The organism is Pseudomonas sp. MWU12-3088 (assembly GCF_023242405.1).
GTDB classification, from domain to species: domain Bacteria; phylum Pseudomonadota; class Gammaproteobacteria; order Pseudomonadales; family Pseudomonadaceae; genus Aquipseudomonas; species Aquipseudomonas kribbensis.
Genome location: NZ_JALJEA010000003.1, coordinates 511749 through 567169, shown reverse-complemented (window position 1 = coordinate 567169; position 55421 = coordinate 511749). Strand labels below are relative to the sequence as shown.

Genomic DNA, 55421 nt, shown 5'->3' with positions numbered 1-55421 from the left:
TTCTCGTATTGCGCGTCTGGCGTCGGGCGGACGCTTCGGTCTGGCGCAATCGACCTTCCAGGTCGGCGGTAACGCCGGTTCGGCATTCGGGCCGTTGCTTGCGGCTGCGATCATCATTCCGTTTGGGCAGGGCAACGTGGCGTGGTTCGGACTATTCGCCGTGTTTGCGCTGTTCGTGCTGTACCGCATCAGTCGCTGGTACGCCCATCACCTGAACCTGTTCAAGCTCAAGGCCGGCCAGGCTGCCACTCATGGACTGTCGAAGGGCAGGGTGGTCAGTGCGTTGGTGGTGCTCGGGCTGCTGGTGTTCTCCAAGTATTTCTACATGGCCAGCCTGACCAGTTACTTCACGTTCTACCTGATCGAGAAGTTCGACCTGTCGGTGGCCAGCTCGCAGTTGCATCTGTTCCTGTTCCTTGGCGCGGTGGCGGCGGGCACGTTCTTCGGTGGGCCGATTGGGGACAAGATCGGCCGTAAGGCGGTGATCTGGTTCTCGATCCTTGGCGTTGCGCCATTCACGCTGCTCATGCCCCATGTTGATCTGTTCTGGACCACTGTCCTGAGCGTGGTGATTGGTTTCATCCTGGCGTCGGCCTTCTCGGCCATCGTGGTGTACGCGCAGGAACTGGTGCCGGGCAATGTCGGGATGATTGCCGGGGTGTTCTTCGGGCTGATGTTCGGCTTTGGCGGAATCGGCGCGGCGTTGCTCGGGCATCTCGCGGACATTCACGGCATCGAATACGTGTACTTCCTGTGCTCGTTCCTGCCGTTGTTCGGGGTGTTGGCGATCTTTCTGCCAAGAACCAAAAAGGCCTGACGGGCTGAATTTCAGGCACAAAAAAGCCGCGTATCAAACGCGGCTTTTTTTTGGGTGCAGCTTTTACACGTTGAAGCGGAAGTGCATCACGTCGCCATCTTTAACGATGTAATCCTTGCCTTCCAGACGCCATTTACCGGCTTCCTTGGTGCCTGCTTCGCCCTTGTACTGGATGAAGTCGTTGTAGGCGATCACTTCGGCGCGGATGAAGCCTTTTTCGAAGTCGGTGTGGATCACGCCAGCGGCTTGCGGTGCGGTGGCACCGACGCGGACGGTCCAGGCGCGGACTTCTTCGACACCGGCGGTGAAGTAGGTCTGCAGATGCAGCATTTCGTAGCCGGCGCGGATCACGCGGTTCAGGCCAGGCTCTTCCAGGCCCAGGGCCTCGAGGAACATGTCTTTCTCTTCACCGTCGTCCAGCTCGGCGATTTCCGCTTCGATCTTGTTGCAGACCGGAACGACCATGGCGCCTTCTTCTTCGGCGATGGCCTTGACCACGTCCAGGTGCGGGTTGTTCTCGAAACCGTCTTCAGCGACGTTGGCGATGTACATGACCGGTTTGGTGGTCAGCAGGTGGAAGCCCTTGATGATCGCCTTCTCGTCGGCGCTCATGTTCTTCATCAGACTGCGCGCAGGCTTGCCTTCGGTGAAGTGCGGGATCAATTGCTCCAGCAGGGCCTTCTGGGCCACTGCGTCCTTGTCACCGCCCTTGGCGTTGCGCGCGACTTTCTGCAGTTGCTTCTCGCAGCTGTCGAGGTCGGCGAAGATCAGTTCCAGGTCGATGATTTCGATGTCGCGCTTCGGGTCGACGCTGTTGGAAACGTGGATCACGTTCTCGTCTTCGAAGCAGCGGACCACGTGAGCGATGGCGTCGGTTTCGCGGATGTTAGCCAGGAACTTGTTGCCCAGGCCTTCACCTTTCGACGCGCCGGCCACCAGGCCTGCGATGTCGACGAATTCCATGGTGGTCGGCAGGATGCGCTTCGGATTGACGATTTCCGCCAGAGCGTTCAGGCGTGGATCCGGCATCGGCACGATGCCGCTGTTCGGCTCGATGGTGCAGAAGGGGAAGTTCTCGGCCGCGATCCCGGATTTGGTCAGGGCGTTGAACAGGGTGGACTTGCCGACGTTAGGCAGGCCGACGATGCCGCAATTGAATCCCATGGTGTTTCCCCTCGGATTAGAGTCAGGCCTTCTGGCTGTGCAGGTTTTTCATCGCGCGGTTCCATTCACCGGCGAGGATATCCGGCAGCACGCCGAGGGCAAAGTCGATGCTGGCATCGAGTTTTTCCTGTTCGGCGCGTGGCGCACGACCCAGGACGAAATTTGAAACCATACTGGCGACGCCCGGGTGGCCGATGCCAAGCCGCAGGCGGTGGAACGTATTCTGATTGCCCAATTGCGCGATGATGTCGCGCAACCCGTTGTGACCGCCATGGCCGCCGCCAACCTTGAGCTTGGCGACGCCCGGAGGCAGATCGAGTTCGTCGTGTGCCACCAGGATTTCTTCGGGCTTGATGCGGAAGAAACCGGCGAGTGCCGCCACGGCCTGGCCGCTGCGGTTCATGTAGGTGGTGGGAATCAGCAGACGAACATCCTGACCCTGATGCGAAAACCGCCCGGTCAGGCCGAAATACTTGCGATCGGCCACGAGATTCACATTCTGTGCGTGGGCAATGCGCTCAACAAAAAGGGCCCCTGCGTTATGCCGGGTCTGTTCGTATTCGGCACCTGGATTTCCCAGGCCAACGATCAGTTTGATGGCAGTCACGATAGGGGCCCTTCCTTGGAGTGGTGGATAACATCGCCGCGATCGGGGAAGGCGGCGAAAGTGGACGAAAAATGCTCATTTACCATGGATGTAAACTCCGCGTTCCCGCCCGCTTTCTCGCTACGTTCCAGTCCGCGATGTTACCTGTTCACTCCGGCTTTACAGAGTGATTACTCTGCAGCGCCTTCGGCAGCTTCTGGAGCAACACGTGGAGCGTGGACGTTGGCAACAGCCTTGTCATCGCCGTGTGCCAGAGCAACGAACTCAACACCTTTAGGAGCTTTCAGGTCCGACAGGTGAATGATGGTGCCGATTTCGGCTTTGGCCAGGTCGACTTCGATGAACTCAGGCAGGTCTTTGGCTTCGCAGGAAACTTCGATTTCTGCAACAACGTGCGAGATCTCGCCGCCTTTCTTGACCGGAGCTTCTTCGTTGATGAAGTGCACTGGAACAACGGCAGTCAGTTTCTTGCCGGCAACAACGCGTACGAAGTCGGCGTGCATGATGAACTGCTTGGCCGGGTGACGCTGCATGGCTTTAACAACCACGTCTTGCTTGACGCCGCCGATGTTCAGTTGGATGACGTGGCTGAAAGCAGCCTCGTCTTCGAACAGCTTGGCTACTTCTTTAGCCAGCATCATGATGGACTCAGGAGCCTTGTCACCACCGTATACAACGGCAGGAACCTGGCTGGCGAGACGACGCAGGCGGCGGCTCGCACCTTTCCCCAGGTCGGTACGCGCTTCGGCGTTCAGGATGAAATCAGTCATTTTGTATCTCCAAAATAGCCATGTCCGGGCGACGTCTGCGACCGACGTCAAAGCGGCATGGGCAAAAAAGCCCCGCCCCAACATGAGTGTTGGGGCGGGGCGCTTTTCGTCAACGAGACATTTCGAGAAGGGCAGGGCCCTTAGCGGAACATCGCGCTGATCGATTCTTCATTGCTGATGCGGCGAACCGCTTCGGCAACAACCGGTGCGATATCCAGTTGACGGATACGTGCACAGGCTTGTGCTGCAGCGGACAGCGGGATGGTGTTAGTGACCACCAGCTCGTCCAGCACGGAATTTTCGATATTCTCGATGGCCCGACCCGACAGCACAGGGTGTGTGCAGTAGGCAAAGACCTTGGCTGCGCCATGCTCTTTCAGGGCCTTGGCCGCGTGGCACAGAGTGCCGGCGGTATCGACCATGTCATCGACCAGGATGCAGGTACGCCCTTCGACATCACCGATGATATGCATCACTTCAGAGTGATTGGCTTTCTCACGGCGTTTGTCGATGATCCCGAGATCCACGCCCAGCGACTTGGCAACGGCACGTGCACGCACGACGCCGCCAATGTCCGGGGACACGATCATCAGGTTCTCGAAGCGCTGATCTTCGATGTCATCCACCAGAACCGGGGAGCCGTAGATGTTATCTACCGGAATATCGAAGAAACCCTGAATCTGGTCAGCATGCAGATCAACCGTGAGAACACGGTCGATGCCGACTACGGTAAGCATGTCAGCGACGACTTTCGCGCTGATAGCCACACGTGCGGAACGCGGACGGCGATCCTGACGGGCATAACCAAAATAAGGAATAACAGCAGTGATACGAGTAGCCGAGGAGCGGCGGAAGGCATCAGCCATCACTACCAGTTCCATCAGGTTATCGTTGGTCGGAGCGCAAGTCGGCTGAATAATGAAAACGTCTTTACCGCGAACGTTTTCATTGATCTCGGCTGTAATTTCGCCGTCGGAGAATTTACCGACAGAGATGTCACCGAGAGGGATATGCAGCTGACGTACAACACGCCGAGCCAGATCGGGGTTAGCGTTCCCCGTAAAGACCATCATCTTGGACACGCGCAGTACCTAGAGGCTGAGGGTAACCTGGATGAGTATAGAAAATGGCAGGGGCGGCTGGATTCGAACCAACGCATGGCAGGATCAAAACCTGCTGCCTTACCGCTTGGCGACGCCCCTGTATCTGTTGCTTGCAAGTGCCGGGCACTTGGTTCCTTTAGAGCAGACTTTGCAGCTTGCGATGCAACATCGAAACGTTGCTTCCTTTTGCTACAAACCCTGTAAGGGTCTCTGTCAGAAGGGCCGAGACTTTATCAGCTTCAGCTTTGCTTGGGAAGCCCCCAAACACACAACTTCCAGTTCCGGTGAGTTTTGCTTCGGTAAAATTACCTAACAAATTCAATGCGTTATGTACTTCTGGATAACGCCTTGCTACCACCGGCAAGCAGTCATTTCGACTGTTTCCCTCGGGAACGGGGCGCACTTTAATGGGCGGCGTGTTACGTGTCAACAATGGATCTGAAAAAATTTCTGCCGTACTAACAGAGACTTGCGGGACGAGCACGACATACCACGGTTCGGCGGGCTCAACCGGGGTCAGTTTCTCGCCGACACCTTCGGCGAAAGCCGCGTGGCCACGGACGAACACCGGCACGTCGGCTCCAAGTGTCAGGCCCAGTGTTGCCAGCCGATCTTCATCCCAGCCCAGCTGCCAAAGATGATTGAGGCCGAGCAGGGTGGTCGCCGCATTCGAGCTGCCACCACCGATGCCACCGCCCATCGGCAGGATCTTGTCGATCCAGATATCGATGCCGAGGGCGCAGCGGGATTGCTCTTGCAGTTTTTTCGCCGCCCGCACGATCAGGTTGCTGTCGTGGGGCACGCCGTCGAATTCGGTGTGCAGGCGAATCACGCCATCGTCACGGACGGCGAAGGTGATTTCGTCGCCGTAGTCGAGGAACTGAAAAATCGTCTGCAACTCGTGATAGCCGTCTTCACGACGACCGAGAATGTGCAGCATCAGATTGAGTTTGGCCGGAGAAGGCAGCGTCAGGCGTGGAGCGGTCATGCTTATTGCCCCAATTTACGCGGTTGCCAGGTCTTGATGACCAGCGTCACGTCCAGATCGGTGCCGTGCAGTTTGATCCGCTCGGGCAGCCAGTAACCATTCTGTTCGGCATAACCGAGGTACTCGACCTGCCAGCCGTCCTGTTCCAGATTGGCCAGGCGGCTGTCGGCATCGAGGGTCAGGCGGCTCTTGCTGGCCGGAGCTGGCAGACCGCGAACCCACCAGGACAGATTCGATACCGGCAGTTTCCAGCCCAGTTGCTCTTCCAGCAGGACTTCCGGGGATTGCGCGTCATAGCGGCCCTGGTTGGCGACTTCCAGCGAAACCTTGCCCGGGCGACCGGTCAATCGCGCCGCGCCGCGACCCAGCGGGCCGGACAGGCGGATGTCGTAATAATCCTGGCGCTGCAGCCAGAACAGCGTGCCACTGCCCGAGTCTTTCGGGGCGCGGATACCGATCTTGCCGTCGATCTGCCAGCCATCGAGGCCGGTCAGTTGCTGTTTGTTCGCGGCCCATTGTACCGGGCTGCCATGGCCTTCGACGGATTCGCGGGCGCCAAAACCCGCGCAACCGGCAAGCAGGGCGATGAAACTGAAAACGATGACGTGGCGCAAAAACATGAGTTAAAGAGTCTCGGATCCGGTCAAGCGCTTGATGGTGCTGCGCAGTATGGTGCTGTCGGGCTGATCCTTGAGGAACTTGCCCCAGATTTGTTTGGCTTCGCGCTGGTTACCCTTGGTCCACAGGACTTCGCCCAGGTGAGCGGCGACTTCGTGATCGGGGAAGCGCTCCAGCGCCTGACGCAGATACTTCTCGGCGTCATCCAGGTTGCCCATGCGGAAGTTCACCCAGCCGAGGCTGTCGAGTACCGCCGGGTCTTCCGGATTGATCTGGTGCGCCTGCTCGATCAGCGCCTTGGCTTCGGCGTAGCGCGTCGTGCGGTCGGACAGGGTGTAGCCGAGAGCGTTGAGCGCCATGGCATTGTCCGGGTCGCGCTTGATGATCAGGCGCAGGTCTTTTTCCATCTGCGCCAGGTCATTGCGTTTTTCCGCCTGCATCGCCCGGGTATAGAGCAGATTCAGATCGTCCGGGTATTGCAGCAACGCTTGTTGCAGGACTTTCCAGGCCTTGTCGCCCTGATTGTTGGCGGACAGGGTCTCGGCCTCGATCAGGTACAGCTGGATCGCGTAATCCGGCTGCGCATCACGTTCGGCCGCCAGTTTGCTCTGGGCTTCGGCGGTCTTGCCGTTGTTCATCAGGATGTCGGCCTGACGCAGTTGTGCCGGCAGATAGTCGTTGCCCGGCCCGACCTGGGCGTACTCGATCAGTGCGCCTTGCGGGTCGTTGCGTTCTTCGGCGATGCGCCCCAGGTTCAGATGGGCGGAATCGACATGGCTTTCCCGGGCGATCAGGTCTTCCAGGTAACCCTTGGCCTCGTCCCAGGCCTTGGCTTCCAGGCAGACCAATGCCAGCGAGTAACGCAGTTCGTCGTCTTCCGGGTATTGCTGGACCAGTGTCGAGAACTCGACCTTGGCATCGTCCATCCGGTCCTGTTCCACCAGCATCCGCGCGTAAGTCAGGCGCAGACGCTTGTCGTCCGGGTACTTCTTGATGTTCTTCTGCAGCAGCGGCAGGGCCTCGTCGCCACGGTTCAGCCCTTGCAACAGGCGGGAACGCAGCAGGATCGGGGCGATTTCGCCGTCGTCTGGCGGATTGTCTTCGAGCAGGGTCAGCGCACCTTTGGTGTCGCCGTCCTGCTGCATCAGCAGGGCCTTGCCGAAAATCAGCTGATTGTTGTGCGGGTGACGCTGAAGCAGACGGTCGAAGCTTTTCATCAAACCGTTGCGGGTTTCCTGATCGGTGTCGGCGGCCGACAGCGCGAGGAAGTCGAAATGGGTGTCGCCCTTGCCCTGCAGGACTTTCTCCATATAGACCATCGAGTCGTCATAGCGCCCGGCGCGTGCCAGTTGCACGGCGGCGGCGCGTTGCGCTTCGAGGTCGTCAGGTGCGTTTTTCGCCCAGATCAGTGCGGTATCCAGCGCCGGTTGATCCGCGCCCAGGTACTCGGCGATACGGAACGCCCGCTCGGAAACACCCGGGTCCTGGGTGTTGATGGCCTGGGTCACGTAGTTGTCCAGGGCAATGTCGAAACGATTGCGCTGGCCGGCGAGTTCGGCGCTCAGCAGGCTGAACACCGTTTCCTGGCTGAACGAGCTGTAAACCTTGGGCTTTTCAGGGGCTGGCGTGGTGTCTTCGACCGATGAGGTGCCATCGTGCGAAACGGGGGCCAAGGCCTGGCAGCCGCTGAGGAAGACAAAAGCTAGGAGCAACGCGGAAGATCTATTCATATAGGAAGAGGACGACTAACCTGCGGTCGGATCATCATGACACAAGCCTTCGGCCAAACATAACCGAGTCTCGATTGTGGCCATTATAGGGGCCGACAATTGGGACAATAGTCAGCGGTAGTTGTTCTGAATCTGACGAAGTAGGACAATTGCCGGCTTCACGTCACCATCAGCGACCTTGAATGGCCTTCCTTGCACTCGGTATCAACCACAAGACTGCTTCAGTAGACGTCCGCGAGCGCGTGGCCTTTACCCCTGAGCAGCTGGTGGAGGCCTTGCAGCAGCTCTGCCGACTCACCGACAGCCGCGAAGCTGCGATCCTTTCCACCTGCAATCGCAGTGAACTGTATATAGAACAGGATCAGCTTTCGGCCGATATCGTGCTGCGCTGGCTGGCTGACTATCACCATTTAAGCCTCGATGAGCTGCGCGCGAGTGCTTATGTGCATGAAGATGATGCGGCAGTTCGTCACATGATGCGCGTCGCCTCCGGGCTCGACTCGCTGGTGCTGGGCGAACCGCAGATCCTCGGCCAGATGAAATCGGCCTACGCCGTGGCCCGCGAGGCCGGCACCATCGGGCCGCTGCTCGGGCGCTTGTTCCAGGCAACGTTCAACGCTGCCAAGCAAGTGCGCACCGACACCGCCATTGGCGAGAACCCGGTGTCCGTGGCGTTTGCCGCGGTCAGCCTGGCCAAACAGATTTTCAGCGACCTGCAACGCAGCCAGGCGCTGCTGATCGGCGCCGGCGAGACCATTACCCTGGTCGCCCGCCATCTGCATGATCTGGGGGTCAAGCGTATCGTGGTGGCCAACCGCACGCTGGAACGCGCCAGCCTGCTGGCCGAACAGTTCGGTGCCCACGCGGTATTGCTGTCGGACATTCCGGCCGAACTGGTGCGCAGCGACATCGTGATCAGTTCGACCGCCAGTCAGTTGCCGATCCTCGGCAAGGGCGCGGTAGAAAGCGCCTTGAAGCTGCGCAAGCACAAGCCGATCTTCATGGTCGACATCGCCGTTCCCCGGGATATCGAACCGGAAGTCGGCGAACTCGACGACGTTTACCTCTATAGCGTCGACGATCTGCACGAAGTGGTCGCCGAAAACCTCAAGAGCCGTCAGGGTGCAGCGCAAGCCGCCGAAGAGATGGTTTCGGTCGGCGCCGACGATTTCATGGTGCGCCTGCGTGAGCTGGCGGCGGTCGACGTGCTCAAGGCCTATCGTCAACAGAGCGAGCGCCTGCGCGACGAAGAGCTGCAAAAGGCCCTGCGTCTGCTGGCCAACGGCGGCAACGCCGAAGACGTGCTGGGCCAGTTGGCCCGTGGCCTGACCAATAAACTCCTGCACGCCCCGAGCGTGCAATTGAAAAAGCTTTCTGCCGAAGGCCGCCTCGATGCGCTGGCCATGGCCCAGGAACTCTTTGCCCTCGAGGGCTCACCGGATAGCTTTTCGGATAAAAAACCGCAATGAAAGCGTCACTGCTCAATAAGCTGGATATCCTCCAGGACCGTTTCGAGGAACTGACGGCGCTGCTCGGCGACGCCGAAGTCATTTCCGACCAGACCAAATTCCGCGCCTATTCCAAGGAATACGCCGAAGTCGAGCCGGTCGTCGAAGCCTATAAACAGCTGCTCAAGGCCCAGGCCGATCTGGAAGGCGCCCAGGCGCTGCTCAAGGACGGCGACCCGGACATGCGGGAAATGGCCGTGGAAGAAGTCCGCGAAACCAAAGAGCAACTCGTCGAGCTGGAAGCCACCTTGCAGCGCATGCTGCTGCCCAAGGATCCCAACGACGGGCGCAACGTGTTCCTCGAAATCCGCGCCGGTACCGGTGGCGACGAGGCGGCGATCTTTTCCGGCGACCTGTTCCGCATGTACTCGCGCTATGCCGAGAAACGCGGCTGGCGCGTGGAAATCCTCTCGGAGAACGAAGGCGAGCACGGCGGCTATAAAGAAGTCATCGCCCGGGTCGAAGGCGACAATGTTTACGGCAAGCTGAAATTCGAGTCCGGCGCCCACCGCGTACAGCGCGTGCCGGCCACCGAATCCCAGGGCCGGATCCACACTTCCGCTTGCACCGTGGCTGTGTTGCCGGAGCCCGACGAGCAGGAAGCGATCGAGATCAACCCGGCGGACTTGCGCGTCGACACTTACCGTTCCTCCGGGGCCGGTGGTCAGCACGTCAACAAGACCGACTCGGCGATCCGTATCACCCACTTGCCGACCGGCATCGTGGTCGAGTGCCAGGAAGAACGTTCCCAGCACAAGAACCGTGCACGGGCGATGGCCTGGCTGTCGGCCAAGCTCAACGACCAGCAGACCACGGCGGCGGCCAACGCCATCGCCAGCGAACGTAAATTGCTGGTGGGTTCCGGCGACCGCTCCGAGCGGATCCGCACCTACAACTTTGCCCAGGGCCGGGTCACCGACCACCGCGTCAACCTGACCCTGTATTCCCTCGACGAGATCCTCGCCGGTGGCGTCGAAGCGGTGATCGAGCCGTTGCTGGCCGAATACCAGGCCGACCAACTGGCAGCGATAGGTGAATAAATGACCATCATCGCCAGCCTGTTGCGCGCCGCCGAACTGCCGGACTCGCCCACCGCACGCCTGGATGCAGAACTGCTCCTCGCTGCGGCGCTGGGCAAGTCCCGCAGTTTTCTTCACACCTGGCCCGAACGCATCGTGCCGAGCGAAGCCGTGCTGGTCTTCACCGAATACCTGCAACGCCGCCGCAGCGGTGAGCCGGTGGCCTACATTCTCGGCCAGCAGGGTTTCTGGAAGCTCGATCTGGAAGTCGCGCCGCACACACTGATTCCGCGTCCGGACACCGAATTGCTGGTGGAAGCCGCACTGGAGTTATTGCCGGCGACCCCGTCCAAGGTTCTCGACCTCGGCACCGGCAGCGGGGCGATTGCCCTGGCCCTGGCCAGCGAGCGTCCAGCATGGAACGTCACCGCGGTGGATCGCGTGCTGGAAGCCGTGGCCCTGGCCGAGCGCAACCGTCAGCGTCTGCACCTGAACAACGCCACGGTGCTCAGCAGTCACTGGTTCAGCGCCCTCGAAGGTAAGCGATTCCAGCTGATCATCAGCAACCCGCCATACATCCGCGCCGCCGATCCGCACCTGGTGGAAGGCGATGTGCGTTTCGAACCGGAAAGCGCCTTGGTGGCCGGCATTGACGGGCTCGACGATCTACGACTGATCATCGCTCAGGCTCCGGCACATCTGGAGGCCGATGGCTGGCTGATGCTCGAACACGGCTATGATCAAGCCGAGGCCGTGCGCGATCTGTTGCTGACGCAAGGTTTCGAAGTAGTCCACAGCCGCACCGATCTGGGCGGCCATCAACGGATCAGCCTGGGGCGCCTGCCGTGCTGAATGATCAGGAATTGTTGCGCTACAGTCGGCAGATTCTCCTGCAACACATCGACATCGATGGCCAGTTGAAGCTCAAGGACAGCCGCGTGCTGATCGTCGGCCTTGGCGGTCTCGGCGCGCCGGTTGCCTTGTATCTGGCGGCGGCGGGCGTCGGCGAGCTGCATCTGGCGGATTTCGACACGGTCGACCTGACCAACCTGCAGCGCCAGATCATCCACGACACCGACAGCGTCGGCATGACCAAGGTCGACTCGGCGCTCAAGCGCCTGAGCGCAATCAATCCTGAAATCCGACTGGTACCCCATCGTCAGGCACTGGACGAAGATTCTCTCGCCGCCGCCGTAACAGCGGTGGATCTGGTGCTCGACTGCTCGGACAATTTCTCCACCCGCGAAGCGGTCAACGCCGCGTGTGTGGCGGCGCGCAAACCGCTGGTCAGCGGCGCGGCGATCCGCCTCGAAGGACAAATGTCGGTGTTCGACCCGCGTCGCGCCGAGAGCCCTTGCTATCACTGCCTGTACGGTCACGGCAGCGAAGCCGAACTGACTTGCAGCGAAGCCGGCGTGGTCGGGCCGCTGGTGGGTCTGGTCGGCAGCCTGCAAGCGCTGGAAGCCTTGAAGTTGCTGGCGGGTTTCGGCGAGCCACTGGTGGGGCGCCTGCTGTTGATCGATGCGCTGGGCTCGCGATTCCGTGAGCTGCGGGTCAAGCGTGATCCGGGATGCAGCGTCTGTGGTTCGCACCATGCGTGAAGCGCCGATCGCCGTATTCGATTCCGGCGTCGGTGGCCTGTCGGTGCTGGCGGAAATCCAGCATCTATTGCCCCATGAATCGCTGCTTTACCTCGGCGATTGCGGGCACATTCCTTATGGCGAGAAAACCCCGGAATTCATTCGCCAGCGTTGCAGCGTGATGGCCGGTTTTTTCCGCGAGCAGGGCGCCAAGGCGCTGGTGATCGCCTGCAACACCGCGACCGTGGCCGGCGTCGCCGATCTGCGGCGTGATTTTCCCGACTGGCCGATTGTCGGCATGGAGCCGGCGGTCAAACCGGCCGCTGCCGCCACTCGCAGCGGCGTGGTCGGCGTACTCGCCACCACCGGCACCTTGCAGAGCGCGAAGTTCGCGGCCTTGCTCGACCGTTTTGCCACCGATATCCGGGTCATTACTCAGCCGTGCCCGGGGCTGGTGGAGCTGATCGAAAGCGGCGACCTGCACAGCGAAGCGCTGCGTCAGTTGCTTCACCGCTATGTCGAACCGCTGCTGGGCGCGGGTTGCGACACGATCATTCTTGGCTGCACCCACTATCCGTTTCTCAAACCGCTGCTGAAGACGATGCTCCCCGACGACATCAGTCTGATCGACACCGGCGCCGCCGTGGCGCGGCAACTTCAGCGCCTGCTGGCCGAGCGCGATCTGCTTGCCGAGGGGCCGAGCCGCTGCGCGAAATTCTGGACCAGCGCCGATCCGCAATCCTTGAAAAACATCCTGCCACTGCTGGGACAAACGCCCGGCGATGTGCAAAGCTTCGCGATGTAAAAAAGTTGTGTCATAACTGAAAAATCAGCTGAACTTCTGTTCAAGCGCCGATTTCTATAAGCGTCAAGCACACTAAAAACCATACGACCGTTAGGAAAAGGATGTTTCAAGTGAAGCGACTATTCTGCTTGGCCGCGATTGCGGCCGCACTGATGGGGCAAAGTTTTACTGCACAGGCCGCTGGCGTGGAATTCGGGGTTGGAGCCACCAGCGATTCAACGATGACCTATCGCCTGGGAATGAATTTCGACTGGGACAAGAGCTGGCTGCAAAGCGATGTCGGTCGCCTCACCGGTTACTGGAGCGGCGCCTACACCTACTGGGAAGGCGACAAGGGCTCCAGCAACAACAGCCTGTCGTTCTCGCCGGTGTTCGTTTACGAGTTTTCCGGCGAGTCGATCAAACCCTATGTCGAGGCCGGCATCGGCGCTGCGGTGTTCTCCAACACCGAGTACGAAGGCAACAAGATCGGCCAGGCCTTCCAGTTCGAAGACCGCATCGGTTTCGGTCTGCGCTTCCATGGCGGGCACGAGGTGGGGATCCGTGCGACCCACTATTCCAACGCCGGCATGTCGAGCAACAACGACGGGGTAGAAAGCTACTCGCTGCACTACACGATGCCGTTGTAACCCATGAAAAAAGGAGCGCCAAGCGCTCCTTTTTTTGTCTTCAGCGATACGCCGTGGCAATCCCTTGGCGTTCCTCGAGGCATTCCGGCGCACCCATCTCGAATTCGCGGCAGATCAGCGGGCGTTTTTCGTAGATGGTGCACATCATCGTGTCGCGATCCAGCGCCGCGCACCAGCCATCGTCCAGACGCAACATGACTTCGCCACCCCATTCATCGGTATCGATATAGCGCTCGGGTACACCGGTGTCGGTGATCAGCATGACTTCGAGCTGACAGCAGCAGGCCGCGCAAGTCGAACAGGTGACTGCGGGCTCATCGATTGGCTGCAGGGGAATGGTTTTCATGGGCGCAGTGTACGGCAGTGACCCGTGCGCGTGTGAAAGCCCTGACGGACGATTACTGCACCAGGCGCCGCGACAAGAGGTGCAACAACGGAAACAGCAACGCCCACAACAGGCCGATGCCGATCAAAGTCGGTAACTCGCCATAGGGAAACTGCACCCCGGCCAGTCGTCCACCGGCGCAGTACGACAACGCGCCACCCACGGCCCCGAGCACACTCGCCAGCCACCATGGCCGGGCGCTCCATTGCAGGCAATGGCGCAACGTTGTTGCCAGAAGTGCCCACAACAGCATCAGCCACAGCGGAATCAGCGGCGACAGGTCCTTGAATTCAAAGACCCCGAGACCGCGCAGGCCGCTGTCCACGGCGGTGCCCAGAATCACTACGCCGAGAATCAGCCGCCCCTCAGCCGCCCAGTTGCTGATCCAGCGCAGATGAATCACCAATACCGCCAGCGCCACCAGCAACCACAGGCTGTTGCCGCCGACCACGCAGGCCAACCAGCCGACCTGGAACAGTACGGCGTTGGCGATCCGCTCAAGCATCGAAGCGTCCGAGCAGCGGCGCCGGCATCGCCGCCGGTTTGGCCAGCAGCAATTGCGCGGTGCCGATGGTGCGTTCGAGGAAGCCGCCCTCGCAGTAGCACAGATAAAACTCCCACAGCCGCAGGAAATAATCGTCGTAGCCCAATTCGCTCAGGCGGCCGTGGGCGTGGCGAAAATTCTCGTGCCACAGGCGCAGGGTCCGGGCGTAGTGCAGGCCGAAGTCTTCCATGTGCAGCAGGTTCATGTCGGTGTCGCGGCTGACGATTTCGAGCATCTTCTGCACACAGGGCAGGGCGCCGCCGGGGAAGATGTAACGCTGGATGAAATCCACGCCGCGTTTCGCCTGCTCGTAGCGTTGATCCCGGATGGTGATCGCTTGCAGCAGCATCAGGCCGTTGCTCTTGAGCAGGTGCGCGCATTGCTTGAAATAGGTCGGCAGGAAGCGATGACCGACCGCCTCGATCATCTCGATCGACACCAGTTTGTCGTACTGGCCGGTGAGATCGCGGTAGTCCTTGAGCAGCAGCGTCACCCGGTCCTGCAGGCCAAGGCTTTCGATGCGCCGGGCGGTGAACGCGTATTGCTCTTTGGACAGAGTGGTCGTGGTGACTTTGCAGCCATAGTGCTGCGCGGCATACAGCGCCATGCTGCCCCAGCCGGTGCCGATCTCCAGCAAGTGATCGCCAGGCTCGAGTGCGAGCTTCTGGCAGATCCGTTCCAGTTTGTTCAGTTGCGCCTGCTCCAGACTGTCGTCCGGGCTGAGGAACTGCGCTGCCGAGTACATCATGGTCGGGTCGAGAAACTGCTCGAACAGATCGTTGCCGAGGTCGTAGTGCGCGGCGATGTTTTTCTGCGAGCCCTTGCGTGTGTTGCGATTGAGCCAGTGCAGACCGCGCACCAGCGGCCGACCGATTTTGGCCAGCCCGCCCTCCATGCCATCCAGCACTTCAAGGTTGCTGACGAAGACGCGCACCACGGCGGTCAGATCCGGTGAGCTCCAGTAGCCGTGAATGAACGCTTCCCCGGCGCCAATCGAGCCGTTGCCCGCGACCATGCCCCAGGCCGCCGCATCGAGGACATGAATCTCGCCCAGCAACGCACTGCCCGGTGTGCCGAAGACCTGGCGCTCGCCGTCCTCGATCACCACCAGTTGCCCGTGCTTGAGCTGTGCGAGCTGACGCAGGACACCGCGACGCAGCAGCGAGCCGGTGATGCCGTGCGTACTGAACGGGATGGCGGCTCTGGCCGAAACGCTAGAGGATTTCATGGCGGTGCTCCTCGGGAGACGCAGTGGCGGTTCGAAAGCTGTCGTCGGCCGTCCGATGGGAAAACAGCGGGGTGCGCTTGAGCAGCAAGCGCAGGGCTTGCCAATAGATCGCGAGGGCGGTTTTCGCGGTCATCCACGGAAAGCGCCACAGATGCCGGTGCAGGTTGCGTCGATCAAGCGGTTCGCGTTTCAGGTTGAGCGTGGCGTCGAACAGCTTGCGTTCGCCCTGCCAGTCGGCCATGTGCACGCCAAGGGTTTGCGCGGCGGGGCTGAAGCTCATGCGGTATTCCAGATCCGGCGGCAGGAACGGTGATACGTGAAACGCCTTGGCCACGGCGAAGTGCTGGTGGAAGTCGCGCACGCTGGTCGGCGCCCGCGCCGGCAATACGTAGTGATAGCGCTCGCGCCACGGCGTGTTGCTGACTTCACAGAGAATCGCCGCCAGTTGCCCGTCGGCTTCGTGGCAGTAAAAGAAACTCACCGGGTTGAACGCCAGGCCCCAGCTTCGCGGCTGGGTCAGCAGGCAGATCGAACCCTGCGGCTCGTGACCGAGGGCCGCGCCGACTTGAAGACGCACAGCATCGATCAGTCGCACACCACGACCGGTGAAGGTCTTGAGGTAGTCGGTCTCGCGAAACGAGAACGGGGCAAAGCGGCTCGTGCCGGACAGTGGCGACAGGTTCAGCACGACGTCCTGTTCGGCCAGGTCGAGATAGAGCAGCCCGATCCGGTAGCGGAACTCATGCCGACGCGGGGCGAATCGCCGGTGGGCGATCCAGCCACTGTAGAGCGCGCTGTTCACAGGCTTTCTCCGAACGCGGCGGCCACGCGTAAAGCGCTGACCACGCCGTCTTCATGAAAACCGTTGGCCCAGTAGGCACCGCAATAATGAGTGTGCTGCGTTCCGTCGAGCTCGGCCCAGCGCTGTTGTGCCGCCACCGCTGCGAGGCTGAATTGCGGATGGGCGTAAGTGAAACGGGCAAGCACTTTGGACGGGCTGATGCCGGCGCTCTGATTGAGGCTGACGCAAAACGTGGTATCGCTCTGGATGCCTTGCAGGATGTTCATGTCGTAAGTCACGGCCGCCTGGGTGTGGCCCGCCCCGCCGAGACGATAGTTCCAGCTGGCCCAGGCCCGTTTGCGCATCGGCAACAGACGGGTGTCGGTGTGCAACACCACTTCGTTGTCGGCGTAGGGCAGGGCACCGAGAATCTCCCGTTCGGCACGGCTTGGATTGGCCAGCAGTTGCAGTGCCTGATCGCTGTGGCAGGCCAGCACGACTTTGTCGAAGTGTTCGATGCCGACGGAGCTGTGGATAACCACGCCGTGTTCGTTGCGTTCGATCCGGCTTACCGGGCAGTTCACGCGGATCCGCTCTTTGAATGACGCGGTCAACGGTGCGAGGTAGGCACTGGAGCCACCCTCGATCACCCGCCATTGCGGGCGATTGCTGACCGACAACAAACCGTGGTTCTCGAAGAACCGCACAAAGAACTGCAGCGGAAAATTCAGCATCTCGGCCATCGGCATCGACCAGATCGCCGCGCCCATCGGCACGATGTAATGCAGGATGAAACGCTCGCCGTAGCCGCCGGCCTTGAGGTAGTCGTCCAGTGTGGTGTCGCTGGCGATCCGCTGTTCGGCGAGGTCGCGCCGGGCTTCCTTGTTGAAGCGCAGGATGTCGCGCAGCATGCCCCAGAACCCCGGCGAAAACAGATTGCTGCGCTGAGCGAACAGGCTGTCGAGGTTGTTGCCGTTGTATTCCAGGCCGGTATCGGGGTCGGTCACCGAAAAACTCATTTCGGTGGCTTTGGAGGTCACACCTAACTGACCGAGCAAACGGATGAAGTTCGGGTACGTCCAGTCGTTGAACACGATGAACCCGGTGTCGATTGCGTAATCACGCCCGTCCACCGTCACTGTCACCGTATGTGTATGGCCGCCGACCCAATCGCCGGCCTCGAACACCGTGACGTCATGTCGGCGACCGAGCAGGTAGGCGCAGGCCAGGCCTGCGATCCCGCTGCCGACGATGGCGATGTTCACGTCGGATCCCGCAAGGGTGGTATGTTGCGCACCATGCGCTTGCCGATCGCCAGTTGTACTTGTGCGGGCATTTTCGACAGCGGCCAGAGCGCCGCCATGAAGAGTGCCGGGAAGGCAATCTCCAGTGGCCGGTCCTTGAGCCTGCTGAAAATGTGGCTCGCCGCTTTTTCCGCAGGCCAGCTCAATGGCATCGGGAAGTCGTTTTTGGCGGTCAGTGGCGTTTCGACAAAGCCCGGGCTGATGATGGTGACTTCAATGCCTTCGTCCGCCAGATCAATGCGCAATGACTCGAACAGATAACGCAGTCCGGCCTTCGATGCTCCGTACGCTTCGGCCCGGGGAAGCGGCACGTAGGTGACGGAGCTGGCCATGCCTACCAGATGCGGCGCGGTTCCTTTACGCAGCAGAGGCAGGGCGGCTTCGATGCAATAACTGCTGGCGAGCAGGTTGGTGCGTACCACATGCTCGACGATCGTAGCGTCGAACTGTTTTGCATCGACGTATTCGCAGGTGCCGGCGTTGAGGATCACGCTGTCCAGCGATCCCCAGTCCAGCGCGATCTGTTCACCGATTTCCCGCACGGTCTGGCTGTTGGTCAAATCCCCCGGCACCACCAGCACCTGTCCCGGGTAGCGCTGCGACAACACTTTGAGCGGTGCAATCTGACGGGAACTGACCGCCAGGTGCGCGCCGGTTTTCAGAATCTCTTCAGCCAGTGCTGCACCGATACCACTGCTGGCACCGGTCAGCCAATAACGGCGTGGAGTTGTACGACTCATCCCAATCTCCTTTTCAGCCAGGCGATCACCCGGCCCAATATCGGTAAATGTTCGTAAAGCAGCGCCCCGGCATCGAAGTAATCCCGGTGGCGATAAACCTTGTCGCGCCAGAGCAGGTGCGAACAGCCCGAGACCCGAATCAACCGTCCGCCGGCCAGACGCGGGTGGCGGTAGCTCATGACCCAGCGCAGGTAACCTTCGCAGTCACCGATCTGGTCGAAACCGTGAAAGTCGAACCGCAACTCGCTGACGTTGGCGTACAGCTCGCTGAAGTAGCCGCGCAATTGCGTCAGTCCCTGTACTTCGTGCAGCGGATCGGTGAAGTGAATGTCCTCGCTGTAGAGCGCGTCCAGGCTGTGCAGGTTGTCTTTGTTCAACTGCGCGAACTGGCGGGCGAAACGGCGCAGGAATTCACTCATGGCCTTCTCCGACAGACGTACGGGAGGGCAGATTTTTGAACGCGGTCAGTGCCCGCTCCCGCGAGGTGCTCAGGTTGACGATCGGCGGCGGATAGTCCGCCACGCCGAACAGTCCGCCAGCGCTTGCAGGGTTGTGCACTTCTTTCTTGTTCAGCCCGGCCAGTTCAGGCAGCCAGTGCTTGATGAACAGGCCTTCGCTGTCGAATTTTTCCGACTGGCTGATTGGATTGAAGATCCGGAAATACGGCGCTGCATCGGTGCCGGTCGACGCGCTCCACTGCCAGCCGCCGTTGTTCGCGGCCAGATCGCCGTCGATCAGGTGGCGCATGAAAAAACGCTCGCCTTCACGCCAGTCGATCAGCAGGTTCTTGGTCAGGAACATCGCCACCACCATCCGCAGCCGGTTGTGCATCCAGCCGGTTTCGAGCAATTGGCGCATCGCGGCGTCGATGATCGGCAGACCGGTGCGTGCTTCCTGCCAGGCCGCCAGTTCCTGCGGCGCATCGCGCCAGGCCAGGGCTTCGGTTTCCGGACGGAACGCGCGATGGCGGGACACCCGTGGGTAGCCGACCAGAATGTGTTTGTAGAACTCGCGCCACAGCAGTTCGTTGATCCAGGTGACCGCGCCGACCTTGCCGCTTTCGAATTCGCCCTGATTGCTTTGCAGCGCGGCATGCAGGCATTGGCGCGGCGAGATCACCCCGGCCGCGAGATAGGCCGAGAGCTGGCTGGTGCCGGGCTTGGCCGGGAAGTCGCGCTCGCTTTTGTAGTAGTCGATCTGTACGTCGGCGAAGGTGTCGAGGCGTCGTTGGGCCTCGGTTTCGCCGGCGGGCCACAGGTTGCGCAGTGCTTGGCCGGGTGTCGGGAAACCCTCGATGGAATCGGGTACCGGATCGCTGGCGATGTTCAGCGGGACCTGTGCGGACGGCGCTTTTATCAAGGACGGCATCGAGCGATGCAGGCGTTCGTAGCAGACTTTGCGGAACTGGCTGAAGACCTGAAAGTAGGTGCCGGTTTTGGTCAGCACGCTGCCGGGTTTGAACAGCAACTGATCGAGATAGCTGTGAAAGGCGACGCCTTCGGCCTGCAATGCCCGTGCAACGGCCGCATCGCGGCGGCTTTCGTGGACGCCGTATTCCTCATTGATGTGAACAGCCTCGACCTGCAAATCCTGGCAAAGCTCAAGCAGTACCGCTGGGGCCTGATCCCAGTGCGGGGCGCTGCGGATCAACAGCGGGATGTTCAGTTCGCCAAGGGTTTTGCTCAGTTCCCGCAGGTTGCGCAGCCAGAAATCGACCTTGCACGGGGCGTCGTCATGTTCCTGCCATTGTTCGGGGCTCAACAGGTACACGGCCACGGTCGGGCCACGCTCGGCGGCGGCCGTCAGGGCGGTGTTGTCATGTTGGCGCAGATCGCTGCGCAGCCAGATCAATTGCATGGTGTTCTCTGCACGAATCATTAAATCACCCCACGCTGAAGGAGTGCCCGATGCGCCGACAAGGGATCTTCGGCCAGGTACAGATCAGCGATCTCGGAGGTTCTTACGGACAACTCGGCGTGGTGGATGCACACCGTTGGTCCGGCAATCATTTTCGGGCAACTGATGCCATTCAATAGTTTCGGCAACTGCGCCAGGTTCATGGCCTTGCTGGAATACAGCAGTACGCCCCGGGCTTGCAGGTGATCGACTGCCAATGCCAGCTCCCCGGCGGGCAACGGCCAGTCGAACACTTGGACCGGACAGTCGGCGCTGCTGATCAGCCAGGCGCAGAGCCACAGATGTGGCTCCAGCAGTAAATCCGATTGGTTGACCAGCAGCAGCGGCGCTGTGCGCAACTGACGGTTGTTATGGTAGATGCGTGCGCCGAATTTGCTACGCAACCAGGCGTGAAAGAACACCCGTTCCATCTGCGCACCGAACTGGCCTTGCCAGCGCTGTTCGAGGTCCGCCAGCAACGGCATCAGCAATTGCTCACACAGGGTTCGCGGCGGGTAGAGCGCCATTGCCTGGTTGACGCTGTCGTCGAGGCTGCGCTCGTTCAATTGCGTGACCGCCAGCAGCGCGGCCTGGTGCAGGGGCTGCCATTCGTTTTCCAGCGGCTCGTTGACGGTTTGCGCTGTGTCGAGCAGCGGTTTGACCTGACTGACCGCCACGCCACGGTTGAGCCAGGTGAGGATGTGCTGAATGCGCTGGACATGTTCGGCCGAATACAAGCGATGCCCCTTGGGCGTGCGTTGCGGCACGATCAATCCGTAACGGCGCTCCCAGGCGCGCAGGGTGATCGCATTGACGCCGGTCTGGCGTGCGACCTCGCGAATCGGCAGCCAGCCTTCGTCGAGGGCTTTTTTGAAGTCGGCGCCGAGGTCTTCGCGGGCGCTGGTGTCGGGTGAGTCGTTCATCAAATGGCGTTTCGCAGGCTGAGGTTTTCCGGGTGCGGTTGCAGGTAAACCTGTTGCGCGATGTAGGGATCGGGGTGTTGACGAAAGTGATGCTTGAGCAGCGTCAGCGGCACCACCAGCGGCACGATGCCGTGGCGGTACTGGCCGATGACGTGCTGCATTTCCTGTTTGTCTTCGGCGCTGATGGCTCGTTTCAGGTAACCGCTGATGTGCTGCAACACGTTGCTGTGGGTGCGACGTGTGGCGCAGGTGGTCAGCGCCGCCATCAACTGGCTGAAGTAGCGCGGGCCGAGCTCCACGGGTTCGGTCTGGCCCATGTTGCCCAACAGATTGCCCAGCGCCTTGTATTGCACCGGGTTGTGGGCCATCAGCAGGTATTTGTAGCGCGAGTGGAAGTCGGTCAGGGCGCGGCGGCTCAGGCCTTGCCGGAGCACTTGCTGCCAATCGCTGTAGGCGAATACCCGGGTGATGAAATTTTCCCGCAGGACCGGATCGTTCAGGCGCCCGGCTTCTTCGACCGGCAAGTCCGGGTGCCGGGCGCAGAAGGCCTGGGCATAGATCCCGCGACCGCTGCCGATCGGTGCGCCGTTGGTGTGATAGACCTTGACCCGTTCCAGTCCACAGGACGGCGACTGCTGCATGAAGATGTAGCCACAGATGCCGTCAAGCTCGACAGCCATTTTCTCGCCATAAGCGGACAGCGCATCGGTGACGTCGGTCTCGCGATGAACCGTCCCGAGGGCCTGGGGATGGTCCGGGTCGCCCACCAGCCGGATCGGCTCGCGGGGGATGCCCAGGCCAATCGCGACTTCCGGACACACCGGGACGAATTCGAAATATTCAGTGAGTGTGTGGGTGCACAGCCGTGATGCCTTGTGTCCGCCGTTGTAGCGCACTTCGGCTCCCATCAGGCAGGCGCTGATGGCGATCTTGGGTGGGGACGGTTCGGACATGACGGCACCTCGAATCTGAATTTGTACAGAATGTTTATTCTGTACAACATTCCTTTAGCATAGATTCAAAGGTGTACAAGTCAAATTATTTGTACAAGATTTTGACGGAGGCTAACGCCAGCCCATTTTCCAGTGCGCATCGTCCTGCAATGCATGCCAGTCCAGTTGCGTGGTGCGCCTGGTCAGCACGGCCTGCATTTCGATCTCCAGCACCGTGCCGTCCTCATCGCGGAACAGTTCGGTCACCAGAAAATGCTTTTCACGGTTTTGCGGCAGGGCTGCTGTCCATTTCGACAGCAGCAGTTTTTGCGGATTGATACGGTTCACTGCAGGTGTTCGTGCAGGCGGCGTGCAGCTTCCTGGCCACTGAGCCACGCGCCTTCGACCCGGCCCGACAGGCACCAGTCGCCGCACGCATACAGCCCCAGATCGGCATCCGCCAGCGTGCCCCACTCATGGCTGGTGGCCGGGCGGGCGTAGAGCCAGCGGTGGGCGAGGCTGAAAGTCGGTGCGGGCATGGCGCTGTGCAGCAACTCGGCAAAGGCGCCGTGCAACTGCTCGATCACGGCTTCCTTGGAAAGGTCGATGTGCTGCCGGCTCCAGGCGCTGGTGGCGTGCAGGACCCAGGTGTCGAGGGTGTTGTCGCGTCCGGGTTTACTGCGGTTGCGGGCCAGCCAGTCGAGAGGACTGTCCTGCACGAAGCAGCCTTCGATCGGTGTATCCAGCGGTGTGTCGAAGGCGAGGGCTACGGCCCAGGTCGGGTCCATCTTCACCCCGGCAGCGGCCCCGGCCAGTTTTGGCGCAGCGGCCAGCAATGCGGTGGCCTGAGGCGCCGGGGTGGCGATCACCACATGGCTGAACGGCCCGTGAGTGAAGCCTTCGGCGTCTTGCAGATGCCAGTGCTCTTCACCGCGATAGACCTCGGTAATCCGGCAGGCGAAATGCACTTCCAGGCCGTCGAGCAAGCCTCGGGTGATGGCGCTCATGCGCGGCGAGCCGACCCAGCGGGTCTGCTCGTCCGGCGACAGGTTCAGTTGTCCGCCATGAAAGGTATAGAGCTGCGGTGCCCACTCGGCGACCCAGCCGTTGCTCTGCCAGCGCTGGACTTCGGTGACGAAGCGCCGGTCACGGGCCGTGAAATATTGCGCGCCCATGTCCAGCGAGCCGGCATCGCTGCGCTTGCTCGACATGCGCCCGCCGCTGCCGCGGCTTTTATCGAACAACTGGACGGTGTGCCCGGCCTCTGTCAGGGCCTGGGCGGCGGAGAGTCCGGCGATGCCGGTGCCAATGATTGCGATAGGTACAGTCATAGGGGCCTCGTTTACCTTTCTGTACAGACTACGCCGTGGATGAAACCTGTACAATTTTGTTTTCTGGTATAACTTCCAGCGTTTTCGTTCTGACAGCTTGGCCTATTGTTAAACAATAGAGCCTGTCCGATAGAAAAGATCCCTGCTTATAAAAATAGACTAGTGATCGAAGTAAAACGCCACGCGAGGAAGATGTCATGCACATATTGCTGACCGGCGGTACTGGATTGATCGGACGTCAGCTCTGCCGGCACTGGTCGGGGCAGGGCCACCGGTTGACCGTGTGGAGTCGTCGTGCGGAAAAGGTCGCGAAAATCTGCGGCGCTCAGGTGCGTGGCATTGCGCGTCTGGAAGACCTTGGCGATGAACCGGTCGATGTGATCGTCAACCTTGCCGGCGCGCCGATTGCCGACCGGCCGTGGACCCATCGGCGCAAGGCGTTGCTCTGGAGCAGCCGGATCACGCTCACCGAGACGTTGCTGGCGTGGCTGGAGCATCGCGGGCAGAAACCTTCACTGCTGATCTCGGGCTCGGCCGTGGGTTGGTACGGAGACGGCGGCGAGCGTGAATTGACCGAAGAGTCGCCACCGGTGGTCGACGATTTCGCCAGTCAGTTGTGCATTGCCTGGGAAGAAACCGCGCAACGCGCCGAAGCGATGGACATCCGCGTAGTGCTGGTGCGGACCGGGCTGGTGTTGTCGGCCGAGGGCGGTTTTTTGTCGCGCCTGTTGCTGCCGTTCAAACTCGGGCTGGGCGGGCCTTTGGGCAATGGTCGGCAGTGGATGCCTTGGATTCATATCGACGATCAAATCGCCCTGATTGATTTTCTTCTGCACCGCGATCAGGCGAGTGGTCCTTATAATGCGTGCGCGCCGAAGCCGGTGCGCAATCGCGAATTTGCCAAAACGCTGGGCCGCGTGCTGCACCGCCCGGCGTTCATGCCGATGCCGGCTCTGGCCCTGAAGGTCGGGCTCGGCGAGATGTCATTGCTGTTGCTGGGTGGTCAACGGGCCACGCCGGCACGCTTGCTGGAAGCCGGATTCAATTTCCGGTTCACGGATTTACGCGCGGCCCTGGACGATCTGTCCAGCCGCCTCTGAAATAGGACGTTGCATGACCGATCACGCCTTGCTTCTGGTCAACCTGGGTTCGCCGGCCTCCACTTCGGTGGCCGACGTGCGCAGCTACCTCAATCAATTTCTGATGGATCCGTACGTGATCGACTTGCCATGGCCGGTGCGGCGCCTGCTGGTGTCGCTGATCCTGATCAAGCGTCCCGAGCAGTCGGCCCACGCCTACGCCTCGATCTGGTGGGAGGAGGGCTCGCCACTGGTGGTGCTCAGCCGTCGCCTGCAACAGCAGATGAAAGCGCAGTGGACCCACGGCCCGGTGGAATTGGCCATGCGTTACGGCGAGCCGTCCATTGAGACAAGCCTGCTGAAGCTGGTGGCGGCGGGACACAAACGCATCACCCTCGCACCGCTTTATCCACAGTTCGCCGACAGCACCACGACCACCGTGATCGAAGAAGCCAAGCGAGTGGTACGCGAGAAAAAACTCGACGTACAACTGTCGGTGTTGCAGCCGTTCTACGATCAGCCGGAATACCTCGATGCCCTGGTGGCGAGCGCCCGGCCGCACTTGCAGCAGGATTACGATCACCTGTTGCTGAGCTTCCATGGTTTGCCGGAACGGCATCTGACCAAACTCAATCCGGGTCATCGCTTCGATGGTCACGGCGATTGCTGCGCCGGTGCGCCGCCGGAAGTGGTTGCGACCTGCTATCGCGGCCAGTGCCTGCGCACGGCAGCCGAGTTCGCCAAACGCATGGGCCTTCCCGATGGCAAATGGTCGGTGTCGTTCCAGTCGCGGCTGGGCAAGGCGAAATGGATCGAGCCGTACACCGAAGCGCGGCTGGATGAGTTGGCCAAAAGCGGCGTGAAGAAGATTCTGGTGATGTGCCCGGCGTTTGTCGCCGATTGCATCGAAACCCTGGAAGAGATTGGCGATCGCGGCAAGGAACAGTTCCGCGAAGCGGGAGGGGAGGAGTTGGTGCTGGTGCCGTGCCTGAACGATGACCCGCAATGGGCGAAGGCGTTGGCGACGTTGTGTGAGCGGGCGCCGTTGGCCCTCTGAAAACATGATCGTTCCCACGCAACGTGGGAACGATCAACGCTCAAGGCTTAGAGCAGCGGCTCATCCGCCTTCTTGTGTTTCCAGCTGTCGTTGCCCGGCAGGATCAGGTTCAGCGCAATCGCCACTACCGCGCACAGCGCGATGCCTTTGAGGCCGAAGTCATCCGGACCAGTGCCGGTGCCGACCAGCACACCGCCGATCCCGAACACCAGGGTCACCGAAACGATCACCAGATTGCGCGCCTCGCCCAGATCGATCTTGTGGCGGATCAGGGTGTTCATCCCCACCGCGGCGATCGAACCGAACAACAGGCACAGAATCCCGCCCATCACCGGCACCGGAATGCTTTGCAGCAGGGCGCCGAACTTGCCGATGAACGCCAGGGCGATGGCGAAGATCGCCGCCCAGGTCATGATTTTCGGGTTGTAGTTCTTGGTCAGCATCACCGCGCCAGTCACTTCGGCGTAGGTGGTGTTGGGCGGACCGCCGAACAGGCCGGCCGCCGTGGTGGCGATACCGTCACCCAGCAGGGTGCGATGCAGGCCCGGCTTCTTCAGGTAGTCACGACCGGTCACGCTGCCGACCGCAATCACGCCGCCGATGTGTTCGATGGCCGGGGCCAGCGCCACCGGAACGATGAACAGGATCGCCTGCCAGTTGAACTCCGGCGCGGTGAAATGAGGCAGTGCAAACCACGGGGCCGCCGCAATCTTCGCGGTGTCGACGACACCGAAATAGAAGGACATGGCGAAACCCACGAGGACGCCGGAGATGATCGGCACCAGGCGGAAGATGCCTTTGCCGAACACCGCCACGATCAACGTGGTCAGCAGCGCCGGCATCGAGATCATCATCGCGGTCTGATAGTGGATCAGCTCCGAGCCGTCACCGGCCTTGCCCATCGCCATGTTCGCGGCAATCGGCGCCATGGCCAGACCAATGGAGATGATCACCGGACCGATCACCACCGGTGGCAGCAGACGGTCGATGAACCCGGTGCCTTTGATCTTCACGGCCAGGCCGAGGAAGGTGTAGACGAAACCGGCCGCCATCACGCCGCCCATGGTCGCGGCGAGGCCGAACTGGCCTTTGGCGAGAATGATCGGGGTGATGAAGGCAAAGCTCGACGCGAGGAACACCGGCACCTGACGCCCGGTGACGATCTGGAACAGAATCGTCCCAAGACCTGCGGTGAACAGTGCCACGTTCGGGTCAAGGCCCGTGATCAGCGGCATCAGCACCAGGGCGCCGAAAGCCACGAACAGCATCTGCGCGCCGGACAGCACCGTGCGCCAGAGCGGATCGTTGAACTCATCCTGCATGGTCAAGCGTCCTTCTGCTTGGTGCCGAAGATCTTGTCACCGGCATCGCCAAGCCCAGGAATGATGTAACCGTGCTCGTTGAGTTTCTGATCGATGGACGCGGTGTAGATGATCACGTCCGGGTGAGCCTGCTCGACGGCGGCAATGCCTTCCGGCGCGGCAACCAGCACCATCGCGCGGATGTCCTTGCAACCGGCCTTCTTCAGCAGGTCGATGGTCGCAACCATGGAGCTGCCGGTGGCGAGCATCGGGTCGATGATCATGGCCAGGCGTTCGTCGATTTCCGGAACCAGTTTTTCCAGATAGGTGTGGGCCTGCAGGGTTTCTTCGTTACGGGCAACGCCGACGGCGCTGACTTTCGCGCCCGGGATCAGGCTCAGCACGCCTTCGAGCATGCCGATGCCGGCACGCAGGATCGGCACGACGGTAATCTTCTTGCCGGCGATTTTCTCGACCGACACAGTGCCGCACCAACCTTCGATATCGTAGGTTTCCAACGGCAGGTCTTTAGTAGCTTCATAGGTCAACAGGGCACCGACTTCCTGAGCAAGCTCACGGAAATTCTTGGTGCTGATGTCTGCACGGCGCATAAGGCCAAGTTTGTGACGGATCAGCGGATGGCGGATCTCTTGGATGGACATGGGGAAAGGCTCCGGCGGCGGGCAAAAAAACCGGCCTAGATTAATCTATCCGAGGGTGATGTCCTATAGGACATACAGTACGTTAGTCCACAAATGCTTGATTCGGCCGTGCGGGATGCGTACCTTTGCCCGCTTTTCCGAAACAGACCCCCCTTGGAGAGCGCCATGTCCGCTGATCTCGAGCATATCCGTCAAATCATGCGAGAGGCTGACTGCCTGTACACCGAAGCTGAAGTCGAGGCTGCCATTGCCCGCGTCGGTGCACAAATCAACGAACAACTGGCCGAGAGCAACCCGGTGGTGTTCTGCGTGATGAACGGCGGGCTGATCTTCTCCGGCAAGCTGCTGACCCATCTGCAGTTCCCGCTGGAAGCGTCCTACCTGCACGCCACCCGCTATCGCAACGAAACCAGCGGCGGCGACCTGTTCTGGAAAGCCAAGCCGGAAGTCTCGTTCATCGACCGTGACGTGCTGATCATCGACGACATCCTCGACGAAGGTCACACCCTGGGCGCGATCATCGACTTCTGCAAACACGCCGGTGCCCGTGCCGTGCACACCGCGGTACTGATCGACAAGGATCACGACCGCAAGGCTCGTCCTGACCTGAAAGCCGATTTCGTCGGCCTGCCATGCGTTGACCGTTACATCTTCGGTTACGGCATGGACTACAAAGGCTACTGGCGCAACGCCAACGGGATCTTCGCCGTCAAAGGCATGTAAGAACCCCTGAAAGATCGCAGCCCCCGGCTGCGATCTTTTGCTTTTAAAGGCTGCTAAAGTGCTCGGCCCCGCCCTCCGGAGTCTGTCATGAGCCTCTTGATCCGCAGCTGCGCCGCCCTGTTGCTGACCCTCAGCCTGCCCCTGTCCGCCGCCCCGATGCACAGCCAGTTCCTGCCGCCCGACGATCTGACCCTGCGCGATGCCGAACCCGAGCAGCAGCAACTGTTGCAGGTCACCGACTATTCGGTGGTGGTCGGTGCTCAACGTCAGTCCAACCAGCAGCCGATACCGGTCACTTCGCCATTGATGATCCGCCTCAAGGGCAAGTCCCTGAACAAGGGCGCGACGATCAATCAGGTGCTGGTCAGTTTTGATGGCGAAAGCAAAAGCCTGAAAAAACCGGTATACGACGACCAGCGCAAGACCCTGACCCTGTTCTATCCGCTGGCCCAATACCGGGTGATCATCGATCTGCTGCGCAACGACACCGTGTATGTGCAATTTCTCAGCTACGCCAACGGCCACATCTGGGCCGATCTGCACACCGGCAGCACGCGTGCGCGTTGAGCCTCGTGCCCGGGCGGGGGTAAACTGCCCGCCCCGTGAAATGTCTGCGAGCTGGAGTCGGCAATGCGTAAAGATAAGAAGCAAGTGATTGGTGACGAGATCGGCGATGAGCAGATCAAGCTGTTCCTCGATTTTGAGCCGGTCGATGCCACTTCGCCGTCGCTGCACAAACTGGTCAAGGCCTACCGTGGCCTGCGTATCGACGATTTCGAGCGTTTCCTGACGTTCTTCGTTGCAGCCGGTTATGACGTGGACGGCAAGGACGAGCATGGCAAGACCTTCGTCGACCAGATCCGTGATCAGCGCAACGCCCCGGAATACATCGAGCTGATCGAGAAAGCGCGCGGCTGATAGCCGAAGTTTTCCACAGGCATAAAAAACGCCCCGCACTCACTGAGTACGGGGCGTTTTTCATGGAACCGAATCAGGCGTAGCTTTCGGTCTCGTTACTGGCTTCAACCAGTTCCAGCGCGACGTTGTTGTGCGCGTTGATCTTGCGATACAGCGCAGCGTCGGTTTCCAGGACCTTTTCACGGGCCGGGAAGATTTCAGCCAGTTTGGCAGCCCACTCACCCTTGGCCTTGGCCGGGAAGCACTTCTCGATCAGTTCCAGCATGATCGAAACGGTCACCGAAGCACCTGGCGAAGCGCCGAGCAGGGCGGCGAGGGAGCCGTCCTTCGCAGCGACGAGTTCGGTACCGAACTGCAGGATGCCGCCTTTTTTCGGGTCTTTCTTGATGATCTGCACTCGCTGGCCGGCCACTTCCAGGCGCCAGTCTTCGGCTTTCGCCTCCGGGTAGAAACGACGCAGGGATTCCAGGCGCTGTTCCATCGACTGCATCACTTCGCTGACCAGGTACTTGGTCAGGTCCATGTTGTTCTTGGCCACAGCCAGCATCGGGCCGATGTTGCCGGCGCGAACCGACAGCGGCAGGTCCATGAAGGAGCCGTGCTTGAGGAACTTGGTGGTGAAACCGGCGTATGGCCCGAACAGCAGGGACTTCTTGCCATCGACCACGCGGGTGTCCAGGTGCGGCACGGACATCGGTGGCGAACCCACCGCAGCCTGGCTGTAAACCTTGGCCTGGTGATGCTTGACCACTTCCGGGTTGTCGCAACGCAGCCACTGGCCGCTGATCGGGAAGCCGCCGAAGCCTTTGCTCTCTTCGATGCCCGAGGCCTGCAGCAGCGGCAGGGCCGCGCCACCGGCACCGAGGAACACGAATTTGGCGTCGACTTCACGGCTGCTGCCGCTGTTGACGTCCTTGATGCTGACGGTCCAGCCGTTGGCGTTACGCTTGAGACCGGTCACGCGCTTGCAGTACTTGACCTGGGCATCCGGGGCGCTGGTCAGGTGCTTGAGCAACTGATTGGTCAGTGCGCCGAAGTTGACGTCGGTACCGTTCATCACGCGGGTGGCGGCGAGCACCTGGTCTTTCGGGCGGCCCGGCATCATCAATGGCATCCACTCGGCCATCTTCGCCTTGTCTTCGGTGTATTCCATGTCGGCGAAGGCGTGATGCTTGTGCAGCGTGTTGAAGCGTTCCTTGAGGAACGAAACGCCTTTTTCACCCTCGACGTAGCTCAGGTGCGGCACCGGGCTGATGAAGGACTTGCACGAGCCGAAGGTGCCTTTTTTGGTCAGGTACGACCAGAACTGCTTCGACACCTCGAACTGGGTGTTGATGTGTACGGCTTTCTTGATGTCGACGGTGCCGTCGGCATTCTGCGGCGTGTAGTTCAGCTCGCAGAGGCCGGCGTGGCCGGTACCGGCGTTGTTCCACGGGTTGGAACTTTCCGCGGCACCGGAATCCATCAGTTCGACGACTTCCAGCTTGATCGCCGGGTCGAGTTCCTTGAGCAGCACTGCAAGGGTGGCACTCATGATGCCGGCCCCAACCAGAACTACGTCGACTGCTTCGTTATGCGCCATTTAACGCGTCTCCAAAATCTGCAGCACCAAATTGTCGGCATGGCTGCCAGGTGTCCGGGGCAGGTCAGTTACGCCCCAGGTACCCATGGCCAGGTTTGCCATGTCCGAATCTTCGCAATTTTTCGCAACTTCGACGGATGCGTGCTGCCTGGCTTCAAGAGTCACATGAACTCATTTCAGCACGTGGCTGGCAATTCGACTTATGGTCGAGACATCCGTTTGTGCAACCAAATCCGTAGCGGACAGGCTTCAGGCTCCGGTATTCGAGGCGTACCCGTTCCTGTGTCGTTGGGCTGTTTCAGACGCTAATGGTGCATGTTCAGACGCAAAACTATTCATTTGCTCGCCACACTCTTGTGAAGTTGTGAAAACCCGTTTTTTTCACGCTCTTTTGAAGACGTGAACCTCAAAAAGGGCTGTCCCGGCTGGCACCGTGCCCGGAGGGGCAAACAACTCAGTGACCGAGCGTCATGACAGCTCTGCAGATTCGCGAAAAGCGGGGATTTGCCAGGGAAACAGCAAGCACGCCAGCTTCACTCGATCTGTGTGGGCGGCTCTCTGTGGGCGATTTGGATGCCAATGCAAGCGCATTGACGCTGTTGCGGGGCCCGATCAGGAGACGTCCTTATAATCGGGGGGAGATTGTATCGAAGAAATGCGGGGAGTTGGTCGAGTTTAATGACTTTTATTAGGCATCCGGTCAGATGCTCAACATCGCCTGGGCACGTGCGCGAGGGCGCTGCTGTTCGACCCGGGCGCTGGCCGGCAGAGGCTGGTGCAGCCAGTTGAGGCGGATTTCCTCGATTTCGACCCAGCCGTCACCCATTGGCTGCAGGCTGCACTGCTTGAAAGCCTGGCAATGGCCGTTGCGGTCGAGCAGGGCGAAGCTACGGTGCAGCGGGCGTGGAGCGAACAACGAGATCAGATAGCGCATGGTGTGTGTTCCTTCTGGAGATCTGTGACGAAGATTGTCAAAAGACCGTGAAGCGAACATGTATGGAGGGTGAACAATCTGTGACAGGAACCGCGTGCAGCGGGGTTTGTCTGAGATTTCAGTGCTGGTGACCCGCAGTGGCCCACCGCTATACTGCGGGCCTGTCTGTGCCTGATTCTGGAGAGAAGAGCATGTTGCAACGCCTGTTGTTCGGTTTGATCACTGTGACCAGTTTGACCCTGGTTGGTTGCGCCCACAGCCCGCAACAACTGAGCCCGGAACCGAAGCTGACCACTCAGCTGGCACCGGTCGGCCATGGCCAGCCTGTCGTGGTTCGCGTGGTCGACGGTCGTCCGTCGCCAACCCTGGGCACCCGCGGTGGCCTGTACCCGGAAACCAGCGCCATCACCGTACAGCGCGAGCAGATCGTGCCGAAGTTGCAGGCCCAGGCCGAAGCGGCCGTGCGTCTGCTGGGCTTTACCCCGTCCAACGGGGCGATGAATGCTCCGCAACTGACCGTGACCCTGACTGAACTGAAATACCAGTCGCCGAAAGAAGGCATGTACGTGACCGAGGCCACCATCGGCGCGACCTTCCGCTCCGACGTTCAGAGCGGCAACCGTCGTTACAGCGGCCGTTACGGTGCATCGCTGGATCAACGTTTCGGCATGGCGCCGAACCAGGAAACCAACACCAAACTGGTCAGCGATGTGCTGAGCGATGCGCTGACCCGTGTGTTCAAGGATCCGTCCATCGGCCAGATCCTCGCTGAATAAAGCGTTCGCCTGATGCGAAAAAGCCCGGGGCCAGTGATGGCCCCGGGCTTTTTTCATTCAGGCAGCTTGCGAATAGAAGTCGAGGACGCTGACGCCGGTCAGCAGGTCGGTCTCGGGCAAGTCTGCATGCTGGTGCCCGCCGAGGGCGCAATACACCAGCCAGTGACGGTCCTGAACATTGAAGGCCAGGCTGCCGACGAGGGTCTGTTGTTCGTCGGACGGGGAGATGAGGTACAGGCGATCCTGGTTTTCAGCGTGAAGCATGTCGCATTCCGTTTACGTTTCGAGGCGCGCAGGGTGGCCGAAACAAATGACGATGCCGTGACACAGGACAGCCATCGGTCGATTGATGGGTAATTTGTCGCAAAGGGTAGGGCAGTGGGGGAGGGTTTCGGTAGAATCCGCGCCGCGGTCGTCGGTCTGGCGTTCGCCATTCCGGTTTAGATTGAGGTCTGTGATGCACTTGATGACGCTGTTTACCGCCCATCCCGCCAAACTGATCAACCTGCTGGCCCTGCTGTTGGCCTTCCCGGGCAGTTGGCTGCTGCACGCGACCCGTCGGCGTGAGCAACGGGCGATGGCCAGCATCGCAGCCCAGCGCCAGAGCCAGCCGGATCAAGAGCCGGTGCTGGACTGGGCGACCCTGCGCATGAACCGGTTTTTCTATCGTTTCGGTTTCGCCTGTCTGGGACTGGCGTTGCTGATTTCCTGGATCAGTACCCGCTACTGAACGAAAAACGGCGCCCGAAGGCGCCGTTCTTGTATCCGCTCGAAACCGCTTACAGCGGCAAGCCAGCCTTGACCCGGTACTGATTGCGCACCGGTGTCGCATATTGCAGCACCAGATACGGACGATGCTCCTCAGGGCAGGCGTCCAGACGGTTCTGCCATTCTTCCTGGGCCTTGGCCAGTTCCTCGGCACCGAACACCTCGGCAGCCTTCGGCACGTTCAATTGCGGATCGGCATCCGCCCACTGCGCGTACGCCAGGTAATGCACGGGGAACAACCGGTAGCCGCCGAGAATCTGCTTGTCCATCTCGACCGCCAGTTGCTTGGTGTCTTCGAACAGTTCGGTGATCGGCGCGGCGAAATTCACGTGCACCCGGCCCTTGTAGCCGGTGATGCCCTTGGCGATGCTCACGTCATCCTCGCCCGGCGCCTTGCTGTAGGTGCCGGTGGTGGCGCGGATGTACAGCTCGCGGGCCTTGGCCTGGTCGCACGGGTCGTATTCGTAGCTGATCGATACCGGCGTCAGGTTCAGCGACTGGATGACTTCGCCGAACGGCTCGTCCTTGCGGCTCATGTGGAACATCTTGAGGATCGCCGACTCGGTACGGTCGTCGCCGTCCTTGGCCCGTCCTTCGGCCTGGGCGATCCAGATCGAGGCGCAATCGTTGCGGATCGAATGGTTGATGTAGGCCGACAGCAACTGGTACGCGGCCATTTTCTCCCGGCGCCCGGTGATCGAGCGGTGCACGATGAAGCTCTTGTTCAGACGCATCAGGTCGCTGACGAAAGGCTTTTGCAGCAGGTTGTCGCCAATCGCGATGCGCGGCGTCGGCAGGCCGGCGTGATACACGGCGTAGTTGACGAAGGCCGGGTCCATCACGATGTCGCGGTGGTTGGCGATGAACAGATAGGCGCTGCCGGACTTGAATTGCTCGACACCGGTGTAGGTCACGCCGTCGGTGGCGCGCTCGATGGTGTGGTCGACGTAGAACTCGACCTTGTCCTGCAACGTCGCCACCGATGTCACGTCGGCGAACTCACGACGCAGCCGATGGGCTATAAGTGGTTTGAGCATCCAGCCGAAGGCACCGGCGAAACGCGGGAAGCGGAAGTGGGTGAGGATATCTAGAAACGCCTTGTCGCCGAGCAGTCTTGCCAGTACCGCAGGTACTTCGCTGTCGTCGTAAGGTCGGATGGCATCGAATTCGCCCATCATGCTCTCTTGTTGGAAACGGCTAGGGTAAGTAAAGGTTTTGATCGAAAACCAACGGGGCACGGTCTGAAAAAGTAGCCAGACAAAATTAGCCCTGCAAATAGACCGGCGATTATACGCACAAGTCACCCGGGAGACCGCGATGCTGGAAAGCGCACTGTATGAATGTCCGTACTGTGGGGAGGAAGTCGAGACGACAGTGGATCTGTCGGCGGGTGATCAGACCTATATCGAAGACTGTCAGGTGTGTTGCCGGCCGATCACCTTTGTGTTGCAGGTCGATGGTCAGGACTGGTTTCTGGAAGTGTTCAGCGAAAACGAGTGAGGTGCGCCCATGCAGCGAATCTACGAGCCGGAAAACCTGATGGAAGGCGAAATGCTCAAGGGCATGCTCGCCAGCGAAGGCATCGAGGCGCATCTGGTGGGGCGCGATCTGCTCGGCGGCACCGGCGAGTTGCCGATCTTTGGCCTGCTCGGGCTTTCGGTCGAGAACGATCAGGCCGAATACGCCCGCGAACTGATCAGCGCGTACAATGCCGCGCTGCCGCTGCCCGGCGATGAACCGGAGAGCTTCCCCGGTACGCTGGTCTGTTAGGCTGGCGTTCGTTTTATTCTTGAGTCGTGCTGCCCCATGTGTGGACGTTATGCCCTGTTTCGCTGGAACCGCGACTTCGCGGCGCTGCCAGGTTTTCCCGCCGATCAGCAGGCGCAGTGGAACATTTCCCCCAACGATTCGGTGTTGATGCTGCGCGCCGAGCCTGACGGCCAGCGCACCCTGGCCCGCGCCCGCTGGGGCCTGACGCCGCCGTGGCTGACCGACCTGTCGCGCACCCCGGCCCACGCCCGGGCCGAAACCGTGGCCGAACAACCGATGTTTCGTGAGGCCCTGCGCCTGCGCCGCTGCCTGCTGCCGGCCAACGGTTTCTACGAATGGCGCGGCAATGTGCGCAAACAGCCGTACTGGCTGACGCCGGGGGAAGGTTCTTCGCTGTTCTTTGCGGGGATCTGGGAGGCGTATCCGGTGCAGGAGCAGGTCTGGCTCAGTACCGCAGTGATTACCCAGCCAGCGGCCAGTCAGCGCCGGCCGTTGATTCTCGACGAGGCGGGGCAGGCGGCGTGGCTCGACCCCGAGACGCCGCTGCATGTCCTGCAAGGCCTGCTCGCCAGCGAACCCGCCGCCTTGCGCGAGCGGGTGCTGGCGAACCTGGTCAATGATCCGAAACTCAATGGGCCGGAGTGTTTGACCCCGGCGTGATCGGTCAGACCTTGAACTGATTGATCAACCGCCGCTGCTGCTCCGCCAGTTTGGTCAAATCGGCACTCGCCGAGCTCGACTCGTCCGCCCCACCGGCCACTTCGTTTGCCACCTGACCGATGTTGATCACGTTGCGGTTGATGTCGTCGGCCACTGCGCTCTGTTCCTCGGCGGCGCTGGCGATCTGGGTGTTCATGTCGTTGATCACCGAAACCGCCTGAGTGATGGTCTCCAGCGCTTCGGCCGCCTTGGCCGCGTGTTGCACGCTTTCGTCGGTGCGGTTCTGGCTGTCTTCCATGACCCGCACCACATCGCGGGTGCCCTGTTGCAGTTGCTGGATCATGCTCTGGATTTCTTCGGTGGCCTTCTGGGTCTTCTGCGCCAGGTTGCGCACTTCATCGGCCACCACGGCAAATCCGCGACCCTGCTCGCCGGCACGGGCCGCTTCGATGGCGGCGTTGAGGGCCAGCAGGTTGGTCTGTTCGGCGATCCCGCGAATGGCAATCAGGATGGCAGTGATATTTTCGCTGTCCTTGGCCAGGGTCTGCACCACGTCCACCGCTTTGCCGATTTCCACGGCCAGCACACCGATCGAGTTGGAGGTGTCGCGCACGATCTGCATACCCTGACTGGCGGCCTGATCGGCATGGCTGGCGGCTTGTGCGGCCTGGGTCGCGTTGCGCGCCACGTCCTGGGCAGTGGCTGTCATTTCCTGCACCGCGGTGGCGACCTGATCGATCTCGGCCATCTGCTTTTGTATGCCGATATTGGTACGGATCGCGATGTCTGCAGTGTGCTCCGAGGAATCGCTGACACTCTGCACCGACGACACCACCTGCGTGATCATCGCCTGCAATTTGGCGAGGAAGGTATTGAAGCCTTTGGCGATTGAACCGAGTTCGTCTTTGCGGTCACTGCTCAAGCGGCGGGTCAGGTCGCCTTCGCCCTGGGCGATGTCATCGAGCATGGTCACCATTTGCTTCAGCGGGCGAGCGATGCCGTGGCCCACCAGCCAGATCACCAGCAGGCCGAGGCCGGCAATGAGCAGGCCGACCATGGCCATGCCGAAAGTGTCGGATTTGCGCTGGGCGTCGAGGTCGCCTTGCAGCTTTTGCAGATCGGCCATCACCGCGTTCAGTGGCAGTTGCAGCATCAGGGTCCAGCGTGCATCGGTCTGGCCGATGCCGAACGGCAGGTACAACTCGATCCGGCCCGCCTCTTTATTGACGGTATAGGTCACTTCGCCGCGCTTGAGATTGGCCATGTTGGCAATCTGCTGGGCGTCGAGAATGTCGCTGACCTTCTCGCCGAATTTGCTCGGGTCCTTGGTGTAGGCAACGATCCGGCCGTTGCCGCCGATCAGGGCCATCTGCCCGGCGCCGCTGTAAAGCTTCTGGTTGGCGCCCAGGAGCATTTCCTGGATGAAGTTCACCGACAGGTCGGCGCCGACGATGCCCTGGAAGGCGCCGTTGAGCATGATCGGTTCAATGAAGGAGGCGAGCATGACGATCTTGTCGCCAACCTTGTAGGGCGCCGGATCGATCACGCAGGATTTCTTGGTTTCCTTCGAGCACAGGTAGTACTCGCTGGCGCGCACGCCGGTGGACAGGACTTTCTGATCGTCGACGTCCACCAGTTTGTCCAGGCCCAGAGTGCCGTCGTCGTTGCGGAACCACCACGGCAGGAAGCGTCCGTTGGCGGCGTCGATGCCGACCACGCTGGTGCCGACGTAGGCCGCGTCATTGTGATCCAGTGCGTTCTTTTCCCAGCCGATGTAGGTGCCGAGAATCTTCGGGTTCTTCTCGACGTTTTCCTTGATCAGGCTGATCAGTTGCTCGCGGCTGACGGTCAGTCGTGGTTGGCCATCGGCGCCCGGGGTGCCGAGCAGGGCGTTGACTCGCACCAGCCCGCCGGCAATCAGCAGCGGTGCTTCGAGCTCGCGCTGGATCTGGCTGACCTGGGTCTGTGCCAGGGAAGTCAGGCGTTGTTCGATGACTTGTTCGAACTGCTCCTGGGTCCGCTGCTGGACCATCTCTTGGGTGCGGGCGCCGGAGAACAGCGCATACAGCACCAGCGCAGCCACCACGCTGAGAACGATGGCGCCGGCCAGGGCCGCCACGGAAAACTGGATCGACTTGAATTTCATGGAAGCTCCGCACGCAAGAGGACGTCTGCGCTGCTGTATCGGCAGCCACTATTGCGCCATGAGGCGAAGTGCGCGCAATTGAAGGCGGATGTCGCAAATGGAGCAGTGCGCGACGCAGATGCGCAGGCCTTGTCGGCGGATGTGAATTTTTTCCTACAGGGCCGGCAGGCACCTTCTGAAAGTGGGTGCAACACGTCCGTTGTATCTGGCGTCGATACAATTACCCGCCTAGGATACGCGGCATGTTTTCAGGGAGCTTTTGAATGAACAAGACATTGGTTGTAAGTGCACTGAGCGCAGCGCTGTTGCTGGCCGGTTGTCAGTCGGTCAACACCACCAGCGGCGGTGCCGTGGGTGTGGAGCGCAAGCAGTACATGTTCAGCATGCTGTCCTCGCAAGAGGTCGACCAGATGTATGCCCAGTCCTATCAGAAGACCGTTGGCGAGGCGTCCAGCAAAGGCGTGCTGGACAAGACCAGCAACGAAGCCAAACGGGTTCAGGCGATTGCCAACCGCTTGATTGCCCAGGCGCCGAACTTCCGTCCGGATGCCGCGCAATGGCAGTGGGAAGTGAACCTGATCAAGAGTGACGAGCTCAACGCCAACTGCGGTCCTGGCGGCAAGATCATTTTCTACACCGGGCTGATCGACAGCCTGAAACTGACCGACGATGAAATCGCTGCGGTCATGGGCCATGAAATCGCTCACGCTCTGCGCGAACACGGTCGTGAAGCGATGTCCAAGGCCTATGGCATCGAGATGGCCAAGCAGGGCGCCGGCGCGTTGCTCGGTCTGGGTCAGGACAGCCTGGCGCTGGCCGATACCGTGGCCAACTACGGGATGACGCTGCCCAACAGCCGCGCCAACGAGAACGAAGCCGACCTGATCGGCCTGGAGCTGGCTGCCCGCGCCGGTTACAACCCGAACGCCGCGATCACCTTGTGGAACAAGATGAGCAAGGCGTCCGAAGGCGCGCCGCCAGAGTTCATGAGCACTCACCCGGCATCCTCTAGCCGGATCGCCTCGTTGCAGGCGGCGATTCCGAAGGTCATGCCGCTCTACGAAAAAGCGCCAAAGTCCTGAAGCAATGATCGCTCCCGCACCGAGTGTGGGAGCGATCTGCCGGATCAGACCCAGCCGCTGCTCTGCATCGCCTTGTACACCGCGACGATCGCCAGAATCATGAACGCCGAGGCGGCCAGGCGACGGATCAGGGTCAGCGGCAGTTTCTCCGCCGCAAAGTTACCCGCCAGAACCACCGGCACGTTGGCAATCAGCATGCCCGCCGTGGTACCGATGATCACCAGCCACAGTTCCGGGTATTGCGCGGCCAGCATGACGGTGGCGATCTGGGTCTTGTCGCCGATTTCCGCGAGGAAGAATGCGATCAGGGTGGTCAGGAACGGCCCGAACTTGCGGGCGGTGCTGGCTTCATCGTCGTCCATCTTGTCCGGCACCAGCGTCCACAGGGCGGTGGCGGTGAAGCTCGCGGCGAGAATCCAGTGCAGGACCGAATCGGAGAAGAAGCTGCCGAACCAGGCGCCTACCGCACCGGCTGCCGCGTGATTGGCCAGGGTCGCCGCGACGATACCGGCAATGATCGGCCAGGGTTTGCGAAAGCGAGCGGCGAGAATCAGCGCGAGCAGTTGCGTCTTGTCGCCGATTTCGGCCAAGGCAACGATTGCGGTGGGAACGAGTAACGAGTCCAGCATCAGGATTTCCTAAGGGGCGGGTCGACACGGCTATGACACGTACAGCCTTCCCGCCCCGGGTAAGGTGTGCGTGTCATAGGTCTTGTCAAACCCTGCGATCCGTCTGCTGCGGACGCTTGGGTCGCATACGCCATGATCTGAGGATCAAGTATGTTGACGTATGCCGGACGAGCATGGCGCTCGTGGGAGACTACTCCCCTAGGACGGAGCGGATTCTGCCTAGGCGCAATCCATTCGGCAAGTGCTAATTTTCAGCCGCGCTTGGCCCGGTAAATCCGGAAACCATTGCCTTCGGCCTTGATCGCACACACGCCAAGATGCTCTTCGATCAGCGGCTGATACTTCAGGAAGCTGTTCGCTACCAGGCGCAGTTCGCCGCCGTTTTTCAGATGTTTGGCTGCTTTTCGCAGCAAGTTTTCGGTGGCGAAATAATCGGTGTGAACGCCGACATGGAACGGTGGATTGCTCAGGATTGCGTTCAATCCCATCGGTGCGGCGTCGATGCCGTCACCAGTCAGTACCTCGGCTTCCAGACCGTTGGCCGCCAATGTCAGGCGACTGCTGGCGGCAGCGAAGGCGTCGACGTCGAGCAGAGTGACCTGATTGTGCGGGTAGCGACGTTTGACCGCCGCGCCAAGCACGCCGGCACCGCAACCGAAGTCCAGCAGATGACCGCTCGGCAGTTTGTCCAGATGCTCCAGCAGCAGGGCGCTGCCGCGATCCAGTCGGCCATGGCTGAACACGCCCGGCAGGCTGATGACTTTCAGCGGGCCTTCGGCCAGCGGCAGTTCGTAAGTCTGCGCCAGGCTTTCCAGGGATTTGGCTTCAGGGGCGTTGGCCACCGTCACTTGCCACAACTGGCAGTGGCGCGCGCTGTCGAGCTTGCGTGGCTTGCCGAACGGGTTCAGTTGCTTGGATGCACCTTCGATGCCGCTGCGCTTTTCCCCGACCAGAAACACCTCACGCCCGGCCAGGCGCGAGGCCACGGCATTCAGGATGTAGTCGGTCAAATCCTTGGATTTGGGCAGGAACACCACCGCGCTGTCGAACTCGCGCTCCGGCACATTCACGCCGAAATGACTGCGGCCTTCGAAGCGGGCATCGAGCGCCGCCTGATCGCCGGCATGCCAGCACCAGCCGAAGGCGTTGGGCAGGCGCCCGAGCAGGTCGTCGGCGGGCAGACCGGCCAACAACAGCGAACCCTGGAATAACTCGACCTGACGAAGCAGTACTTCACTGCGCGGATCCATAACTGCTCCTGTGAAAAAAAGTGCCGCAGTTTATCAACTGACGACCCGCAGCGCCTTACCGCTGTAGAACGCCTGGGTGTTTTCCACCAGTTGGCCGACGATTCGCTGCCGCGCTTCGCGGCTGCCCCAGGCGTTGTGCGGGGTGACGATCAGGCGCGGGATGTCGGCGGCCAGCAGCGGATTGCCCTGGGTTGGCGGTTCGACGCTCAACACATCGGTGGCCGCGCCACCCAGATGACCGTTGCGCAAGGCATCGGCCAGGGCTTGCTCGTCGATCAGCCCGCCACGGGCGGTGTTGACCACGAAAGCCCCCGGTTTCATCGACGCCAGCTCGAGGGCACCGATGAAGTGGCGGGTGTGCTCATTGAGCGGGCAGTGCAGGGTGAGAGCGTCGATCTGAGGCAACAACTCTCCCAGCGGCAAGCGATCCGGCCGGGCTGGACGCCCCGGAATCTGCCCCAGCAACACGCGCATGCCAAAGGCCTCGGCCAGGCGCGCAACTGCGCCGCCCAGCTCACCATGCCCGAGCAGCCCGAGGGTTTTGCCTTCCAGCTCGACGATCGGGTAGTCCAGCAGGCAGAACTGTTTCGCCTGCTGCCAACGGCCTCCGCCGACGGCTTTTTGATAATCGGCCAGACGCGTGGCGAGATTGAGCAGCAACATGATCGTGTGCTGCGCCACCGACGGCGTGCCGTACCCCTGGCAGTTGCACACGGTGATGCCGTGGGCGCGGGCGGCGGCCAGATCGACGTTGTTGGTGCCGGTGGCGGTGATCAGGATCAGCTTCAGTTGTGGATTGGCAGCCATGGCGGCGGCATCGATCAGGATCTTGTTGCTGATGGCCACGGTCGCGCCTTGCAGGCGTTCGGCAACCTGTGCAGGCAGTGTCTGTGCGAACAGTTGCAGGTCGCTGAAGCAGGCGCGCAATGGCTCGAGGTCAAGGTCACCGAGGTCCAGGGAAGGGTGATCGAGGAATACGGCGCGGTGGGCGTTCGTCATCAACTGTACCTGTTGTGCTTTGAAGGGAAGGCGTAATCTGCCGAGCCTAACAGATGAAACAAAACGTTACGCCTGGCCGAAAGGAGCCCCCATGTACTGGACCGAGTTCTTGACCGTTGCACTGATCCACCTGCTGGCCGTCGCCAGCCCCGGCCCGGACTTTGCCGTGGTGGTGCGCGAGAGCGTGACCCACGGACGCCGCGCCGGCACCTGGACGGCACTGGGCGTGGGCACGGCGATTTTCCTGCACGTCGGTTATTCGCTGCTGGGCATTGGCCTGATCGTTTCGCAATCGATCGTGTTGTTCAACGCCCTGAAATGGGCCGCCGCCGCTTACCTGCTGTACATCGGCTACAAGGCCCTGCGCGCGCAACCGGCCAAGACCGTGACCGACGATCTGCACAAAGAGGCCGGCGAGCGCACCGCCCGTGGCGCGTTCACCTCAGGCTTCGTGACCAACGGGCTGAACCCGAAAGCCACGCTGTTCTTCCTGTCGCTGTTCACCGTGGTGATCAACCCGCACACGCCGCTGGCAGTGCAGGCCGGTTACGGGATTTACCTGGCCGCTGCCACCGCCACTTGGTTCTGCCTGGTGGCGATGTTGTTCAGCCAGCAGCGCGTGCGTGCCGGTTTCGCCCGCATGGGCCATTGGTTCGACCGCACCATGGGCGCGGTGCTGATCGCCATCGGCGTGAAACTCGCGTTCACCGAGATGCATTGATCGAGCGGAGCTGATTCAGGGCGTTGAGGTACTCCCGGGGATTGTCCCCGAGCAAACGGCGAAACATCGCGCTGAACGCCCGCGCGCTGCCGTAACCCAGATCCCGCGCCACGCTCTGCACGCTGTCCCCGGCGAGCAGGCGGGGCAGGGCTTCCATCAGGCGCAGTTGCTGGCGCCAGGCATTGAAATTCATCTGCAGTTGCTGCTGAAACAGCCGCGCCAATGTGCGCGAGCTGGCGCCGACCTGCTGCGCCCAGTCTTCCAGAGTGTTGGGGTGGTCAGGCTCGCGCAGCAGCGCCAGGCAAATGTTTTGCAGGCGCCGGTCGCTGGGCATCGGGATGTGCAGCGGCAGGTTTTCGAGGCCGGCCAGTTCCTCGAGCATCAATTGCTGGATCAGCGGGTTGTCGGCGTGGGGCGGGCCTTGCACCGCACGCAGGATCAACTCGCGCAGCAACGGCGTCACCGCCAGCACGCAGCAGTGTTGCAGGCTGGCCGGTGACAGTTCGGGCGCGATGAACAATGAACGCATCTGCACATCGCCGGACATGAAGATCTCATGTCCTATCTCCGGCGGAATCCACACCGCGCGGGTCGGGGGAATCACCCACGCACCTTGCGCCGTGACCACCCGCATGACGCCGCTCACCGCATACAGCAACTGCGCCTCGCGATGCAGGTGCAATGGCTGGTGCGCGCCATCCAGATAATCCCGGGGATAGGCGCTCACCGGGCCGTGTTCGAAATGGCTGATCAACATGTCCGGTTCACTGACTTGTATGGCAGGAATGCGCTTTTTCGCCAACTTAGCATAAGCGCTCACCCTCATCTGTTCACCACAAGAAAGCGTGCCGCGATGAATCAATCCAGAAATGTCATCCGCTACATCAACGCAGCCCATGTGATCGATCACATGTTCATGCTGATTTTTCCCGCCGCCGTGCTCGGCATGACCCAGGCCTTCGCCCTCGACTATGCCGCGCTGATCGGCCTGTCGCTGGGCGGTTTCATCGCGTTCGGTGCCTGTTCGCTACCGGCCGGCTGGTTGGGCGATCACTGGAGCCGGCGGCGGATGATGCTGGTGTTTTTCTTCGGTATCGGTGCTTCGGCAATCGTTACCGGCCTCAGTAACAGCCCGACGATGCTGGTCATCGGCCTGACCCTGATCGGCATTTTTGCCGCGATCTATCACCCGGTCGGCACGGCGATGCTGGTGGCCTATGCGCAAAATCGTGGCCGCGAAATCGGCATCAACGGCATGTGGGGCAATCTCGGCGTGGCGTTCTCGGCGCTGATCACCGGTTTGCTGGTGGCGCAGTTCGGCTGGCGTTCGGCATTCCTGATACCGGGTGCCGTGGCCATCGTGCTGGGGATCGGTTTTGCCTTGCAGGTGCGCGAGGAGCCAATTCCCAAACGCCCGCACACCGCGCTCAAGGGCGCCGGCGGCCAGCGCATTTCGATGGTCATGGTATTCGGCGTGCTGGCCTTGGCCACGGCCACCGGCGGCGTGGTGTTCAACGCCACCACCATGACTTATCCAAAGCTGTTCCAGGAGCGCTTGCATGACCTGTTCGCCTCGCCGCAGACCCTCGGCGTGGTGGTGAGCCTGGCATATGCGTTCGGTGCAGTGGCGCAGTTGAGCATCGGGCAATTGCTGCACCGGGTCAGTCTGAAATGGCCATTTGTGGTGCTGACGCTGTTTCAGGCGCCACTGCTTTATGCCATGGCTTACGTCGATGGCTGGGCGGTGATCGCGCTCGGAGCGGCGTTCATGTTCGTGGTGTTCGGCCAGGTGACGGTGAACGATTCGATGGTCGCCAACTTCGTTGCACCGCAATGGCAGTCCCGGGTGTTTGCCCTGCGTTACTGTTTATCGTTCGGTGCCAGTGCGACGGCGATTCCGCTGATTTCCTATGTCGAACCGCGCGATGGTTTTGTGGGCCTGTACCTGATTCTGGCCGGGTTTGGCGCTTTGACGTTCCTGGCGGCAGTGGTTTTCCCACGCACGCCTTCCGAAGCGGCTGTAGGGCAAACGGCCTGACCGGTGACGAAATCCGACAAATGCTGGCGCAAAGCTAGCATTTGTACGGCTCTGCAAATCATTCCTTTGGCTGATTTGGCTGGCGTATAAGGGTTCTAGAGTAGAAAACTCCAACGCCAACACCGTGCAGTCAGAAAAGGGATTCTTATGTTGCAGACTCGCGTTATTCCGCCCGCCGAAGGGGCCTACCAGTATCCATTGCTGATTAAACGGCTGCTGATGTCGGGCGCCCGTTACGAGAAAACCCGCGAGATCATCTACCGTGACCAGTTGCGCTACAGCTATCCGACCCTGATCGAACGGGTCGCGCGGCTGGCAAACGTGCTGACGGCGGCCGGCGTAAAGGCCGGCGATACCGTGGCGGTGATGGACTGGGACAGCCATCGCTACCTCGAATGCATGTTCGCCATTCCGATGATCGGCGCGGTGATTCACACCATCAACGTGCGTCTGTCGCCGGAACAGATCCTATACACCATGAACCACGCCGAGGACCGCTTCGTGTTGGTCAACAGCGAGTTCGTCGGGCTGTACCAGGCCATCGCGCCGCACCTGACCACGGTGGAGAAAACCCTTCTGCTGACCGATCTGCCGGAAAAAACCGCGGATCTGCCGAATCTGGTCGGCGAGTACGAACAACTGCTGGCGGCCGCAAACCCTCAGTACGACTTCCAGGACTTCGACGAAAACTCGGTAGCCACCACGTTCTACACCACGGGCACCACCGGCAATCCGAAAGGTGTGTATTTCACCCATCGGCAACTGGTGCTGCACACCATGGGCGTGTCGACCATCATGGGCGCCATCGACAGCGTGCGGCTGTTGGGCACCAACGACGTGTACATGCCGATCACCCCGATGTTCCACGTGCATGCCTGGGGCCTGCCGTATGTCGCGACCATGCTCGGGCTCAAGCAGGTTTATCCGGGGCGTTACGACCCGGAGTTCCTCGTCGAGCTGTGGCGCAAGGAGAAGGTCACGTTCTCTCACTGCGTGCCGACCATCCTGCAGATGGTGCTCAACGCCAAGGGCGCGCAGGGCACCGATTTCGGCGGCTGGAAAATCGTCATCGGCGGCAGTGCGCTCAACCGCACGCTGTATGAAACGGCCAAGAGCAAGGGCATTCAACTGACGGCGGCCTATGGCATGTCGGAAACCGGGCCGTTGGTTTCCTGCGCACATCTGAACGACGAGCTGATGGCGGGCACCGAAGACGAACGCACCACTTACCGGATCAAGGCCGGCGTGCCGGGGCCATTGGTCGAAGCGGCCATCGTCGACACCGAAGGCAATTTCCTTCCGGCCGATGGCGAAACCCAGGGCGAACTGGTGTTGCGTGCACCGTGGCTGACCGAGGGCTATTTCAACGAACCGCAGAAGGGCGCCGAGCTGTGGGCCGGTGGCTGGCTGCACACCGGGGACGTGGCAACGCTCGACAGCATGGGCGTGATCGACATCCGCGACCGCATCAAGGACGTGATCAAGACCGGTGGCGAATGGATTTCCTCGCTGGACCTCGAAGACCTGATCAGCCGTCACGTCGCGGTACGTGAAGTAGCAGTGGTGGGCATCGCCGATCCGCAGTGGGGCGAGCGCCCGTTTGCCTTGCTGGTGATCCGCGAAGGGCATGCCATCGGGGCTCGTGAGCTCAAGGAGCACCTCAAGCCGTTCGTGGAACTGGGGCACCTGAGCAAGTGGGCAATCCCTAGCCAGATCGCCCTTGTTACTGAAATTCCCAAGACCAGTGTCGGCAAGCTCGACAAGAAGCGCATCCGCCTCGACATCACCGAATGGCAGGCCAACAACAGCACCTTCCTATCGACACTTTGAGTGTCCCCTGGCGCGCCGAAAACGGCGCGCCAGCCCCACCAAGCAAGCGCTTGGCTTGTGAAATCGGAAAAATCAGCCATCCTTGCCGGGCCGACATGTGTCGGACTGGCGAAAGGACTGTTCCAGAGTGGCCGGCAGCTGCAAATCACACTTTAGAGGGATCAAGCAGTACCACCTGCTGGCTATAGTCCGCTCAAGGATTTTTAGAAACGGGGCACACGCACAAACGGGGCGATGCAACTTTGAAGCGATTTCGGGAGGCTCCTGGCGCCCGGTCCTTCAGGCGTTTTTAAAAGTACTCACTGCCATAACAATAATGCACATGGAGTAGCGTCGATGACCTCAGTAAACCAGTTCTGGCGCCGGGCGAAACTGCCTCTGGCGGTCAGTCTTGCCTCCACGCTCGCCGGGCCCGCATTCGGCGTCAGCTTCAACGTCGGTGAAATCGAAGGCCAGTTCGACTCCTCGCTCTCCCTGGGCATGAGCGTGTCGACCCAGCAGCCGAACAAGGATCTTATTGGTGTCAACAACGGCGGCCGGGGCCTGTCCCAGACCTCCGACGACGGTCACTTGAACTTCAAGAGCGGGCAGGCCTTCTCGAAGATCTTCAAGGGCATCCACGACCTCGAACTGAAATACGGCGACACCGGTGTCTTCGTCCGGGGCAAGTACTGGTACGACTTCGCGCTGCAGAACCAGGACCTGGAATACAAGGACGTCAGCAACCACAACCGCGACGTGGCAGCCCGCTCTTCGGGCGGCCAGATTCTCGATGCGTTCATCTACCACAACTACGCCATTGCCGATGAGCCGGGTTCGGTGCGTCTGGGCAAGCAGGTGGTGAACTGGGGTGAAAGTACCTTCATCGGTGGCGGCATCAACTCGATCAACCCGATCGACGTTTCCGCCTTCCGCCGTCCGGGCGCCGAGATCAAGGAAGGCCTGATCCCGGTCAACATGTTCTACCTGTCCCAGAGCATCACCGAAAACCTGTCGGCCGAAGGTTTCTACCAGATCGACTGGCAGAAGACCGTGACCGACAACTGCGGCACCTTCTTCTCCCAGCCTGACATCGTGACCACCGGTTGCGACGACAACCTGCGCGTGCTGAACAAGCGCTCGACCATTCCAGGCGTTGCCCTCGGCCCGCTGGCGGCCGCCAATGTCGACGTCAACGAAGAGGGCGTGCTGGTGCGTCGCTCCCCGAACCGCAATGCGCGGGACAGCGGGCAGTGGGGCGTGTCCGCCAAGTACATGTTCGATCCGCTGGCCACCGAGTTCGGTGCCTACTTCATGAACTACCACAGCCGTGCGCCGATCTTCAGCGCGACCGGCGCGCCACAGTCGATCTATAACGGCGTCAAGGCTTTGCCTGGCCCATTCCAGGCATTGGGCCCTCTGGTGGTGGCGGGTAACTCCGAGTATTTCATCGAGTATCCAGAGGACATTCGCCTCTACGGTCTGAGCTTCTCCACCACCCTGCCTACCGGCACGGCGTGGAGCGGTGAGATCAGCTACCGGCCGAACGCGCCGGTGCAGCTGAACTCCACCGACATCCTGTTCGCCGGTGTGCGTCCGCTGGGCGGTGCGCTGACCAACGCCTCGATCCTCAATGGCGTTCCGGGCCAGGACCTGCACGGTTACAACCGCAAGGAAATCACCCAACTGCAGACCACCCTGACGCACTTCTTCGATCAGGTGATGGGCGCCAACCGCCTGACCCTGGTAGGTGAAGTCGGCGTGACCCACGTCGGCGGTCTGGAAAGCAAGTCCGAGGCCCGTTACGGCCGCGATCCGGTCTTCGGTCCGGGTGAACTGCCGTCCACTGGCGGCCTGAACACCTGCTCGCAGATCCTCAACACCTCGACCATCAACGGTGCCGGCCCTGGCGCATCGACCAGCAACCGCTCGAGCAATTGCGACAACAACGGTTTCACCACCGCTACTTCCTGGGGTTATCGCGCTCGTGCCATCTGGGATTACAGCGACGTGTTCGCCGGCGTGAACCTGAAGCCGAACGTGGCCTGGTCCCACGACGTCAAGGGTTACTCCCCGGGCCCTGGCGGCAACTTCGAGGAAGGCCGCAAGGCCATCAGCCTCGGGCTGGATGCCGAATACCAGAACACCTACACCGCAAGCCTGGCCTACACCAACTTCTTTGGTGGCGAATACAGCACGGTGGATGATCGCGACTTCGTTGCCCTCAGTGTTGGCGTGAACTTCTAAGCGCAGTTTTTTCAGGACGAACAAACCTATGAAAATAACAATGAATCTGTTCCACGCCGGTGTTCTGGGGCTCTCGCTGCTGGCGACCAGCGTGATGGCGGCGGTCCCTGCCGCCGAGGCCGACAAACTGGGCAAGAGCCTGACCCCGATGGGCGCCGAGATGGCGGGCAACGCCGACGGTTCGATCCCGGCCTGGAAGCCGCTGGCGAAGAATGCCGGCACCGTCGACAGCAAAGGCTTCCTGTCCGATCCGTACGGCAGTGAGAAACCGCTGTTCACCATCACCGCGCAGAACGTCGATCAGTACAAGGACAAGCTTGCGCCGGGCCAGTACGCGATGTTCAAGCGTTACCCGGATACCTTCAAGATGCCGGTCTACCCGTCCCATCGCGGTGCCACCGTGCCGGATGACGTGTTCGCCGCGATCAAGAAAAACGCAACGACCACCACGCTGGTGGCCGGTGGCAACGGTCTGGAAAATTTCCAGACCGCCATCCCGTTCCCGATCCCGAAAGACGGTCTGGAAGTCATCTGGAACCACATCACCCGCTATCGCGGTGGCAGCGTGACCCGTCTGGTGACCCAGGCGACGCCACAGACCAACGGCTCGTTCAGCCTGGTGTATTTCCAGGACCAGTTCGTGTTCCGCGACAAGATGAAGGATTACGATCCGGCCAACCCGGGCAACGTGCTGTTCTACTTCAAGCAGAAAGTGACCGCGCCGGCTCGTCTGGCAGGTACCGTGCTGCTGGTGCACGAGACCCTCGACCAGGTGAAGGAACCGCGCAAGGCCTGGGTCTATGCGACCGGTCAGCGCCGTGTGCGTCAGGCACCACAAGTGTCCTATGACGGTCCGGGTACTGCGGCGGACGGCCTGCGTACCTCCGACAACCTGGACATGTACAACGGTGCTCCGGATCGTTATGACTGGAAGCTCGAAGGCAAGAAAGAGATGTACATTGCCAACAACAGCTACAAGATCGATTCGCCGACGCTGAAGTACGCCGACATCATCAAGGCCGGCCACATCAATCAGGATCTGACCCGTTACGAGCTGCGTCGCGTCTGGCACGTGGTGGCTACCCTGAAACCGGGTCAGCGTCACATCTACGCCAAACGTGACTTCTTCATCGATGAAGATACCTGGCAGGCAGCGGTCATCGACCACTACGACGGTCGCGGTCAGCTGTGGCGCGTCGCCGAGGCCCATGCCGAGGACTACTACGACAAGCAAGTGCCGTGGTACGCGCTGGAAACCCTGTATGACCTGCAGTCGGGTCGCTATCTGGCGCTGGGTATGAAGAACGAAGAGAAGCAAGCCTATGACTTCGGCTTCTCTGCCAGTAAAAGCGAATTCCAGCCGGGCAACCTGGGCCAGGATGGTATCCGCTAAGCTGTAACCCGAGGCCGCATCCTCGAAAAAAACGCCCCGACTGGTTCGGGGCGTTTTTTTTGCGTCGTGATTTTGTAGCCATTTGTAGCAACAACTTCATATGTACGCCGTTTAAGGCTAGTCTGCGGACATCTGCTACGCCGCCAACAGCCATTCAAACAAGAGCCGGCCATGACTGATCTGTCCCCACTTCCGGGTCCCGCAAGCGTTGCCGTCGCGGCACTGGACGGACGTTTCTTTCGTCCCCCGCTGCCTGATGGATACGTATTGCGGCCACGACTTTGCGAGCGACTGCAAGCCGGGCTCGGTGGACGTCTGTTGCTGGTCTGCGCCCCGGCCGGGTTCGGCAAAAGTTCGCTGGCCGTGGAGTTCTGTCAAAGTCTGCCGGCGCACTGGCAAAGTCTGTGGCTGGGACTGAGCGCCCGGGACAGCGACCCGGGGCGCTTTCTCGAGCGTCTGCTCGAAGGCCTGCAGGACTACTTCCCGGAACTCGGCAGCCGCGCACTCGGCCTGTTGAAAATGCGCCAGCGTCATCAGCCGTTCGCCTTCGAGGAATGGCTCGACGGCCTGCTCGATGAGCTGGCACTGCACCTGCAACCGACCTCGCCGCTGTTATTGATACTGGACGACTACCACCTCGCCCAAGGGCCGGTACTCGACCGCTGCCTGCAATTTTTCCTCAATCATTTGCCCGATGGCCTGTTGGTCATGGTCACCAGCCGCCAGCGGCCGGACTGGCATCTCGCCCGACTGCGGCTGTCGCGACAGTTGCTGGAACTGCATGAACAGGATCTGCGCCTGACCCACGACGAAGCGCTGGCGTTGCTCGACCGTCACAGTAGCTCGCTGCGCGGCGAGGCCCTGGAAAACCTGATCCAGCGCAGCGAAGGCTGGGTGGCCGGGCTGCGCTTCTGGTTGCTGGCGGTGTCCGAGGCCGGGAGTGACGCAGCGTTGCCGCAGGCCTTGAACAGCGGGGAAGGGCTGATCCGTGATTACCTGCTGGAAGAAGTCATCGACTGCCTGCCGGCCGAGGTGCAGGCGTTTCTCTACGACACCGCGCCGCAGGAACGTTTTTGCAGCGAGCTGTGCGATGCGGTGCGCGAATCCCACGACAGTGCCGAGATTCTGCGCTTCCTGTTGGCGCATCAGGTGTTTCTGGTGCCGCTGGACGAACACGGGCACTGGTATCGCTATCACCATCTGTTTTCCGATCTGTTGCGCAGTCGGCCAATCGCTCGGGCGGTGGTGCCTGTTGCTACGCTGCACCTGCGCGCCTGTCGCTGGTTCAATGCTCAAGGCTTGCTGGATGAAGCCGTGGAACAGGCGCTGCGCGCAGGGCATCTGGATGTGGCGGCGAATCTTGTCCAGAACCTGTCCGAGGAACAGTTGCTCGCCGAGCAGAACGTCGGCATGTTGCTGCGCTGGAAGATGGACTTGCCGGACAGTCTGCTGATCAGCACACCACGCCTGATCGTGTTGTACAGCTGGGCGCTGGGGCTTGCCTGTCAGCTCGATGCGGCCGAGGAGCTTGCCAGTCACCTGAGCCGGTTTCTGCCGGCGCCATCGGCCACCGCACAGAAATCCATGCTCGCCCAGTGGCTGGCGCTCAAGGGCATCATCGCCCGAGGCCGGGGCCATCGCGAGCAGACCATCGAATATTGCAGCGAAGCGCTGGAGAGCCTGCCGGCCAAGCGATATGGCCAGCGCCTGATGTGTTTGTCGACCTTGTCCAACCTGGCGATTGCCGATGGTGATCTGTGGCGCGCACGAGGCTTGAACCGAGAATCCCTGGAGCTGGCGCAACGGGTCGGCAATCCGCTGTTCGAGGCACTGGCTCATTATGACCGCGCCCGGGTTTTGCAGGCACGGGGAGAGATCGTACGCTCGCTCGATGAAGTAAATCAGGGGCTCGAACGTCTGCGCGGCTTGTCAACGCAACGTCTGTATGCCGTGCGTGCGCGATTGACGCTGTATGAGGGTTTTCTGTTGGCCATGCGCTTGCAGCCCGAAGCGGCGCGAGCGCGATTGCAGGCCGGCCTGAGTGAAGCGCGAGCCTGCCGTGATATCAGCGTGTTGATCGGCCACTGTGTGATTGCCCGGCTCGACGGCAGCCTCGGCGATTATGCCCGGGCTTTCGCCGAACTGGCCGAAGCCGAGCGACTGATGCACATCTGGGACGTTCCACCGATCTACTACCTGGCGATGATCACCCTGGTCAAATGCGAGCTGTGGCTGGCACAGGGGCGGATTGACCTGGCCGAGGCCTGGCTGGCGCGACTGGGCCAGACTTACACCGGCGAGCGCGCCGCGGCACCACCGGAGTTTCATCCGCAGTTGCCGCTGCATGTCGAACTGCAGCAAGCGTTGCTGGACGTCATCAAGGGACAGCCCATGCTCGCCGAAGGGCGATTGAACGTGTTGCTGGAAAACGGCCAGCAAACCGGGCGACAGTTACTGTGCGTGATGGCATTGACGCAAAAGGTGGCGTTACTGCTGGCAAACAATCGTGAGCCTGAGGCCCGAAAAACCTTGGTCCAGGCAACGGACGCTGCCAGTGGCGGGGTGCTGCAGCCGTTTGATGTGTTGGTCAACGAACACGCTGACTGGTTGCGCGGGCAACTGATGCTGGCTGCCCCGAGCCTTGCAGGTCAGCAATTGCTGGCCCATTTCCCGCCTTCAGTGTCGCGTCCGGTTAACGATCCCTCGACGGCTGAACAGCTGAGCAGCCGGGAGCTGGCAGTCCTGCGACTGATTGCTCAAGGCTGTTCCAATCAGGAAATCAGCGAGCAGTTGTTCATTTCCCTGCACACCGTAAAAACCCACGCCAGCCATATCAACAGCAAGTTAGGGGTGGAGCGTCGCACGCAAGCAGTGGCGCGGGCGAAAGAGTTGGGGGTATTGGCCTGATCGTCGCCCGATCTGCCGGGCCTGTTCCTGGTCGCGGCAGGTGACATCAACGAGGCCGCTGATATCCTGTTGGAAATCGACTCGACAGCCTTTCTCATGAATAACCCAGTTTCCTCTCTTATCCGCGAAACCTTTCCCGTCGGCCCGCTCCAGTGTAACTGCACCATCATCGGCGACCCGATCACGAAAAAAGCCATCGTCGTCGACCCGGGTGGCAATCCCGAGCTGATCATGGCCCGACTCGACGCCCTGGACCTGAAAGTGGTCAGCATCATCCACACCCACGCGCACCTCGATCACTTCCTCGCCTCCGGTCAGATGAAAGAGAAAACCGGCGCGACCCTGCATTTGCACAAGGAGGACCAGTTCCTGTGGGACAACCTCGAGATGCAATGCCAGATGTTCGGCGTGCCTTACACCCCGGTGCCATCACCGGATCGCTGGCTGAGCGACGACGAAGAACTCGCCTGTGGCTGCGGCGTGGCGCTGCATACGCCGGGGCATACGCCCGGTTCCATGAGCTTTTGGTTTTCCGAGGCTAAGCTGTTGATTGCCGGTGACACGTTGTTCCGGCGCGGAGTAGGGCGCACGGATTTGTGGGGCGGCGATCAGGCGACCATCGTGCGATCGATCAAGCAGCGGCTGTACACACTGGACGAAGACGCGACCGTTGTGGCCGGACATGGCCCGGATACGCGTCTGGGCGATGAAATGCGGGAAAATCCGTTCGTGCGCGCCTAAACATTTTGTCACGAGTGCCCGGCGGAATTTTTGTGCATTGTCATGATCCAACGCCCGCAAAGGTCCATTGCCAAACGGCCGTTGCACCACAGAATGCAAAAAAGTAGGAGCTCTCCATGTTCACCACGCGTCGTTTGATTATTGTCGCTACTGCCGTAGCCGTACTGTCCGGCTGCGCCTCGCCCAACCCGTATGACAATCAGGGTCAGGCCGACGGTGGCTCCCAGGGCATGAGCAAAACCGCCAAGTACGGCGGCCTCGGTGCACTGGCCGGTGCGCTGGCCGGTGCTGCCATCGACCACAACAACCGTGGCAAGGGCGCCTTGATCGGCGCTGCCGTCGTCGGTGCTTCCGCTGCCGGTTACGGCTATTACGCCGACCAGCAAGAGAAGAAACTGCGCGCCAGCATGGCCAACACCGGTGTCGAGGTGCAGCGTCAGGGTGACCAGATCAAGCTGATCATGCCGGGCAACATCACCTTTGCCACCGATTCGGCGAACATCGCGCCAAGTTTCTATCAACCGCTGAACAACCTGGCGGGCTCGCTCAGGGAGTTCAACCAGAACCAGATTGAAATCGTCGGCTATACCGACAGCACCGGCAGCCGTCAGCACAACATGGACCTGTCCCAGCGTCGTGCGCAGAGCGTGGCGACCTACCTGACTTCGCAAGGCGTCAGCGGTGCCAACCTGTCGGCCCGTGGTGCCGGCCCGGATAATCCTGTTGCCAGCAACGGTGACGTCAATGGCCGTGCGCAGAACCGCCGCGTTGAAGTCAACCTGAAGGCGATCCCGGGCCAGCAGTACGGTGGTCAGCAGCAACAGCAGCCGGGTACGGTTCAGCAGTATCCGTAACCGCCAGGTACAAAAAAGCCCCCGGACAAGTGATTGTCCGGGGGCTTTTTGTTGGTGCGAAGACTGATTACTTCTTCAGACCGTAATGCTCATCCAGCATGCCAGGCGAGTTCGGAGTCTTCGGCGCGTAATCGCGCGGTGGCTCCTGGCTGTGCGGTGGCGTCAGGCGCTCCCGTGGAGCCTGTACTGCTTCGGAGTGCAGGGAGGCCAGCAGACGCTGACGGGTCTGTTCGTCCAGGGCCAGACGGTTGGCGCCCTCGGCGAGATGGTCCTGTACTTCCTGGTAGCTCTGGGTCAGTTTCTTGACCAGATTGGCGGTGCTGTTGAAGTGGGTCACCACTTCATTCTGATAACTGTCGAAACGTTCCTGAATGTCGTCCAGTTGACGCTGTGTGCGGCTGGGCGCGGCGTTCGGCGCAACGCGTGCGATCAGGAAACCAATGGCGACACCCACAACCAGGGCAAGAGTCGGTAACAACCAAACTAAGAGCGAGTGTTCCACGAGTCCTTCCTCTATAAACGGCTTTGCTTTACGTTAACGGCTCGAACCTGCGCTGTATACCGCGATTCACTCGCAATAGATTGGCACAGACAATTTGCTAGACGAGTCGACCCGATTCGAGGTCACGGAGTTCCTTCCTTGCTGATGCGTGAAACCCCTGTAGTGATTGATGGCCCGGTGGGTCAACTTGAATCCCTGTACCTGGACAACGAGCAGCCACGCGGCATCGCGCTGATCTGCCACCCCAACCCGGTGCAGGGCGGCACCATGCTCAACAAGGTCGTCTCGACCCTGCAGCGCACCGCGCGCGACGCGGGCCTGATTACCCTGCGTTTCAACTACCGCGGCGTCGGTGCCAGCGAAGGTTCCCATGACATGGGCAGCGGTGAAGTCGATGACGCTCAGGCCGCCGCCGCGTGGCTTCGGGAAAAACACCCGGATCTGCCGCTGACCCTGTTCGGTTTCTCCTTC

At 60.9% G+C, this 55421-nt stretch carries 58 protein-coding genes, 1 tRNA gene, 1 pseudogene and 1 riboswitch (2 of these 61 cut by a window edge); of the genes and pseudogenes, 27 read left to right on the top strand and 33 right to left on the bottom strand.

Annotation, left to right across the window (positions count from 1 at the left end; translation table 11 throughout):
* Window positions 1–817, top strand: partial view of an MFS transporter gene (locus M5B98_RS11340; RefSeq protein WP_085733612.1) — the 3' portion only. The gene continues 401 nt to the left of window position 1, outside the view; the window shows 817 of its 1218 coding nt (coding positions 402–1218); its start codon lies off the left edge, out of view; it ends in the stop codon at window positions 815–817.
* A 63-nt stretch (window positions 818–880) separates the two neighbouring features.
* On the opposite strand, the gene ychF is transcribed toward M5B98_RS11340, so the two are convergent.
* The 8 genes from ychF to M5B98_RS11300 all read right to left on the bottom strand — a co-directional run bounded on the left by ychF (window position 881) and on the right by M5B98_RS11300 (window position 7797).
* Window positions 881–1981 carry a redox-regulated ATPase YchF gene (gene ychF / locus M5B98_RS11335; RefSeq protein ID WP_085709288.1) on the bottom strand — a complete coding sequence of 367 codons (1101 nt, stop codon included), beginning with the start codon at window positions 1979–1981 and terminating at the stop codon, window positions 881–883.
* Window positions 1982–2003: 22 nt separating this feature from the next.
* Window positions 2004–2588, bottom strand: coding sequence for an aminoacyl-tRNA hydrolase (pth, locus tag M5B98_RS11330; protein WP_007951726.1), 585 nt, complete (start codon window positions 2586–2588; stop codon window positions 2004–2006).
* Between the two features lie 170 nt (window positions 2589–2758).
* The gene (locus tag M5B98_RS11325; protein ID WP_085709289.1) at window positions 2759–3358 is read right to left on the bottom strand and encodes a 50S ribosomal protein L25/general stress protein Ctc; all 600 of its coding nucleotides are present in this window, start codon (window positions 3356–3358) and stop codon (window positions 2759–2761) included.
* Between the two features lie 140 nt (window positions 3359–3498).
* Window positions 3499–4440 carry a ribose-phosphate pyrophosphokinase gene (locus M5B98_RS11320; protein WP_003171603.1) on the bottom strand — a complete coding sequence of 314 codons (942 nt, stop codon included), beginning with the start codon at window positions 4438–4440 and terminating at the stop codon, window positions 3499–3501.
* Between the two features lie 45 nt (window positions 4441–4485).
* A tRNA-Gln gene (locus tag M5B98_RS11315) sits at window positions 4486–4560 on the bottom strand.
* 37 nt (window positions 4561–4597) lie between these two features.
* Entirely contained in the window at window positions 4598–5449 is an 852-nt protein-coding gene (gene ispE, locus M5B98_RS11310; protein ID WP_248742736.1) for a 4-(cytidine 5'-diphospho)-2-C-methyl-D-erythritol kinase, read from the bottom strand.
* A gap of 2 nt (window positions 5450–5451) precedes the next feature.
* On the bottom strand, window positions 5452–6069 hold the full coding sequence (gene lolB / locus M5B98_RS11305; protein ID WP_248742735.1) for a lipoprotein insertase outer membrane protein LolB: 618 nt from the start codon (window positions 6067–6069) through the stop codon (window positions 5452–5454).
* 3 nt (window positions 6070–6072) lie between these two features.
* Window positions 6073–7797: a tetratricopeptide repeat protein gene (locus M5B98_RS11300; protein ID WP_248742734.1), complete on the bottom strand. Its 1725-nt coding sequence runs from the start codon at window positions 7795–7797 to the stop codon at window positions 6073–6075.
* A 182-nt stretch (window positions 7798–7979) separates the two neighbouring features.
* On the opposite strand from M5B98_RS11300, the gene hemA reads away from it, so the two are divergent.
* The 6 genes from hemA (at window position 7980) to M5B98_RS11270 (ending at window position 13338) form a co-directional block, all read left to right on the top strand.
* The gene (hemA, locus tag M5B98_RS11295; RefSeq protein WP_085700892.1) at window positions 7980–9266 is read left to right on the top strand and encodes a glutamyl-tRNA reductase; all 1287 of its coding nucleotides are present in this window, start codon (window positions 7980–7982) and stop codon (window positions 9264–9266) included.
* Complete coding sequence (prfA, locus tag M5B98_RS11290; RefSeq protein WP_085709293.1) at window positions 9263–10345, top strand: peptide chain release factor 1; 1083 nt, start codon at window positions 9263–9265, stop codon at window positions 10343–10345. Before hemA ends, prfA begins: the two co-directional genes overlap by 4 nt.
* Window positions 10346–11176: a peptide chain release factor N(5)-glutamine methyltransferase gene (prmC, locus tag M5B98_RS11285; RefSeq protein WP_248742733.1), complete on the top strand. Its 831-nt coding sequence runs from the start codon at window positions 10346–10348 to the stop codon at window positions 11174–11176. It begins immediately after the preceding gene.
* Window positions 11170–11925 (top strand): molybdopterin-synthase adenylyltransferase MoeB, encoded by a 756-nt coding sequence (locus tag M5B98_RS11280; protein ID WP_248742732.1) that lies wholly within the window; start codon window positions 11170–11172, stop codon window positions 11923–11925. Before prmC ends, M5B98_RS11280 begins: the two co-directional genes overlap by 7 nt.
* Entirely contained in the window at window positions 11918–12709 is a 792-nt protein-coding gene (gene murI / locus M5B98_RS11275) for a glutamate racemase (protein ID WP_248742731.1), read from the top strand. The genes M5B98_RS11280 and murI overlap by 8 nt, the downstream gene beginning before the upstream one ends.
* A gap of 110 nt (window positions 12710–12819) precedes the next feature.
* Window positions 12820–13338, top strand: a complete 519-nt coding sequence (locus M5B98_RS11270) for an acyloxyacyl hydrolase (protein ID WP_248742730.1) — start codon at window positions 12820–12822, stop codon at window positions 13336–13338.
* A gap of 40 nt (window positions 13339–13378) precedes the next feature.
* Here M5B98_RS11270 and M5B98_RS11265 read toward each other — a convergent pair whose 3' ends face one another.
* The 12 genes from M5B98_RS11265 to M5B98_RS11210 all read right to left on the bottom strand — a co-directional run bounded on the left by M5B98_RS11265 (window position 13379) and on the right by M5B98_RS11210 (window position 23402).
* Complete coding sequence (locus M5B98_RS11265) at window positions 13379–13684, bottom strand: YkgJ family cysteine cluster protein (protein ID WP_248742729.1); 306 nt, start codon at window positions 13682–13684, stop codon at window positions 13379–13381.
* 52 nt (window positions 13685–13736) lie between these two features.
* Window positions 13737–14228, bottom strand: coding sequence for a DUF2878 domain-containing protein (locus M5B98_RS11260; protein WP_248742728.1), 492 nt, complete (start codon window positions 14226–14228; stop codon window positions 13737–13739).
* Entirely contained in the window at window positions 14221–15495 is a 1275-nt protein-coding gene (locus M5B98_RS11255) for an SAM-dependent methyltransferase (protein WP_085709299.1), read from the bottom strand. The genes M5B98_RS11260 and M5B98_RS11255 overlap by 8 nt, the downstream gene beginning before the upstream one ends.
* Entirely contained in the window at window positions 15482–16297 is an 816-nt protein-coding gene (locus tag M5B98_RS11250; RefSeq protein ID WP_248742727.1) for a DUF1365 domain-containing protein, read from the bottom strand. Before M5B98_RS11250 ends, M5B98_RS11255 begins: the two co-directional genes overlap by 14 nt.
* Window positions 16294–17541, bottom strand: a complete 1248-nt coding sequence (locus M5B98_RS11245) for an NAD(P)/FAD-dependent oxidoreductase (RefSeq protein WP_248742726.1) — start codon at window positions 17539–17541, stop codon at window positions 16294–16296. The genes M5B98_RS11250 and M5B98_RS11245 overlap by 4 nt, the downstream gene beginning before the upstream one ends.
* Window positions 17538–18320 carry an SDR family NAD(P)-dependent oxidoreductase gene (locus tag M5B98_RS11240; RefSeq protein ID WP_248742725.1) on the bottom strand — a complete coding sequence of 261 codons (783 nt, stop codon included), beginning with the start codon at window positions 18318–18320 and terminating at the stop codon, window positions 17538–17540. The genes M5B98_RS11245 and M5B98_RS11240 overlap by 4 nt, the downstream gene beginning before the upstream one ends.
* Complete coding sequence (locus M5B98_RS11235) at window positions 18317–18739, bottom strand: nuclear transport factor 2 family protein (protein WP_248742724.1); 423 nt, start codon at window positions 18737–18739, stop codon at window positions 18317–18319. Before M5B98_RS11235 ends, M5B98_RS11240 begins: the two co-directional genes overlap by 4 nt.
* Window positions 18732–20177, bottom strand: coding sequence for a deoxyribodipyrimidine photo-lyase (gene phrB, locus M5B98_RS11230; protein WP_248742723.1), 1446 nt, complete (start codon window positions 20175–20177; stop codon window positions 18732–18734). Before phrB ends, M5B98_RS11235 begins: the two co-directional genes overlap by 8 nt.
* 20 nt (window positions 20178–20197) lie before the next feature.
* On the bottom strand, window positions 20198–21139 hold the full coding sequence (locus M5B98_RS11225) for a MerR family transcriptional regulator (RefSeq protein WP_248742722.1): 942 nt from the start codon (window positions 21137–21139) through the stop codon (window positions 20198–20200).
* On the bottom strand, window positions 21139–22092 hold the full coding sequence (locus M5B98_RS11220; RefSeq protein ID WP_248742721.1) for a YbgA family protein: 954 nt from the start codon (window positions 22090–22092) through the stop codon (window positions 21139–21141). The genes M5B98_RS11225 and M5B98_RS11220 overlap by 1 nt, the downstream gene beginning before the upstream one ends.
* A gap of 111 nt (window positions 22093–22203) precedes the next feature.
* Window positions 22204–22419 (bottom strand): TIGR02450 family Trp-rich protein, encoded by a 216-nt coding sequence (locus tag M5B98_RS11215; protein ID WP_248742720.1) that lies wholly within the window; start codon window positions 22417–22419, stop codon window positions 22204–22206.
* On the bottom strand, window positions 22416–23402 hold the full coding sequence (locus M5B98_RS11210) for an NAD(P)/FAD-dependent oxidoreductase (RefSeq protein WP_248742719.1): 987 nt from the start codon (window positions 23400–23402) through the stop codon (window positions 22416–22418). The genes M5B98_RS11215 and M5B98_RS11210 overlap by 4 nt, the downstream gene beginning before the upstream one ends.
* Before the next feature lie 197 nt (window positions 23403–23599).
* On the opposite strand from M5B98_RS11210, the gene M5B98_RS11205 reads away from it, so the two are divergent.
* Window positions 23600–24502 carry a TIGR01777 family oxidoreductase gene (locus tag M5B98_RS11205; protein WP_248742718.1) on the top strand — a complete coding sequence of 301 codons (903 nt, stop codon included), beginning with the start codon at window positions 23600–23602 and terminating at the stop codon, window positions 24500–24502.
* A 13-nt stretch (window positions 24503–24515) separates the two neighbouring features.
* Complete coding sequence (hemH, locus tag M5B98_RS11200; RefSeq protein ID WP_248742717.1) at window positions 24516–25538, top strand: ferrochelatase; 1023 nt, start codon at window positions 24516–24518, stop codon at window positions 25536–25538.
* Between the two features lie 47 nt (window positions 25539–25585).
* Here hemH and M5B98_RS11195 read toward each other — a convergent pair whose 3' ends face one another.
* Entirely contained in the window at window positions 25586–26860 is a 1275-nt protein-coding gene (locus tag M5B98_RS11195) for a uracil-xanthine permease family protein (protein ID WP_248739363.1), read from the bottom strand.
* A gap of 2 nt (window positions 26861–26862) precedes the next feature.
* Window positions 26863–27501, bottom strand: coding sequence for a uracil phosphoribosyltransferase (gene upp, locus M5B98_RS11190; protein ID WP_011335903.1), 639 nt, complete (start codon window positions 27499–27501; stop codon window positions 26863–26865).
* A 165-nt stretch (window positions 27502–27666) separates the two neighbouring features.
* Between upp and M5B98_RS11185 the strand changes: the two genes are divergently transcribed.
* The 3 genes from M5B98_RS11185 (at window position 27667) to M5B98_RS11175 (ending at window position 29142) form a co-directional block, all read left to right on the top strand.
* Entirely contained in the window at window positions 27667–28224 is a 558-nt protein-coding gene (locus M5B98_RS11185) for a hypoxanthine-guanine phosphoribosyltransferase (RefSeq protein ID WP_085709312.1), read from the top strand.
* Window positions 28225–28311: 87 nt separating this feature from the next.
* The gene (locus M5B98_RS11180) at window positions 28312–28791 is read left to right on the top strand and encodes a hypothetical protein (RefSeq protein WP_248742716.1); all 480 of its coding nucleotides are present in this window, start codon (window positions 28312–28314) and stop codon (window positions 28789–28791) included.
* Between the two features lie 63 nt (window positions 28792–28854).
* The gene (locus M5B98_RS11175) at window positions 28855–29142 is read left to right on the top strand and encodes a PA4642 family protein (RefSeq protein WP_007951679.1); all 288 of its coding nucleotides are present in this window, start codon (window positions 28855–28857) and stop codon (window positions 29140–29142) included.
* Between the two features lie 73 nt (window positions 29143–29215).
* On the opposite strand, the gene mqo is transcribed toward M5B98_RS11175, so the two are convergent.
* On the bottom strand, window positions 29216–30724 hold the full coding sequence (mqo, locus tag M5B98_RS11170; RefSeq protein ID WP_114885473.1) for a malate dehydrogenase (quinone): 1509 nt from the start codon (window positions 30722–30724) through the stop codon (window positions 29216–29218).
* A 700-nt stretch (window positions 30725–31424) separates the two neighbouring features.
* Entirely contained in the window at window positions 31425–31658 is a 234-nt protein-coding gene (locus M5B98_RS11165) for a hypothetical protein (RefSeq protein ID WP_039766297.1), read from the bottom strand.
* A gap of 191 nt (window positions 31659–31849) precedes the next feature.
* On the opposite strand from M5B98_RS11165, the gene M5B98_RS11160 reads away from it, so the two are divergent.
* Window positions 31850–32434: a YajG family lipoprotein gene (locus M5B98_RS11160; RefSeq protein WP_114885471.1), complete on the top strand. Its 585-nt coding sequence runs from the start codon at window positions 31850–31852 to the stop codon at window positions 32432–32434.
* A 57-nt stretch (window positions 32435–32491) separates the two neighbouring features.
* On the opposite strand, the gene M5B98_RS11155 is transcribed toward M5B98_RS11160, so the two are convergent.
* A complete protein-coding gene (locus M5B98_RS11155) occupies window positions 32492–32698 on the bottom strand; it encodes a hypothetical protein (protein ID WP_039766399.1) in 207 nt (68 codons plus the stop codon).
* A gap of 193 nt (window positions 32699–32891) precedes the next feature.
* On the opposite strand from M5B98_RS11155, the gene M5B98_RS11150 reads away from it, so the two are divergent.
* Window positions 32892–33164, top strand: a complete 273-nt coding sequence (locus tag M5B98_RS11150; RefSeq protein ID WP_114885469.1) for a hypothetical protein — start codon at window positions 32892–32894, stop codon at window positions 33162–33164.
* A gap of 49 nt (window positions 33165–33213) precedes the next feature.
* Here M5B98_RS11150 and M5B98_RS11145 read toward each other — a convergent pair whose 3' ends face one another.
* Complete coding sequence (locus M5B98_RS11145; RefSeq protein WP_170929378.1) at window positions 33214–34377, bottom strand: 1-acyl-sn-glycerol-3-phosphate acyltransferase; 1164 nt, start codon at window positions 34375–34377, stop codon at window positions 33214–33216.
* A gap of 142 nt (window positions 34378–34519) precedes the next feature.
* Between M5B98_RS11145 and M5B98_RS11140 the strand changes: the two genes are divergently transcribed.
* Genes M5B98_RS11140 through M5B98_RS11130 form a run of 3 tightly spaced genes read left to right on the top strand, consistent with a single transcriptional unit; the run spans window position 34520 to window position 35632 of the window.
* On the top strand, window positions 34520–34702 hold the full coding sequence (locus tag M5B98_RS11140; protein ID WP_085709318.1) for a CPXCG motif-containing cysteine-rich protein: 183 nt from the start codon (window positions 34520–34522) through the stop codon (window positions 34700–34702).
* Window positions 34703–34711: 9 nt separating this feature from the next.
* Window positions 34712–34972, top strand: a complete 261-nt coding sequence (locus M5B98_RS11135) for a putative signal transducing protein (protein ID WP_085709319.1) — start codon at window positions 34712–34714, stop codon at window positions 34970–34972.
* 36 nt (window positions 34973–35008) lie between these two features.
* On the top strand, window positions 35009–35632 hold the full coding sequence (locus M5B98_RS11130) for an SOS response-associated peptidase (RefSeq protein ID WP_248742715.1): 624 nt from the start codon (window positions 35009–35011) through the stop codon (window positions 35630–35632).
* 4 nt (window positions 35633–35636) lie between these two features.
* On the opposite strand, the gene M5B98_RS28825 is transcribed toward M5B98_RS11130, so the two are convergent.
* Both M5B98_RS28825 and M5B98_RS28820 read right to left on the bottom strand, forming a co-directional pair.
* Entirely contained in the window at window positions 35637–36380 is a 744-nt protein-coding gene (locus M5B98_RS28825) for a methyl-accepting chemotaxis protein (protein WP_371320924.1), read from the bottom strand.
* A gap of 111 nt (window positions 36381–36491) precedes the next feature.
* Window positions 36492–36689: pseudogene (locus M5B98_RS28820) on the bottom strand (HAMP domain-containing protein); the annotation flags it as partial.
* Window positions 36690–38041: 1352 nt separating this feature from the next.
* On the opposite strand from M5B98_RS28820, the gene M5B98_RS11120 reads away from it, so the two are divergent.
* On the top strand, window positions 38042–38860 hold the full coding sequence (locus tag M5B98_RS11120) for a M48 family metallopeptidase (protein ID WP_096822780.1): 819 nt from the start codon (window positions 38042–38044) through the stop codon (window positions 38858–38860).
* Window positions 38861–38904: 44 nt separating this feature from the next.
* Here the strand turns inward: M5B98_RS11120 and M5B98_RS11115 are convergent, their stop codons facing one another.
* The 3 genes from M5B98_RS11115 to M5B98_RS11105 form a co-directional block, all read right to left on the bottom strand.
* Complete coding sequence (locus M5B98_RS11115) at window positions 38905–39489, bottom strand: TMEM165/GDT1 family protein (RefSeq protein WP_085733646.1); 585 nt, start codon at window positions 39487–39489, stop codon at window positions 38905–38907.
* Between the two features lie 88 nt (window positions 39490–39577).
* A riboswitch (yybP-ykoY riboswitch) is annotated at window positions 39578–39700 on the bottom strand.
* Window positions 39701–39740: 40 nt separating this feature from the next.
* Complete coding sequence (locus M5B98_RS11110; RefSeq protein ID WP_085709324.1) at window positions 39741–40739, bottom strand: class I SAM-dependent methyltransferase; 999 nt, start codon at window positions 40737–40739, stop codon at window positions 39741–39743.
* Between the two features lie 33 nt (window positions 40740–40772).
* A complete protein-coding gene (locus M5B98_RS11105; RefSeq protein WP_248742713.1) occupies window positions 40773–41738 on the bottom strand; it encodes a 2-hydroxyacid dehydrogenase in 966 nt (321 codons plus the stop codon).
* Window positions 41739–41829: 91 nt separating this feature from the next.
* Here M5B98_RS11105 and M5B98_RS11100 point away from each other — a divergent pair, with 91 nt between their 5' ends.
* Window positions 41830–42459 (top strand): LysE family translocator, encoded by a 630-nt coding sequence (locus M5B98_RS11100; protein WP_114885453.1) that lies wholly within the window; start codon window positions 41830–41832, stop codon window positions 42457–42459.
* Here M5B98_RS11100 and M5B98_RS11095 read toward each other — a convergent pair.
* Window positions 42443–43216: an AraC family transcriptional regulator gene (locus tag M5B98_RS11095; RefSeq protein WP_114885451.1), complete on the bottom strand. Its 774-nt coding sequence runs from the start codon at window positions 43214–43216 to the stop codon at window positions 42443–42445. The two genes, M5B98_RS11100 and M5B98_RS11095, sit on opposite strands and share 17 nt — an antisense overlap.
* A 96-nt stretch (window positions 43217–43312) precedes the next feature.
* Between M5B98_RS11095 and M5B98_RS11090 the strand changes: the two genes are divergently transcribed.
* The 7 genes from M5B98_RS11090 (at window position 43313) to M5B98_RS11060 (ending at window position 54448) form a co-directional block, all read left to right on the top strand.
* Window positions 43313–44497 (top strand): MFS transporter, encoded by a 1185-nt coding sequence (locus M5B98_RS11090; protein ID WP_248742712.1) that lies wholly within the window; start codon window positions 43313–43315, stop codon window positions 44495–44497.
* Window positions 44498–44644: 147 nt separating this feature from the next.
* A complete protein-coding gene (locus tag M5B98_RS11085) occupies window positions 44645–46327 on the top strand; it encodes a fatty acid--CoA ligase (RefSeq protein WP_248742711.1) in 1683 nt (560 codons plus the stop codon).
* A 336-nt stretch (window positions 46328–46663) separates the two neighbouring features.
* The gene (locus M5B98_RS11080) at window positions 46664–48553 is read left to right on the top strand and encodes a DUF1302 domain-containing protein (RefSeq protein WP_248742710.1); all 1890 of its coding nucleotides are present in this window, start codon (window positions 46664–46666) and stop codon (window positions 48551–48553) included.
* Between the two features lie 28 nt (window positions 48554–48581).
* Window positions 48582–49946 carry a DUF1329 domain-containing protein gene (locus M5B98_RS11075; protein ID WP_248742709.1) on the top strand — a complete coding sequence of 455 codons (1365 nt, stop codon included), beginning with the start codon at window positions 48582–48584 and terminating at the stop codon, window positions 49944–49946.
* Window positions 49947–50117: 171 nt separating this feature from the next.
* Window positions 50118–52853: a LuxR C-terminal-related transcriptional regulator gene (locus M5B98_RS11070; RefSeq protein ID WP_248742708.1), complete on the top strand. Its 2736-nt coding sequence runs from the start codon at window positions 50118–50120 to the stop codon at window positions 52851–52853.
* A gap of 96 nt (window positions 52854–52949) precedes the next feature.
* The gene (locus M5B98_RS11065) at window positions 52950–53594 is read left to right on the top strand and encodes an MBL fold metallo-hydrolase (RefSeq protein ID WP_248742707.1); all 645 of its coding nucleotides are present in this window, start codon (window positions 52950–52952) and stop codon (window positions 53592–53594) included.
* Between the two features lie 116 nt (window positions 53595–53710).
* Window positions 53711–54448 (top strand): OmpA family protein, encoded by a 738-nt coding sequence (locus M5B98_RS11060; protein ID WP_085709335.1) that lies wholly within the window; start codon window positions 53711–53713, stop codon window positions 54446–54448.
* A gap of 67 nt (window positions 54449–54515) precedes the next feature.
* On the opposite strand, the gene M5B98_RS11055 is transcribed toward M5B98_RS11060, so the two are convergent.
* A complete protein-coding gene (locus M5B98_RS11055) occupies window positions 54516–54950 on the bottom strand; it encodes a YhcB family protein (protein WP_085709336.1) in 435 nt (144 codons plus the stop codon).
* A 144-nt stretch (window positions 54951–55094) separates the two neighbouring features.
* Between M5B98_RS11055 and M5B98_RS11050 the strand changes: the two genes are divergently transcribed.
* Window positions 55095–55421, top strand: the 5' portion of a protein-coding gene (locus M5B98_RS11050; RefSeq protein ID WP_248742763.1) for an alpha/beta hydrolase. It continues 303 nt past the right edge of the window; only the first 327 of its 630 coding nucleotides appear in the window; it begins with the start codon at window positions 55095–55097; its stop codon lies beyond the right edge, outside the window.

Bases quoted from the DNA above. Each gene is read 5' to 3' on its own strand.
- ychF (WP_085709288.1), bottom strand. From the start codon at position 1,981: ATGGGATTCAATTGCGGCATCGTCGGCCTGCCTAACGTCGGCAAGTCC.
- M5B98_RS11325 (WP_085709289.1), bottom strand. From the start codon at position 3,358: ATGACTGATTTCATCCTGAACGCCGAAGCGCGTACCGACCTGGGGAAA.
- ispE (WP_248742736.1), bottom strand. From the start codon at position 5,449: ATGACCGCTCCACGCCTGACGCTGCCTTCTCCGGCCAAACTCAATCTG.
- lolB (WP_248742735.1), bottom strand. From the start codon at position 6,069: ATGTTTTTGCGCCACGTCATCGTTTTCAGTTTCATCGCCCTGCTTGCC.
- M5B98_RS11300 (WP_248742734.1), bottom strand. From the start codon at position 7,797: ATGAATAGATCTTCCGCGTTGCTCCTAGCTTTTGTCTTCCTCAGCGGC.
- hemA (WP_085700892.1), top strand. From the start codon at position 7,980: ATGGCCTTCCTTGCACTCGGTATCAACCACAAGACTGCTTCAGTAGAC.
- prfA (WP_085709293.1), top strand. From the start codon at position 9,263: ATGAAAGCGTCACTGCTCAATAAGCTGGATATCCTCCAGGACCGTTTC.
- prmC (WP_248742733.1), top strand. From the start codon at position 10,346: ATGACCATCATCGCCAGCCTGTTGCGCGCCGCCGAACTGCCGGACTCG.
- murI (WP_248742731.1), top strand. From the start codon at position 11,918: ATGCGTGAAGCGCCGATCGCCGTATTCGATTCCGGCGTCGGTGGCCTG.
- M5B98_RS11265 (WP_248742729.1), bottom strand. From the start codon at position 13,684: ATGAAAACCATTCCCCTGCAGCCAATCGATGAGCCCGCAGTCACCTGT.
- M5B98_RS11260 (WP_248742728.1), bottom strand. From the start codon at position 14,228: ATGCTTGAGCGGATCGCCAACGCCGTACTGTTCCAGGTCGGCTGGTTG.
- M5B98_RS11255 (WP_085709299.1), bottom strand. From the start codon at position 15,495: ATGAAATCCTCTAGCGTTTCGGCCAGAGCCGCCATCCCGTTCAGTACG.
- M5B98_RS11240 (WP_248742725.1), bottom strand. From the start codon at position 18,320: ATGAGTCGTACAACTCCACGCCGTTATTGGCTGACCGGTGCCAGCAGT.
- M5B98_RS11235 (WP_248742724.1), bottom strand. From the start codon at position 18,739: ATGAGTGAATTCCTGCGCCGTTTCGCCCGCCAGTTCGCGCAGTTGAAC.
- phrB (WP_248742723.1), bottom strand. From the start codon at position 20,177: ATGCAATTGATCTGGCTGCGCAGCGATCTGCGCCAACATGACAACACC.
- M5B98_RS11225 (WP_248742722.1), bottom strand. From the start codon at position 21,139: ATGAACGACTCACCCGACACCAGCGCCCGCGAAGACCTCGGCGCCGAC.
- M5B98_RS11220 (WP_248742721.1), bottom strand. From the start codon at position 22,092: ATGTCCGAACCGTCCCCACCCAAGATCGCCATCAGCGCCTGCCTGATG.
- M5B98_RS11210 (WP_248742719.1), bottom strand. From the start codon at position 23,402: ATGACTGTACCTATCGCAATCATTGGCACCGGCATCGCCGGACTCTCC.
- M5B98_RS11205 (WP_248742718.1), top strand. From the start codon at position 23,600: ATGCACATATTGCTGACCGGCGGTACTGGATTGATCGGACGTCAGCTC.
- hemH (WP_248742717.1), top strand. From the start codon at position 24,516: ATGACCGATCACGCCTTGCTTCTGGTCAACCTGGGTTCGCCGGCCTCC.
- M5B98_RS11195 (WP_248739363.1), bottom strand. From the start codon at position 26,860: ATGCAGGATGAGTTCAACGATCCGCTCTGGCGCACGGTGCTGTCCGGC.
- upp (WP_011335903.1), bottom strand. From the start codon at position 27,501: ATGTCCATCCAAGAGATCCGCCATCCGCTGATCCGTCACAAACTTGGC.
- M5B98_RS11185 (WP_085709312.1), top strand. From the start codon at position 27,667: ATGTCCGCTGATCTCGAGCATATCCGTCAAATCATGCGAGAGGCTGAC.
- M5B98_RS11180 (WP_248742716.1), top strand. From the start codon at position 28,312: ATGAGCCTCTTGATCCGCAGCTGCGCCGCCCTGTTGCTGACCCTCAGC.
- M5B98_RS11175 (WP_007951679.1), top strand. From the start codon at position 28,855: ATGCGTAAAGATAAGAAGCAAGTGATTGGTGACGAGATCGGCGATGAG.
- mqo (WP_114885473.1), bottom strand. From the start codon at position 30,724: ATGGCGCATAACGAAGCAGTCGACGTAGTTCTGGTTGGGGCCGGCATC.
- M5B98_RS11165 (WP_039766297.1), bottom strand. From the start codon at position 31,658: ATGCGCTATCTGATCTCGTTGTTCGCTCCACGCCCGCTGCACCGTAGC.
- M5B98_RS11160 (WP_114885471.1), top strand. From the start codon at position 31,850: ATGTTGCAACGCCTGTTGTTCGGTTTGATCACTGTGACCAGTTTGACC.
- M5B98_RS11155 (WP_039766399.1), bottom strand. From the start codon at position 32,698: ATGCTTCACGCTGAAAACCAGGATCGCCTGTACCTCATCTCCCCGTCC.
- M5B98_RS11150 (WP_114885469.1), top strand. From the start codon at position 32,892: ATGCACTTGATGACGCTGTTTACCGCCCATCCCGCCAAACTGATCAAC.
- M5B98_RS11145 (WP_170929378.1), bottom strand. From the start codon at position 34,377: ATGGGCGAATTCGATGCCATCCGACCTTACGACGACAGCGAAGTACCT.
- M5B98_RS11140 (WP_085709318.1), top strand. From the start codon at position 34,520: ATGCTGGAAAGCGCACTGTATGAATGTCCGTACTGTGGGGAGGAAGTC.
- M5B98_RS11135 (WP_085709319.1), top strand. From the start codon at position 34,712: ATGCAGCGAATCTACGAGCCGGAAAACCTGATGGAAGGCGAAATGCTC.
- M5B98_RS11130 (WP_248742715.1), top strand. From the start codon at position 35,009: ATGTGTGGACGTTATGCCCTGTTTCGCTGGAACCGCGACTTCGCGGCG.
- M5B98_RS28825 (WP_371320924.1), bottom strand. From the start codon at position 36,380: ATGGCCGAGATCGATCAGGTCGCCACCGCGGTGCAGGAAATGACAGCC.
- M5B98_RS11120 (WP_096822780.1), top strand. From the start codon at position 38,042: ATGAACAAGACATTGGTTGTAAGTGCACTGAGCGCAGCGCTGTTGCTG.
- M5B98_RS11115 (WP_085733646.1), bottom strand. From the start codon at position 39,489: ATGCTGGACTCGTTACTCGTTCCCACCGCAATCGTTGCCTTGGCCGAA.
- M5B98_RS11110 (WP_085709324.1), bottom strand. From the start codon at position 40,739: ATGGATCCGCGCAGTGAAGTACTGCTTCGTCAGGTCGAGTTATTCCAG.
- M5B98_RS11105 (WP_248742713.1), bottom strand. From the start codon at position 41,738: ATGACGAACGCCCACCGCGCCGTATTCCTCGATCACCCTTCCCTGGAC.
- M5B98_RS11100 (WP_114885453.1), top strand. From the start codon at position 41,830: ATGTACTGGACCGAGTTCTTGACCGTTGCACTGATCCACCTGCTGGCC.
- M5B98_RS11095 (WP_114885451.1), bottom strand. From the start codon at position 43,216: ATGTTGATCAGCCATTTCGAACACGGCCCGGTGAGCGCCTATCCCCGG.
- M5B98_RS11090 (WP_248742712.1), top strand. From the start codon at position 43,313: ATGAATCAATCCAGAAATGTCATCCGCTACATCAACGCAGCCCATGTG.
- M5B98_RS11085 (WP_248742711.1), top strand. From the start codon at position 44,645: ATGTTGCAGACTCGCGTTATTCCGCCCGCCGAAGGGGCCTACCAGTAT.
- M5B98_RS11080 (WP_248742710.1), top strand. From the start codon at position 46,664: ATGACCTCAGTAAACCAGTTCTGGCGCCGGGCGAAACTGCCTCTGGCG.
- M5B98_RS11075 (WP_248742709.1), top strand. From the start codon at position 48,582: ATGAAAATAACAATGAATCTGTTCCACGCCGGTGTTCTGGGGCTCTCG.
- M5B98_RS11070 (WP_248742708.1), top strand. From the start codon at position 50,118: ATGACTGATCTGTCCCCACTTCCGGGTCCCGCAAGCGTTGCCGTCGCG.
- M5B98_RS11065 (WP_248742707.1), top strand. From the start codon at position 52,950: ATGAATAACCCAGTTTCCTCTCTTATCCGCGAAACCTTTCCCGTCGGC.
- M5B98_RS11060 (WP_085709335.1), top strand. From the start codon at position 53,711: ATGTTCACCACGCGTCGTTTGATTATTGTCGCTACTGCCGTAGCCGTA.